50 protein-coding genes and 1 pseudogene (1 of these 51 cut by a window edge) are annotated in these 57,671 nt (G+C 25.4%); 37 read left to right on the top strand and 14 right to left on the bottom strand.

Annotation, left to right across the window (positions count from 1 at the left end; translation table 11 throughout):
* On the bottom strand, positions 1 to 572 hold a 572-nt coding region (locus H0H57_RS00170), incomplete at its 3' end, for an ATP-dependent Clp protease proteolytic subunit (RefSeq protein WP_238784327.1).
* 122 nt (positions 573 to 694) lie between these two features.
* Here H0H57_RS00170 and H0H57_RS00175 point away from each other — a divergent pair.
* The 12 genes from H0H57_RS00175 (at position 695) to odhB (ending at position 17,667) form a co-directional block, all read left to right on the top strand.
* Positions 695 to 2,155, top strand: a complete 1,461-nt coding sequence (locus H0H57_RS00175) for a lipopolysaccharide biosynthesis protein (protein ID WP_317168244.1) — start codon at positions 695 to 697, stop codon at positions 2,153 to 2,155.
* 9 nt (positions 2,156 to 2,164) lie between these two features.
* The gene (locus H0H57_RS00180) at positions 2,165 to 2,545 is read left to right on the top strand and encodes a dCTP deaminase/dUTPase family protein (protein ID WP_185863832.1); all 381 of its coding nucleotides are present in this window, start codon (positions 2,165 to 2,167) and stop codon (positions 2,543 to 2,545) included.
* Positions 2,546 to 2,571: 26 nt separating this feature from the next.
* Positions 2,572 to 3,597 (top strand): sugar phosphate nucleotidyltransferase, encoded by a 1,026-nt coding sequence (locus H0H57_RS00185; protein WP_185863833.1) that lies wholly within the window; start codon positions 2,572 to 2,574, stop codon positions 3,595 to 3,597.
* A 42-nt stretch (positions 3,598 to 3,639) separates the two neighbouring features.
* On the top strand, positions 3,640 to 3,852 hold the full coding sequence (locus H0H57_RS00190; RefSeq protein ID WP_394798851.1) for a Sec-independent protein translocase subunit TatA/TatB: 213 nt from the start codon (positions 3,640 to 3,642) through the stop codon (positions 3,850 to 3,852).
* 165 nt (positions 3,853 to 4,017) lie between these two features.
* A complete protein-coding gene (locus H0H57_RS00195; RefSeq protein WP_185863835.1) occupies positions 4,018 to 5,115 on the top strand; it encodes a lytic transglycosylase domain-containing protein in 1,098 nt (365 codons plus the stop codon).
* Positions 5,116 to 5,207: 92 nt separating this feature from the next.
* On the top strand, positions 5,208 to 6,194 hold the full coding sequence (gene recA, locus H0H57_RS00200) for a recombinase RecA (protein WP_185864067.1): 987 nt from the start codon (positions 5,208 to 5,210) through the stop codon (positions 6,192 to 6,194).
* On the top strand, positions 6,191 to 6,955 hold the full coding sequence (locus tag H0H57_RS00205; protein WP_185863836.1) for an MBL fold metallo-hydrolase: 765 nt from the start codon (positions 6,191 to 6,193) through the stop codon (positions 6,953 to 6,955). Before recA ends, H0H57_RS00205 begins: the two co-directional genes overlap by 4 nt.
* 46 nt (positions 6,956 to 7,001) lie before the next feature.
* Entirely contained in the window at positions 7,002 to 10,166 is a 3,165-nt protein-coding gene (gene ccsA, locus H0H57_RS00210; RefSeq protein ID WP_185863837.1) for a cytochrome c biogenesis protein CcsA, read from the top strand.
* A gap of 3 nt (positions 10,167 to 10,169) precedes the next feature.
* A complete protein-coding gene (locus tag H0H57_RS00215) occupies positions 10,170 to 10,967 on the top strand; it encodes a lysophospholipid acyltransferase family protein (protein ID WP_185863838.1) in 798 nt (265 codons plus the stop codon).
* 15 nt (positions 10,968 to 10,982) lie between these two features.
* Positions 10,983 to 13,661, top strand: a complete 2,679-nt coding sequence (gene alaS, locus H0H57_RS00220) for an alanine--tRNA ligase (RefSeq protein WP_185863839.1) — start codon at positions 10,983 to 10,985, stop codon at positions 13,659 to 13,661.
* 13 nt (positions 13,662 to 13,674) lie between these two features.
* Positions 13,675 to 16,401 carry a 2-oxoglutarate dehydrogenase E1 component gene (locus H0H57_RS00225; RefSeq protein WP_185863840.1) on the top strand — a complete coding sequence of 909 codons (2,727 nt, stop codon included), beginning with the start codon at positions 13,675 to 13,677 and terminating at the stop codon, positions 16,399 to 16,401.
* Between the two features lie 45 nt (positions 16,402 to 16,446).
* A complete protein-coding gene (gene odhB / locus H0H57_RS00230) occupies positions 16,447 to 17,667 on the top strand; it encodes a 2-oxoglutarate dehydrogenase complex dihydrolipoyllysine-residue succinyltransferase (RefSeq protein WP_185863841.1) in 1,221 nt (406 codons plus the stop codon).
* Between the two features lie 35 nt (positions 17,668 to 17,702).
* On the opposite strand, the gene H0H57_RS00235 is transcribed toward odhB, so the two are convergent.
* Genes H0H57_RS00235 through H0H57_RS00245 form a run of 3 tightly spaced genes read right to left on the bottom strand, consistent with a single transcriptional unit; the run spans position 17,703 to position 19,614 of the window.
* Complete coding sequence (locus H0H57_RS00235; RefSeq protein WP_185863842.1) at positions 17,703 to 18,263, bottom strand: tetratricopeptide repeat protein; 561 nt, start codon at positions 18,261 to 18,263, stop codon at positions 17,703 to 17,705.
* Positions 18,256 to 18,936: an alpha/beta hydrolase gene (locus H0H57_RS00240; RefSeq protein ID WP_185863843.1), complete on the bottom strand. Its 681-nt coding sequence runs from the start codon at positions 18,934 to 18,936 to the stop codon at positions 18,256 to 18,258. Before H0H57_RS00240 ends, H0H57_RS00235 begins: the two co-directional genes overlap by 8 nt.
* 9 nt (positions 18,937 to 18,945) lie before the next feature.
* On the bottom strand, positions 18,946 to 19,614 hold the full coding sequence (locus H0H57_RS00245) for an ABC transporter ATP-binding protein (protein WP_185863844.1): 669 nt from the start codon (positions 19,612 to 19,614) through the stop codon (positions 18,946 to 18,948).
* A 78-nt stretch (positions 19,615 to 19,692) separates the two neighbouring features.
* Here H0H57_RS00245 and sucC point away from each other — a divergent pair, with 78 nt between their 5' ends.
* The 4 genes from sucC to H0H57_RS00265 all read left to right on the top strand — a co-directional run bounded on the left by sucC (position 19,693) and on the right by H0H57_RS00265 (position 25,171).
* Entirely contained in the window at positions 19,693 to 20,889 is a 1,197-nt protein-coding gene (gene sucC / locus H0H57_RS00250) for an ADP-forming succinate--CoA ligase subunit beta (RefSeq protein ID WP_185863845.1), read from the top strand.
* A gap of 12 nt (positions 20,890 to 20,901) precedes the next feature.
* Positions 20,902 to 22,365, top strand: a complete 1,464-nt coding sequence (locus H0H57_RS00255; RefSeq protein ID WP_185863846.1) for an AAA family ATPase — start codon at positions 20,902 to 20,904, stop codon at positions 22,363 to 22,365.
* Between the two features lie 110 nt (positions 22,366 to 22,475).
* Positions 22,476 to 24,587 (top strand): ATP-dependent Clp protease ATP-binding subunit, encoded by a 2,112-nt coding sequence (locus H0H57_RS00260; RefSeq protein ID WP_185863847.1) that lies wholly within the window; start codon positions 22,476 to 22,478, stop codon positions 24,585 to 24,587.
* Complete coding sequence (locus H0H57_RS00265; RefSeq protein ID WP_317168246.1) at positions 24,584 to 25,171, top strand: endonuclease III domain-containing protein; 588 nt, start codon at positions 24,584 to 24,586, stop codon at positions 25,169 to 25,171. The genes H0H57_RS00260 and H0H57_RS00265 overlap by 4 nt, the downstream gene beginning before the upstream one ends.
* Positions 25,172 to 25,226: 55 nt before the next feature.
* Here the strand turns inward: H0H57_RS00265 and H0H57_RS00270 are convergent, their stop codons facing one another.
* Genes H0H57_RS00270 through H0H57_RS00290 form a run of 5 tightly spaced genes read right to left on the bottom strand, consistent with a single transcriptional unit; the run spans position 25,227 to position 29,611 of the window.
* Positions 25,227 to 25,577 (bottom strand): DUF3127 domain-containing protein, encoded by a 351-nt coding sequence (locus H0H57_RS00270; RefSeq protein ID WP_185863848.1) that lies wholly within the window; start codon positions 25,575 to 25,577, stop codon positions 25,227 to 25,229.
* A 12-nt stretch (positions 25,578 to 25,589) separates the two neighbouring features.
* Positions 25,590 to 26,525, bottom strand: a complete 936-nt coding sequence (locus tag H0H57_RS00275) for an SPFH domain-containing protein (RefSeq protein ID WP_185863849.1) — start codon at positions 26,523 to 26,525, stop codon at positions 25,590 to 25,592.
* 11 nt (positions 26,526 to 26,536) lie between these two features.
* Positions 26,537 to 26,854, bottom strand: coding sequence for an iron-sulfur cluster assembly protein (locus H0H57_RS00280; protein ID WP_185863850.1), 318 nt, complete (start codon positions 26,852 to 26,854; stop codon positions 26,537 to 26,539).
* Positions 26,851 to 28,236, bottom strand: coding sequence for a M16 family metallopeptidase (locus H0H57_RS00285; RefSeq protein WP_185863851.1), 1,386 nt, complete (start codon positions 28,234 to 28,236; stop codon positions 26,851 to 26,853). The genes H0H57_RS00280 and H0H57_RS00285 overlap by 4 nt, the downstream gene beginning before the upstream one ends.
* A gap of 52 nt (positions 28,237 to 28,288) precedes the next feature.
* Complete coding sequence (locus H0H57_RS00290) at positions 28,289 to 29,611, bottom strand: M16 family metallopeptidase (protein WP_238784328.1); 1,323 nt, start codon at positions 29,609 to 29,611, stop codon at positions 28,289 to 28,291.
* A gap of 149 nt (positions 29,612 to 29,760) precedes the next feature.
* Here H0H57_RS00290 and H0H57_RS00295 point away from each other — a divergent pair, with 149 nt between their 5' ends.
* From H0H57_RS00295 to H0H57_RS00320, 6 genes are read left to right on the top strand one after another with little or no spacing between them, the layout of a single operon-like run.
* Positions 29,761 to 31,071, top strand: coding sequence for a c-type cytochrome (locus tag H0H57_RS00295; protein ID WP_185863853.1), 1,311 nt, complete (start codon positions 29,761 to 29,763; stop codon positions 31,069 to 31,071).
* Positions 31,072 to 31,104: 33 nt separating this feature from the next.
* The gene (locus tag H0H57_RS00300; protein WP_185863854.1) at positions 31,105 to 34,086 is read left to right on the top strand and encodes a 4Fe-4S dicluster domain-containing protein; all 2,982 of its coding nucleotides are present in this window, start codon (positions 31,105 to 31,107) and stop codon (positions 34,084 to 34,086) included.
* A gap of 8 nt (positions 34,087 to 34,094) precedes the next feature.
* Entirely contained in the window at positions 34,095 to 35,465 is a 1,371-nt protein-coding gene (nrfD, locus tag H0H57_RS00305; protein WP_185863855.1) for an NrfD/PsrC family molybdoenzyme membrane anchor subunit, read from the top strand.
* 4 nt (positions 35,466 to 35,469) lie between these two features.
* Positions 35,470 to 35,991, top strand: a complete 522-nt coding sequence (locus H0H57_RS00310) for a DUF3341 domain-containing protein (RefSeq protein ID WP_185863856.1) — start codon at positions 35,470 to 35,472, stop codon at positions 35,989 to 35,991.
* Between the two features lie 29 nt (positions 35,992 to 36,020).
* Positions 36,021 to 36,635, top strand: a complete 615-nt coding sequence (locus H0H57_RS00315; protein WP_185863857.1) for a c-type cytochrome — start codon at positions 36,021 to 36,023, stop codon at positions 36,633 to 36,635.
* Between the two features lie 44 nt (positions 36,636 to 36,679).
* Positions 36,680 to 37,879 (top strand): hypothetical protein, encoded by a 1,200-nt coding sequence (locus tag H0H57_RS00320; protein ID WP_238784329.1) that lies wholly within the window; start codon positions 36,680 to 36,682, stop codon positions 37,877 to 37,879.
* A 114-nt stretch (positions 37,880 to 37,993) separates the two neighbouring features.
* On the opposite strand, the gene H0H57_RS00325 is transcribed toward H0H57_RS00320, so the two are convergent.
* The 3 genes from H0H57_RS00325 to tsaB form a co-directional block, all read right to left on the bottom strand.
* On the bottom strand, positions 37,994 to 38,680 hold the full coding sequence (locus H0H57_RS00325) for a potassium channel family protein (RefSeq protein WP_185863859.1): 687 nt from the start codon (positions 38,678 to 38,680) through the stop codon (positions 37,994 to 37,996).
* Positions 38,681 to 38,702: 22 nt separating this feature from the next.
* Complete coding sequence (locus H0H57_RS00330) at positions 38,703 to 40,466, bottom strand: TrkH family potassium uptake protein (protein WP_185863860.1); 1,764 nt, start codon at positions 40,464 to 40,466, stop codon at positions 38,703 to 38,705.
* Between the two features lie 293 nt (positions 40,467 to 40,759).
* A complete protein-coding gene (gene tsaB, locus H0H57_RS00335) occupies positions 40,760 to 41,401 on the bottom strand; it encodes a tRNA (adenosine(37)-N6)-threonylcarbamoyltransferase complex dimerization subunit type 1 TsaB (RefSeq protein ID WP_185863861.1) in 642 nt (213 codons plus the stop codon).
* Positions 41,402 to 41,439: 38 nt separating this feature from the next.
* Between tsaB and nadE the strand changes: the two genes are divergently transcribed.
* The 3 genes from nadE to cysS all read left to right on the top strand — a co-directional run bounded on the left by nadE (position 41,440) and on the right by cysS (position 44,471).
* Positions 41,440 to 42,237 carry an NAD(+) synthase gene (gene nadE / locus H0H57_RS00340; RefSeq protein WP_185863862.1) on the top strand — a complete coding sequence of 266 codons (798 nt, stop codon included), beginning with the start codon at positions 41,440 to 41,442 and terminating at the stop codon, positions 42,235 to 42,237.
* A 77-nt stretch (positions 42,238 to 42,314) separates the two neighbouring features.
* Entirely contained in the window at positions 42,315 to 43,004 is a 690-nt protein-coding gene (folE, locus tag H0H57_RS00345) for a GTP cyclohydrolase I FolE (protein ID WP_185863863.1), read from the top strand.
* Between the two features lie 9 nt (positions 43,005 to 43,013).
* A complete protein-coding gene (gene cysS / locus H0H57_RS00350) occupies positions 43,014 to 44,471 on the top strand; it encodes a cysteine--tRNA ligase (protein WP_185863864.1) in 1,458 nt (485 codons plus the stop codon).
* A 105-nt stretch (positions 44,472 to 44,576) separates the two neighbouring features.
* On the opposite strand, the pseudogene H0H57_RS03145 reads toward cysS, so the two are convergent.
* Both H0H57_RS03145 and H0H57_RS03150 read right to left on the bottom strand, forming a co-directional pair.
* Positions 44,577 to 44,891: pseudogene (locus H0H57_RS03145) on the bottom strand (PLP-dependent transferase).
* A gap of 50 nt (positions 44,892 to 44,941) precedes the next feature.
* Positions 44,942 to 45,334, bottom strand: a complete 393-nt coding sequence (locus tag H0H57_RS03150; protein WP_262887195.1) for a PLP-dependent transferase — start codon at positions 45,332 to 45,334, stop codon at positions 44,942 to 44,944.
* A 97-nt stretch (positions 45,335 to 45,431) separates the two neighbouring features.
* Here H0H57_RS03150 and atpB point away from each other — a divergent pair, with 97 nt between their 5' ends.
* The 12 genes from atpB to ilvB all read left to right on the top strand — a co-directional run.
* Positions 45,432 to 46,505 carry a F0F1 ATP synthase subunit A gene (gene atpB, locus H0H57_RS00360; protein WP_185863865.1) on the top strand — a complete coding sequence of 358 codons (1,074 nt, stop codon included), beginning with the start codon at positions 45,432 to 45,434 and terminating at the stop codon, positions 46,503 to 46,505.
* A gap of 12 nt (positions 46,506 to 46,517) precedes the next feature.
* Positions 46,518 to 46,745, top strand: coding sequence for an ATP synthase F0 subunit C (gene atpE / locus H0H57_RS00365; protein ID WP_185863866.1), 228 nt, complete (start codon positions 46,518 to 46,520; stop codon positions 46,743 to 46,745).
* Between the two features lie 7 nt (positions 46,746 to 46,752).
* A complete protein-coding gene (atpF, locus tag H0H57_RS00370) occupies positions 46,753 to 47,241 on the top strand; it encodes a F0F1 ATP synthase subunit B (protein ID WP_185863867.1) in 489 nt (162 codons plus the stop codon).
* Positions 47,242 to 47,245: 4 nt separating this feature from the next.
* Positions 47,246 to 47,797, top strand: a complete 552-nt coding sequence (gene atpH / locus H0H57_RS00375) for an ATP synthase F1 subunit delta (RefSeq protein WP_185863868.1) — start codon at positions 47,246 to 47,248, stop codon at positions 47,795 to 47,797.
* Between the two features lie 26 nt (positions 47,798 to 47,823).
* Complete coding sequence (atpA, locus tag H0H57_RS00380; protein ID WP_185863869.1) at positions 47,824 to 49,404, top strand: F0F1 ATP synthase subunit alpha; 1,581 nt, start codon at positions 47,824 to 47,826, stop codon at positions 49,402 to 49,404.
* A 2-nt stretch (positions 49,405 to 49,406) separates the two neighbouring features.
* On the top strand, positions 49,407 to 50,285 hold the full coding sequence (atpG, locus tag H0H57_RS00385) for an ATP synthase F1 subunit gamma (RefSeq protein WP_185863870.1): 879 nt from the start codon (positions 49,407 to 49,409) through the stop codon (positions 50,283 to 50,285).
* A 64-nt stretch (positions 50,286 to 50,349) separates the two neighbouring features.
* Positions 50,350 to 51,351 (top strand): tryptophan--tRNA ligase, encoded by a 1,002-nt coding sequence (gene trpS, locus H0H57_RS00390; protein WP_185863871.1) that lies wholly within the window; start codon positions 50,350 to 50,352, stop codon positions 51,349 to 51,351.
* Positions 51,352 to 51,450: 99 nt separating this feature from the next.
* Positions 51,451 to 52,008, top strand: coding sequence for a nucleotide exchange factor GrpE (locus H0H57_RS00395; RefSeq protein WP_185863872.1), 558 nt, complete (start codon positions 51,451 to 51,453; stop codon positions 52,006 to 52,008).
* A gap of 13 nt (positions 52,009 to 52,021) precedes the next feature.
* Complete coding sequence (locus tag H0H57_RS00400) at positions 52,022 to 53,140, top strand: DnaJ C-terminal domain-containing protein (RefSeq protein WP_185863873.1); 1,119 nt, start codon at positions 52,022 to 52,024, stop codon at positions 53,138 to 53,140.
* A 103-nt stretch (positions 53,141 to 53,243) separates the two neighbouring features.
* Positions 53,244 to 54,479, top strand: a complete 1,236-nt coding sequence (mnmA, locus tag H0H57_RS00405; RefSeq protein ID WP_185863874.1) for a tRNA 2-thiouridine(34) synthase MnmA — start codon at positions 53,244 to 53,246, stop codon at positions 54,477 to 54,479.
* A gap of 233 nt (positions 54,480 to 54,712) precedes the next feature.
* Positions 54,713 to 56,398 (top strand): dihydroxy-acid dehydratase, encoded by a 1,686-nt coding sequence (ilvD, locus tag H0H57_RS00410; RefSeq protein WP_185863875.1) that lies wholly within the window; start codon positions 54,713 to 54,715, stop codon positions 56,396 to 56,398.
* 13 nt (positions 56,399 to 56,411) lie between these two features.
* Positions 56,412 to 57,671 carry the 5' portion of a biosynthetic-type acetolactate synthase large subunit gene (gene ilvB / locus H0H57_RS00415; protein ID WP_185863876.1) on the top strand. 435 nt of this gene lie beyond the right edge of the window, so only the first 1,260 of its 1,695 coding nucleotides appear in the window; it begins with the start codon at positions 56,412 to 56,414; its stop codon lies beyond the right edge, outside the window.

A 57,671-nucleotide genomic window follows, 5' to 3' on the forward strand; every position in this document is an offset into this window, starting at 1 on the left:
ATAGGGACCCCTGAATGTTTCGATATGATTTCATAAAGCTCTTTTTTCAATTTTAACATTTCTCGAACTGTTATTTCAATATCTGAAGCTTGACCTTGTGTTGCTCCTATAGGTTGATGAATCATAATTCTAGAATGTTTCAATGCTGATCTTTTACTTTTAACTCCTGCACAAAGTAAAACAGCGGCCATAGATGCAGCCATTCCCGTGCAAATAGTTGCTATATCCGGTTCTACAATTTGCATTGTATCATATATTCCTAATCCAGCATAAACATCTCCTCCTGGAGAATTAATATATATTTGTATATCCTTCATAGAATCTACAGATTGTAAAAATAATAGTTGAGCTTGCACTATGTTTGCAACTTGATCTTCTATTGAAGTTCCTAAAAAAATGACGCGATCCATCATTAAACGAGAAAAAACATCCATTTGAGCTACATTTAATTTTCTTTCTTCAACAATATAAGGAGTCATGGATTTAATATAATTATTCATTGTTAAACTACTAATTCTCTTATGTTTTTTTGCATATAGCATAAACTCTTCTGATTTTTTATGACAATCCATTTTTTTGAAATTGAAAATTTCATCAAAGTTACTTTCTTCTATGTAAAATTTTGTAAAAAAAAGTTTATACATGCAGAAAAAATACAGAAATTAGAAATTTTTAATCTTAAAACATATTGATTTTGTACAGAAAACTAGTAATACAAACAATTATATACTCTATAGGATTTGTATTTCCTAGAATTGTGAATTATGTTTTTTTAAAATTTTTTACTGTTTTTTTTAAAAGAGAAGAATTCTCTCTTTATACAGATATGTATGCATTATCTTTCATCGTTATAGGATTTCTTTCTTTTGGATTAGAAAATACCTACTTTAGATTTTTATATAAAAAAAATTATAACAAAGAAATTGTTTTTTCAACGGGAGTTATAATACAATTGTTGATTAGTTCTTTTTTTTTGGTAATTTCTATAATTTTAATAAAGTATTTATCTTTCATTGCTGGATATCATCATCATTCAGAATATTTTTTCATGTTTTTTTTTATTATCTTTTTTGATACAATTTGTGTTCTTCCTATGGCTTGGCTTCGTGCAAATGATAAACCTGTACAATATTCTACAATAAGTATTGTAAATATATTAATACAATCATTTCTAATGATATATTTATTTTTTTATTCTGATAATATTTTTTATGGTAAAAATACTTTCTTTTTTTTCATTTTTAGATGGATTAGTTCTTTTACAGATAAAATAGGTTATATATTTTTTTCGAATATGATCTCTTCTTTACTAAATTTATTTTTAGTACTTCCTATTCTTTTGAAAAAAGTAACTATAAAAAAATTTAATAAAAATCTGGCTATCAAAATGATAAATTATGGAATTCCTATTATGATAGGAACTATAGCTTTTTCTATTAATGAAAATTTAGATAAAATTTTGATTAAAAGATGGGTTTCAGATGAAATAAATGGATCTTATTCAGCTTGTTATAAAATCGCCTCTTTCATGAGTTTGTATCTTAGAATTTTTAGATTAGGAATTGAACCTTTTTTTTTTAGAAAATCTAAAGATTCCGATGCAATATATTTTTATGAAGAAATCATTTATATGTTTATTTTATTGGGATTAATTTTTTATGTGTTAATATGTGGAAATATTAACATATTTATGGAATTTTTAATTGATAAAAAATATCATGTAGCTATTCCCATTATTCCCATAATAATGATGGGAAATCTTTTTTTGGGAATTTATACGAATTTATCCATCTTTTATAAGATTATAGATAAACCTATTATTGGAACTTATATCTCATTAATTGGTGTATTGATTACTTTTTTATTTAATGCTATTTTTATTTTTATTTCTACTGATAACAGTTTTATGATTCCGGCTTGGGGTACTTTTACGTCTTATGGATTTATGCTCATAGTTTTATATTTTTGGGGAAAAAAACAGTTTTTACAATTTTGTAATAAAAAAATTAAAAATATTATAATGCATTTTTTATTTGCACTTTTTATCGTATTTATGATAAAAAAAGAAATGGAATTAAGCTTTTTATTACAATTTTTATATCTAATAATTATTTTTTTTTTAGAGAAAAAAAGATTGTCCAATTTAATCAAATAAAAATAAATTTTGCATAAAAAAATATATCGATCCACTTTAGTTTCCAGTATAAGAAGACCTGTTGAAATCAATTTTTTGAAAAGAAAATTGATTTCAACAGGTCTTCTTATTTATGAAAAACCTAGATGTTCTTTTTTTTTTAAAAAAAAAATGATAGAATCTATTTGTATCATTCATCTTACAAAAAAAAAAGAACATCCATTCTATAATGAAATTCAAATCATTGTAATAAACGTTTTTTCTGAAAAAAGAAATATAATCATTAAACCCAATGAAGAATTAGGAATATTAGATATCGTTACAGATGTTAAAATAAAATGGAAAAAATGTTCTATTTTAAATAAAAGTGTAAGAGGAAATAATAGTTTTGGAAGCACTGGAATATTATAATAAATAAAAACAAATAAAAAAATAATATGAAAATTATAATCCCCATGGCGGGAAAAGGATCACGTCTTTTTCCACATACTTTAAATACTCCTAAACCATTGATACATATTGCAGGAAAAACAATTTTAAGAAGACTGTTGGAAAATTTATCCAAACTTATTCAAGTTTTTTCTATACAAGAGATAATTTTTATTTTAGGAAACTTTGGAAATCAAGTAGAAAAACAATTAATACGTCTATCTCATGATATGAAAATTCATCCTATTATATATTATCAAGTGATCCCCCTTGGTACAGCAGATGCTTTGTTAAAGGCTAAAAAATCTTTAACAGGAGAACCAATTATTGTAGCTTTTTCTGATTCGTTATTTTATCATCATTTTTTTGATAAAGAAATTACTACTCATCAAATAGATAACATTATATGGACAAAAAAAGTTAAAAATCCTCATTTATTTGGCGTAGTCAAATATTCTTCTTCAGGAATCATTACTCATTTTATAGAAAAACCAAATAGTTATGTATCAAATTTTGCTATTGTTGGACTTTATTATTTTAATAATAGTCTGCTTTTAAAAAAAGAATTACAATTTTTATTAGATCATAACATTAAGAATGAACAAGAATATCAGTTAACTTCGGCTTTAGAAAATATGAGAAAAAAAGGAGAAAGATTCATTATCAAACAAGTAAAAGAATGGATGGATTTTGGTAATCAAAAAAAAACTATTTGTTCAAATTCCAAAATATTATCCATTGAATCTAAAAATTCAGAATTAATTCATAAAAAAGTCATTATAAAAAATAGTTTGATTATAAAACCTTGTTCAATAGAAGAAAATACAAGTATTGAAAACAGTATTATAGGTCCTTATGTTTCAATAGGAAAATTCACAAAACTAAAAAATAGTAATATAAAAAAATCTATAATTCAAAATTATACAATCATTCAACACGCAAATTTAAGTCATTCAATAATAGGAAATCACTCTATTTATATAGGAGAAAAAACAAAAAAAATAAGTTTGAGTGATTATTCTGTTTTCAAATAAATCAAATATTCATAATTTTTTTTATATTTGAAAAAAAATTCCATGTACATGGATTTTATTTCTATTTTCTCTATACCACTTGGTACTTTTGGTACCACAGAAATCGTAGTTATTGTCATTCTTGCTCTTTTACTGTTTGGAGGTAAAAAAATTCCGGAATTAATGAGGGGATTGGGAACTGGATTGAAAGAATTTAAAAAAGCTTCTGAAGAAGAAAAAAATTCAGAATCAGAAGTTAAAAAGGAAAAAAAATAAGAAATTTTTCTTTCATTTTACGTTTTACGTTTGTTGATTAGGACTTTTCTTTCTAAAATTTTAGAAACTAATCAAACTCATCCATTTTAGAAACTAATCAAACTCATCCATTTTAGAAACTAATCAAACTCATCCATTTTAGAAACTAATCAAACTCATCAAATAATGGAAACAACAAAAATAAGAAATATTATGTTTTTTGTGTTCATATTAAAAAGTTTGGTCATTCAATCTATATCAAAACCATTCTTGGAGCAAAAAAATGTAATCAATTATCATAAAAATGTTTTTAATCCAAAATTAGATTTAAATAATATACATGCAGAAAAATTATGGAATAAAACATTAGGAGGAAAAAAAAAATCTTTATCTGGAAAAAAGTACTCTCAAAATAAAAAAAAAAATACTGTTATTCTCAATGTTAATACTGAAGAATTAAAACGAAGACTAAATTTTTTAAATCAAAAATCTCAAATAAAAATATTAAAATACAACAGTATAGTACATGCTTCTATAGAAAGTTATATTCGTATGAATAAATATATAGGAAAAATTATTTCACTATCAGATTTTTTTTTTCCTATGTTTGAAGAAAAACTTGAAAATTACCGTCTTCCAAAAGAATTAAAATATTTAGCTATTATAGAATCCAATTTAAATCCTGTTGTGACTTCTAAAGCAGGAGCAAAAGGTATTTGGCAATTTATGCCTGAAACTGGAAAAATATATAATCTTGAGATTAATCATCTTTATGATGAAAGAAATGATCCTATTAAATCTACAGAAGCAGCTTGTAGATATTTGAAATTTTTGTATAAAAAAATAGGAAATTGGGAGTTTGTTTTAGCCGCTTACAATGCAGGACCTGGAACAGTGGACAAAATATTACAGAAATATAAAAATCGAAAAAATTTTTGGGAATTATTGGAATTTTTTCCGAAAGAAACCCAGAATTATATTCCAAAATTTATAGCTATTAATTATGTAATGAATTATTATAAGGAACATAATATTTACAAACATTATTCTTCTCCTTACAAATACAAATATAAAGAAACAATATTAATACCTATAAAGCAAAAAATTTCATTGAAATTTTTTGCTTTTAATTTAAATCTTTCCTATCAAGATTTAATCCTTCTCAATCCGCAATATCTTGTAGATCTTATTCCTTCAGGAAATAAGTTAAGATTGCCAAAAAATAAGATTTTTCTTTTTAAAAAGAAGGATATATTTTTTTTGAAAAAAATCCATACAAATTGATTGTTTTCATCTTTATCTATAAATAATAGAAAACATGTTTCTGTATTATGAATCAAACTGATTTATTGAATGAAAAATTAATTTTCAAAACTATGAACGAAAAAATTGAACAAAAAAGAAAATCTTTACAACTTGTATTGGAAAAAATGGATAAAATATATGGGAAGGGAACTGTAATGCAAATGGGAGATTCTCATATAAAAAATTTAGAAGTTATTTCTTCTGGGTCTTTAGGTTTAGATATTGCTTTAGGTATAAAAGGATTTCCAAAAGGTCGTATCATTGAAATATTTGGACCGGAATCTTCCGGTAAAACTACTTTAGCTTTACATGCTATAAATCAATCTCAAAAATTAGGAGGTTTTGCTAGTTTCATTGATGCAGAACATGCTTTTGATCGTATTTATGCTCAAAAAATAGGAGTAAATATAAAAGAATTAATTATATCTCAACCAGATAACGGAGAACAAGCACTAGAAATTGTAGATAATTTAATTAGATCTGGTGTTATTGATATTATAGTAGTTGATTCTGTAGCGGCTTTAACACCTAAAAGTGAAATAGAAGGAGAAATGGGTGATTCTAAAATCGGATTACAAGCGAGATTAATGTCTCAAGCTTTGAGAAAGCTAACATCTAGTATAGGAAAATCTAAAAGCATATTGATATTTATTAATCAATTGAGAGAAAAAATAGGAGTTTATGGAAATCCAGAAGTCACAACAGGAGGGAATGCTTTAAAATTTTATTCCTCAATACGATTAGACATTCGAAAAGGAAATCAAATTAAAAACGGAGAAAAAATATTAGGAAATAGAACCAAAGTAAAAGTAGTAAAAAATAAATTATCTCCTCCTTTTAGAACTGCCGAATTTGACATTATGTATGGAGAAGGAATTTCAAAAATTGGAGAAATTTTGGATATAGGAGTAGATTTAGGAATTCTAAAAAAAAATGCTTCTTGGTTTAGCTATGGAGATATAAAATTAGGTCAGGGAAGAGATTCTGTAAAAGAATTCTTAAAAAATAAAGAAAATATCATAAATGAAATACAAAACAATATATATAAGAATATATGAAAATTACTTTTTTGGGAACTGGAACTTCTCAGGGAATTCCCGTCATTGGATCTAAACATCCGGTATGTTTATCGAAAAACTCTAAAGATAAAAGACTTAGAAGCTCTATTTTAATTGAAAAAGATAAAAAAATTTTTTTGATAGATTGCGGACCAGATTTTCGTTATCAAATGCTAAGAAGTAATTACGAAAAATTAAATGCCATTTTTATGACACATGAACATCAAGATCATATAGGAGGATTAGACGATATAAGACCAATAAAGATGAAAAAACCCATTCCCATTTATGGATTACGTAGAGTTATAGAAAGTTTAAAAACAAGATTTTGTTATATTTTTTCGCAAAACAAAAAATCAAATATTTCCAAAATTTCTGTTCATGAATTAGATAATTATAAAAAATTTTTTTTCGTAGAAAATTTGAAAATTTTCCCTTTATCCATATGGCATGGACATCTTCCTATTTTAGGATTTCGTATAGAAAATTTTGCGTATATCACGGATGCTAGTAGTATTCCTATTCAAACCATACAACAATTAAAAGGGATAAACATATTGGTATTAAATGTATTAAGAAAAATAGTCAAAAATTCTTTTCCTTTCATGCTTTCTGAAACTTTAAATATTATTCAAATAATTCGTCCTAAAAAAACTTATTTAACACATATTAGTCATACATTTGGATTTCATGAAGAAATTGAAACACAATTACCTAAAAATGTATATCTGGCTTATGATAGATTAATTATATATGTATGATAAATTAACACAATAAAAATCCTATGTTAAAAAAAAATACAGGTAAATGCAACAAATAAAAAAAATACTTTTTTCCACAAAAATTACTTCCCTACTATTCTTATTATTAGCCTTATCTATGGCTATAGCTACTTTTATAGAGAAAATATATTCTACAGATGTATCAAAAATATTTATTTACGAATCTACTTGGTTTGAAGTTATTATGTTCCTTATTATAATAAACCTGATAGGAAATATATGGAAATATAAATTATGGAGTTATAATAAATTACCTTTATTCATTTTTCATTTTTCATTTATATTCATTTTTATTGGTGGAATTTTTTCTAGATATTTCAGTTTTGAAGGGACAATGTCTATAAGAGAAGGAAAAATAAATGGAAAAATACTTTCTAGTAAAAATTATATAAAATTAAAAATAAATCAAGGACCTAACACTAGGTTTTATCATGATCCTTATATTTTTTCTTCTTTTCATAATGGATATCAAGGAGTGTTTTTTTTTAAAAAAAATCCTTTGAAAATTAAAGTCATAGATTATATTCCATGTGCAAAAATATTTTTATCAAAAGAAAAAAACGAAGAAAAATTTATAAAAATAGTTTCAACAAATCAAAAAAAAAGAACGGAACATTTTGTTAAAAATGGTGAGATTATAAATGTTAATGGAATTTTATTTTCTTTTAATAGAAAAATTCCTTTTGGAATTATAATTTTTGAAAAAAATCATAGACTTTATATAAAATCATCTTTTTCAGGTAAAAGCATTAACATGATAAATAGAAAAATCAGTTTTTTTTCAAAAAAAGTTGATCATCTATTGAAAATTAAACATTTATATCAAATTAAAACCAATCGAAACCATGAAATAATGCAATGGGTTATTCCTGATAGAGTTGTAAAAGGAAAATTAAAATATGTAAAATCATGTGATCATGAAGAAGAAGAAAATAATAAATTAAGTGCGATTACGGCAAAAATATCATTTCAAAATCAATCCAAACTAGTAACCTTTTTAGGAGGAAAAAATACCACAAATATGAGTCCTCCTTTATTTTTTAATAATTATAAAATATCCATTGGATATGGATCAATTTTTTTTAATCTTCCTTTTTTTATAAAATTAAAAAAATTCAAATTGGAAAATTATCCAGGTTCTGAATTTCCATCCACTTTTATAAGTCATGTAACATTAATAGATAAAAATAAGAAAAAAAACTATTTCATTTATATGAATCATGTTTTGAATTATAAAGGATTTCGATTTTTTCAATCTGGATACGATCCAGATGGAAAAGGAACTCATTTTTCTGTTAATAATGATTATTTAGGAACATATTTTTCCTATATAGGTTATATTTTTATGAGTATAGGGATGTTTTTTACTTTATTTTGGAAAGGTACTAGATTTAATGATCTTAAAAAAAAACTAAAAGATTTATCTTATAAAAATTATTCAATATTATTTATTGGATTTTACTTTATAAGTAGTATACAAAATTTTGTATTTTCTCAAATACAAGAATTAAAAAAAATACCGTTAGAAAACGTTTCTGATGCAATTCATATTCCTAAAAAACATGGAGATAATTTTGGACGTCTATTAGTACAAGATCAAAAAGGTAGAATTAAACCTATTAATACAATCGCTATTGAATTACTTAGAAAAATACACAAAAAAGATTCTATAGGGAATTTAGATGCAAATCAATGGTTTATATCAATTCATCAAGATAATATATTTTGGACAAAAATTCCTTTTATTAAAGTTGATAAAAAAGGAGGACATGAATTTTTAAATAAAGTAAAAGCAAATCGACAATATTATGTTTCTCTTATGGATTTATATTTTATAGATTCAAAAATTTCGAAACTAAAATTTATTCTTCAAGAAGATTATGAACGAGCTTTTTCTAAAAATCCTTTTCAAAGAAATGAATATGATAAAGCCGTATTGAATCTTAGTGAACGTGTAGGAATAATGCATGAAATTTTTCAAGGAAAATATATCCGTATTTTTCCTATTCCTCATGATGTCAATCAGACTTGGTCTAGTTGGGTATCCAATTCAAATAAATTGAATCCTTTGGGTTTATCTATGTTTAATGATTATCTTAAATCTTTATTATTTTCTCAACATGAAAAAAATTGGAATATTGCGAATAAAGAAATTCAAAAAATACGATTATATCAAATCAAGTATGCAAAACCTATTTTGCCTTCAGAAAATAAAATATATGTAGAAATTATTTATAACAAATTAAATATATTTTATATATTATCTTTTTTATATGCTTTTTTTGGAGTTATTATTATTATTCATTCTTTTTTAACAATTTTTTTGAAAAAAAAATATATGATTTTTTTTTCAAAAATGTTTATTTCCATTTTATTCGTTCTATTTATTTTTAATTTTTTCGGATTAATTTCCAGATGGTATATTTCTGGACATGCTCCATGGACTAATGGATATGAATCTGCGATTTTTATTAGTTGGTGTTTGATCGGTATAAGTTTTTTATTTTATAAAAATCAATTTGTTTCAGGAATCACAGCTTTAATCGCATCCATTTTACTGATTGTTGCACATTATGGAAATGTGATGGATCCAGAAATAACCAATTTGGTTCCCGTATTAAAATCTCATTGGTTGATTATACATGTTGCAACCATCACATCGAGTTATGGTTTCTTTTTAACAGGAGCATTTTTGGGTTTTTTAGTCCTGTTCCTTTTTATATTAAAGGTATGTTTTCGTAATTATAGTGAAATGATTTACATTCATATTGAAAAATTGACTATTATTAATGAAATATGTTTGACTATAGGACTTTTTTTATTAACCATAGGAACTTTTTTAGGTTCTGTATGGGCAAATAATAGTTGGGGACGTTATTGGAGTTGGGATCCTAAGGAAACTTGGGCTTTGATTAGTATAATGATTTATGCTTTTTTATTACATATGCGATTAATTCCATATTTTAGAAGCATATTTATTTTTAATTTTTCCAGTATTTTATCTGTAAGTTCTATTTTAATGACTTATTTTGGAGTAAATTACTATTTATCAGGACTACATTCTTATGCAAAAGGAGATCCTATTTCTATTCCTTACTGGATCTATTATAGTTTGTTAGTTTTGTTAATTGTATCTATTTTATCTTATTATTCATTCAAATTTCATAACAAAAATAAAAAATATCAATAAACAGTGAATTTTCATTCGTTTTTTTTTAAAAAACATTTCAGAAAAAAAAAAAGTACTTTATTTAGAGATGCATTTGGTAATTTTCATTTTATAAAACGTTTTTTAATTTTTACTTTTGGTTGTATTTCTTATAATCGTTATAATGGATTTAATCGATTGCATTTGGAAGGAACTGAATATATAAAAAATTTACCTGATAAAAAAGTTCTTTTTGTATCTAATCATCAAACTTATTTTGCAGATGTTTTTGCTATGTTTCATGTATTTTGTAGTGTAAAAAATGGTTTTATCAATAGTATTAGAAATCCTATTTATCTTTTAAATCCGAAAGTTAATTTATATTATGTAGCAGCAAAAGAGACTATGAATCAAGGTATTTTAACTAAATTATTTATGTATTCAGGAGGAATTACTGTGAAAAGAATTTGGAAAAAAGAAAAAAAAAAAATTAATTGTTCTATAAATATATTATCTGATATCACTCGTATGGGTATCGCGATCAATGATGGGTGGTTAATTACTTTTCCACAAGGTACAACTCAAGCTTTTGCTCCTGGACGAAGAGGAATTGTTCACGTTATCAAAAAATACACTCCTATTGTTGTTCCCATTGTAATAGATGGATTTCAAAAAGCCTATGATAAAAAAGGAATTCGCATTAAAAAAAAAGGAGTATTACAAAAAATGAAATTTAAAGAACCTATTCAAATGGATTTGAAAAAAGAAACGACAGATTCTATTATGGAAAAAATTATGGATGCCATCGAACAATCTCCAAAATATAAAAAGGATAATTCATAAATTTCAAATAAATAAATGAAATATAAATTAATCAAAGATACTTTTCTAAACTTTTTTCAAAAAAAAAAACATAAAATTATTCCTTCTTTTCCCATTTATTCGAAAAATGATCCCACTCTTTTTTTCGTTAATGCCGGAATGAATCCTTTTAAAGACTATTTTTTAGGACATGTAACCCCTGAATATACGAGAATAGCAAATATTCAAAAATGTCTTAGAATTACGGGAAAACACAATGATTTAGAAAATGTAGGATATGACAATTATCATCATACTATGTTCGAGATGTTAGGAAATTGGTCTTTTGGAGATTATTCAAGAAAAGAAACGATAGAGTGGGCTTGGGAATTATTAACTAAAATATATCATATTTCTCATCAAAATATTTATGTTTCTGTTTTTATTGGAGATAAAAAAGATGAATTATCCATAGATAAAGAAACTTTGAAATTTTGGAAAACGTTAATTAACGAAAAAAATATTCTTTTTTTTGGAAAAGAATATAATTTTTGGGAAATGGGATCAACAGGACCTTGTGGCCCTTGTTCAGAAATTCATATAGATTTAAGAAATGAAAAAGAAAAAAAAGTTTTGTCTGGAAGATATCTTATTAACAAAAAACATCCTCAAGTAATAGAAATTTGGAATCTTGTTTTTATAGAATTTATAAGAAAATCAGATGGAACATTGGAAAAACTTTATAAAAAACATGTAGATACAGGAATGGGTTTGGAAAGATTATGCATGGTTTTACAAGAAAAAATTTCTAGTTATGAAACTGATATTTTTTATCCTATTATTCAAGATATAAAATACGATTTAGGAAATGTTTATAATAAAAAGGATTTTACACAAAATGTATCTATACGGATTATAGCAGATCATCTAAGAGCTATTGTTTTTTCTATTTTAGATGGACAATTACCATCCAATAACGGAGCTGGTTATGTAATAAGAAAAATCCTTAGAAGATCCGTTATTTTCTCTACCCGTTTTTTATCCAAAAAGGAACCTTTTATTTATAAATTTGTAGATTCTTTAATCAAAGAAATGAAAAATTCTTTTCCAGAATTGGAAAATAAAAAAAAATATATACAAAATATTATTAAAGAAGAAGAATTATCATTTTTTCGTGTTATTAAAAAAGGAAATAAAAAAATTCAACATATCATTACCCAACATAAAGAAAAAAATGAAAAAATTATTAATGGAGAAAAAATTTTCCAATTATATGATACTTATGGATTTCCCATGGAATTAACTAAAAAATTGGTTGAAAAAAAAAACTTGTTTATTGATGAAAAATCATTTCAAAAAAAATTATTGGAACAAAAAAAAAGATCCAAAAAAGAAAAAAACTCAATCATAAAAAAAGATTGGATACAAGTACATAATGATTTTGATCAAGGTAAAAATTTTGTGGGATATGATTTGATAGAATGTAATATTTTGATATTAAAATATAGAGAAGTAGAAAACAAACTCAAAAAAATCCATTATTATGAACTAGTTTTTTCTAAAACACCTTTTTATCCTGAAGGTGGAGGACAATTGGGAGATACGGGTTTTATCAAAAATAAAATTGATAAAATTGATGTTTTTGATACTAAAATAGAAAATTCTATTGTTATCCATTGTGTTCAAAGATTACCTTCAAATGTTTTTTCTTCTTTTATAGCTATAGTAAATCAAAATAGAAGAGAAGAAATTGAGAAAAATCATACTTCTACTCATTTATTACATTTCGCTTTGAAACAAGTTTTAGGAAATCATATTCAACAAAAAGGTTCTTATGTAGGAAACGATTATATAAGATTTGATTTTTCTCATTATCAAAAAATAAAGATTCAAGAATTGTATAAAATTGAAAATCTGGTTCAAGAATTAATTTTTTCGGATCTTTTATTAAAAACAAAAACATTTCATTCTTTACAAGAAGCCAAAAAAAATGCTTCTTTCAGTGAAACTTTTGAAAATAAATATAAACAACAAGAAGTTCGAGTTGTTACCTTTGGAGAATCTTCCGAATTATGTATTGGAACACATGTTAAACATACTGGATTAATTCAAGTTTTTGATATTTTATCAGAATCTTCTATATCGCATGGAATACGTAGAATTAAAGCTATAACTTATAAAAAAGCAATTCAACATTTAAAATCTATTCGTGATCAATATCAATCTATAAAAAAAATGATGAAATATCCAGATAATCCTATGAAAAGTTTCTCAATTTTGAAAAACTCTAATGAAAAATTAAAACAAAAAATATCAAAAATTCATTTCGAGAAAATAAAAATATTAAAAAAAGAATATTCTTTAAAAGCCATACAACTATCTTCTATCAAATATATATGTGAAATTGATCTTGATCAAGAAAAAGAAATAAACATTATGAAAAAAATAGTCTTAGATTTAAGACATGAAATTCATAATTTATTTATGATTACAGGATTTGTAAAAAATGAAAAAGTAATTCTTTTTATATCTGTTTCTGATTCTGTTATTAAAAATCATAATATTCATGCTCATAAAATCATATGTAAAATGGCTTCTCATATACATGGAAAATATTGGGGAAACTCTTCTTTTGCTACATCTATGGGAACTAAAAAAAATGGATTGAATTTAGTTTTAAAAGATGCAATAACATATCAAAATTATCTACAAAATAAATGTTTAAATTTAAAGTAAAAACAGTCAGTATATGAATGATAGATATTCTTTTCTAAATGCCATTCATTTTAAAGATATAGAATTTCTATATAACCAGTATCAAACAAATCCTAATTCAATAGAATCAAGTTGGAGTGCTTTTTTTTATGGATTCGATTTTGGAATAAAAAACTATAACAACATTACGAAATTAGGAAAAGATAATATCATACAAAAAGAATTTTTAGTATTGAATTTAATTCACGATTATAGAAAAAGAGGTCATTTTTTCACGGATACAAATCCTATACGAAAAAGAAGAAAGCATTTTCCTTCTTTAGATTTAAAGAATTTTGGATTATCTGAAAAAGAATTAGATACATATTTTGAAGTTGGAAAATTAATAGGAATAGGAAAAACTTCCTTAAGAAATATAATTCATCATCTAAAAAATATTTATTGTGGCTCTATAGGAATAGAATACATGTATATTTCTAATCCTGAAAAAATTCAATGGATTGAAAAATGGTTTTTAGAAAAAAAAATACAATTTCTTCCAGAAGAAAAAAAATTTTTTTTGAAAAAATTAAATGAAGCAGTGACATTTGAAAATTTTATTCATACCAAATTTGTAGGACAAAAAAGATTTTCTATAGAAGGAAATGAATCTACATTGCCTGCATTGGAAGAAATGATCGAATATGCATCCAATAAATATTTTACTGAAGATTTTATAATTGGAATGTCACATAGAGGTCGTTTAAATATACTTTCTAATTTTTTTCAAAAAGATTATTCTCAAATATTTATCGAATTTCAAGGAAAAGAATATAAAGAAAAAACTTTTTCTGGAGATGTAAAATATCATTTAGGATTTTCAAAACACAGAAAAACTCGTAAAAATAGATATGTGAAAATCTATTTGGTTCCTAATCCTTCTCATTTAGAATCTGTAAATGCTATTGTAGAAGGTATTACACGTGCTAAAATAGATTTTAACTATAATCAAAATAGTAATTCTGAAAAAATTATTCCTATTTTAATTCATGGTGATGCGTCATTATCCGGTCAAGGAATTGTATATGAAGTACTTCAATTCTCTCAATTAAAAGGATATAAAACTGGAGGAACCATTCATATGGTAATGAATAATCAAATCGGATTTACTACGAATTCTACTGAAGGTCGTTCCAGTATATATGCTACTGATATTGCCAAAATTTTGATGTCTCCCGTATTACATGTTAACGCAGATGATGTCGAATCTGTTATTCGAGCTATTTATTTCGCTGTAGATTTTAGAATGCGTTATCATGAAGATATTTTCATAGATTTATTGGGATATAGAAAATATGGACATAATGAAGGAGACGAACCAAGATTTACTCAACCTTCTTTATATAAAGCAATTTCCCAACATTCTAATTCTTACAATTTATACAGAAAAAAATTGGAAAAAGAAGAAATTATTAGTCATGATGATGTACAAAATATGGAAAAAAAATATGAAAATATTCTTCATGTAAAATATAATGAGTCAAGTAATATTAAATGGAACGTATTGAGTTCTTTTTTAGAAGAAGAATGGAAAAATTTCCCTATAGTATATAAAAATGAAGAAATTTTTAAAAAAGTAGAAACACAATTTCCCATAGAAAGAATTATACAAATATCTCATAAGATTTTTTCTCTTCCTAAAACGAAAAAATTTTTTAGAAAAACGAAATTGATTTTTCAAAAAAGATTAGAAATGATTCAAAAAAAATTGGTAGATTGGAGCATGGCAGAACTACTATCTTATGGAACTCTTTTATATGAAGGAATTCATATTCGTTTATCAGGAGAAGACGTGGCAAGAGGTACGTTTTCTCAACGTCATGCTATTGTTAAAACAGAAGAAGAAGAAGAAATTATTCTTCTTAATCAAATCTGTACAAAACAAGGAAAAATGCAAATTTTTAATTCTCCTCTATCAGAATATGGAGTTTTAGGTTTTGATTATGGATATGCCATGTATTCTCCTCATGTTTTAACTTTATGGGAAGCTCAATTTGGAGATTTTGTAAATGGAGGACAAATCATAATCGATCAATATATTTCTTCTGGAGAAAATAAATGGAAAATTAGAAATGGAATTGTATTGTTATTACCTCATGGATATGAAGGACAAGGACCCGAACATTCTTCTGCACGCATTGAACGTTATTTACAACTTTGTGCTAACAATAACTTATTTGTAGTCAATTGTACTACTCCAGCTAATTTTTATCATCTTATAAGAAGACAAATGAAATTAAAATATAGAAAACCTCTTATCATTTTTACTCCTAAAAGTTTGCTTAGAAATAAGCAATGTTTATCTCCAATAAAAGATCTTTCTATAGGAACGTTTCAGGAAATATTGGATGATCCTTATGTAAAGGAGATCAAAAAAATTACAAAATTAATTTTTTGTTCTGGAAAGATTTATTATGAATTGCTCAATAGAAAAGAATCTATTCAAGATAAAACAACCGCATTAATTCGAATAGAACAAATTTATCCATTAAAAATAGAGAAAGTTAAGGAACTTGTAGAAAAATATAAAAATACAAAAGAAATTTTTTGGGTACAAGAAGAACCAGAAAACATGGGATTATGGAGTTTTATTTTAAGAAAATTAGGAAATATGATTTCATTTAATTTAATATCTCCATCTGAAAGTTCTAGTCCGTCTACAGGATCTTATATTGATTTTTTAAGAATTCAAAATAAAATATTAAAAAAAGCTTTTCTTTGAAATTTAAATTATAATAAATAATAAAAATTTTTTAAAATTTAAATCATGACAATACAGATAAAAGTTCCTTCTCCAGGAGAATCAATTACAGAGGTAGAAGTTTCCACCTGGCTCGTAAAAAACGGAGATTATGTTCATAAAGGTCAAATAATAGCAGAAATAGATTCAGATAAAGCAACTTTAGAAATTCTTTCAGAAGAAAATGGAATAATCACTTTTATGGTAGAAAAAGGAGAAAGAGTACGAGTTGGAGATGTTTTATGTATTATCAAATCTTCCAAAAAAGATACAAAAAAACATCTTGTTCAAGAAAAAAAAGATCATGTTGAAAAAGTTGATCCTACAAATAAAAATATTAAAATACCTTCTCCAGCTTCAAAAAAATTTTTAAAGGAAAAAAATATTTTTATAGAATCTGTTCAAGGTTCTGGAAAACATGGGAGAATAACAAAAAAAGATTGCATTTTTCATTTAGAAAAAAATAAAATTCCTATTATTTCTAATAGACCACCTATTACAGCAATGTATAATAGATCGAAAACCAAAACACCTCTTTCTTCTTTAAGAAGGAAACTTTCCGAAAGGTTAGTTTATGTAAAAAATCAAACCGCTTCTCTTACCACATTTAATGAAGTAGATATGCTAGAAATTTTTATTATTAGAAAAAAATATAAAGATCTTTTTAAGAAAAAACATGGAGTCAATTTGGGTTTTATGTCTTTTTTTACTCTGTCTTGTGTTAGAGCTTTGAAACTTTATCCAGATGTTAATGCTATGATTAGTGAAAAAGAAAAAATTAATTTTGAATATTATGATATTAGTATTGCTATATCTGGTCCTAAAGGATTAATGGTTCCCGTAATTAGAAATGCAGAATATTTATCATTTCGTGAAATAGAACAAAAAATATACAAATTATCAACACGGGTTCATAATGGAAAAATTTCTATAGATGAGATGACAGGAGGAACTTTTACTATTACTAATGGAGGTGTTTTTGGTTCTATGTTATCTACTCCAATTATAAATCCACCACAAAGTGCCATATTAGGAATGCATAAAATTATGGAAAGACCTGTAGTAGTTAATGGATCTATTGAAATACGTCCTATCATGTATTTATCTCTATCTTATGATCATAGAATCATTGATGGTAGAGAATCTGTAGGGTTTTTAGTATCTGTCAAGGAATCTATAGAAAATCCTATAAAATTTTTGATGGGGGGAAGTGAAGAAACTCTTTCTAAGAAATTAGAATTATATTGAGTGGTGATAAAATTTAAAAAAAAGTATATTTTCATCTAAAATTTTTTTCTGACATAAGGATTAGGTCTGTTTATATTTCCTATATTTATTTTTTTCATTTGTATATTTATGATTTGAATTTGATCATGTAATAAACCAGAAATATCCATTTTTTTTGCCTCTAATAGTAAAAATTCAGCTCTTTTTTTATTTCCTTTTGATAAGGAAGCGATAGCCAAATTTAATTTGGCTATCGCTATATTTGGTTTAAATTTTAGTCCTAAATCTAAAGCTTTTTGCATATAATTTTCTGATTTAAAAATATTCTTTTCTGAATACAAAATTCCATTCAAAAAATAATAATAAGCCATTTGGTTTTTAGTTAATTGTAATTTAGGATTTTTAACATATTCTAAATATTTTTTTAATCCTTTCATGTCCTTTTTTCGTATTTTAAAAAAAGCTAATAATAAAAATTCATTCCTAAAAATAAAAAAAATAGGAATTATACTTAATAAAAGTAGAATACATCCATATAAATAATTTTTTTGAAAAAATGAAAAAATAGATCCTAAAAAAACAAACAGAAACAATACTATTTTTGAATATTTACTCATAATTCATATTTTGATTTATTTTATTATTTTCTTTAATCCAATTAATAAGATCTTGATAATTTAAATGATTTAAAGTGTGTCCAGATTCATACTCTTTATAAAAAAAAAGTATTTTTTTTTCCTTTAAAAATTTTAATCCTTTTTTTGCCCAATTTACAGGAATTATAGAATCATATTTTCCATGAGATATAAAAAATTCTAAATCGTAATTATGATTGATTTTTTTTGGAAAGATTCGATCTTCTAAATATCCACTTAAAGCTATTACTTTTTTTATTTTATCAGAATTTTTTAATGCTATTGCATAACTTAAAATAGCTCCTTGACTAAACCCACATATCCATACTGTATTTTTTTTCAATTTATATTCTTCTATGGCTTCATGGATAAAAAATGATATTTTTTCAATGGTTGTTTTAGCCTGTATTATGTTAATGAATTCGTTTTTATTATCAAAGTCTATATCATACCAAGAATATTGATTTGTTCTAATTAAATAAAAACCTTGAATACTAATTATAAAAAAATTTTCTGGAAGATCTTTTTGAAAAAAAGAAAAAAGATCTTTTTCATTGCTACCATATCCATGAATCATCAAAAAAAGAGTCTTTTCCTTTTCATATCCCGTTTCTTTTATAAGATGTTTAATAGAAAGTTGATTTCTTAAAAGCATAAAATATTTTTATTTATCAATTTTGTATAATGTTCCATTTTCTATTTTTAATTTTTCATCAGCCATATTTGCTAATTGTAAGTTATGAGTAACAATTAAAAAAGTTTGTTTGAATTTGAAATTCAAAAAATCAAACAAATTATGTAATTTTTCTGCGTTTTTTATATCTAAATTCCCAGAAGGTTCATCTGCAAAAATAATTTTTGGATCATTAATCAAAGCTCTTGCTACAGCAACTCTCTGTTTTTGACCTCCAGATAATTCTTCTATTTTTGAATTTTCATACTTAGATATATTTAATTCTTTTAATAGATCTATAGCTTTTTTTTTCACTTTTTTTTTGTTGATGAAACCTGGTAAACATATATTTTCTAATACAGTAAATTCAGGAAGAAGTTGAGGCGTTTGAAAAATAAAACCTATTTTTTGATTTCTTAAAATAGAAAGCTCCTTGTCTGTAAGAGATAATATATCTTCTTTATTGATTTTTATAATAGGTTTTATTTTTTTATTTATCGTTGGTTTTTCTAAAGTTCCTAAAATATGTAATAAAGTACTTTTTCCTGCTCCAGATTCCCCTAAAATACATACTATACTTCCTTCTTTTACCATGATATTTACTCCTTTTAAAATTTTTTCTTTTCCAAAAGATTTGTAAATATTTTTAGCCTGAATCATTTTTTCGTAAATTTAAAATCCTTCTTTATAAATAAAAGAAACGAATTTTAGTTTAAATTTACTTTTAAAATTATTTCAATGAATTTACATGAATACCAAGGTAGAGAAATATTAAATTCTTTTTCCATTCAAGTTCCTGATGGAATGATTGTTTCTTCCCCTGAAGAAGCTGTAAAAGTAGCTAAAATTTTTTTTAAAAAAACTGAAAAAAATTCTTTAGTGATTAAAGCTCAAATTCATGCTGGAGGACGAGGAAAAGCTGGAGGTATTCAAATAGTGAAAAATTTGGATGAAGTTTATGAAAAATCAAAAAACATTTTAGGAAAATTTCTAATAACTTCCCAAACTTCTAAAAAGGGAGAATTAGTTCGAAAAATTTTGTTATCTGAAGATATCTATTTTTCTGAATTCAGTCCTCCTATAGAATATTATTTATCCATATTATTAAATCGTGATATAGAAAAAAATATGATTCTTTACTCTAAAGAAGGAGGAGTAAATATAGAAGATTTTTCAAAAAAAAATCCAAATAAAATATATACAGAAGTTATAGATCCGATATTAGGACTTCAATTATTTCAAACAAAAAAAATTGGTTTCAACTTAGGAATTCATGATAATGAATCTTTGAAAAACTTTAGCTTTTTTCTATTTTCACTTTATAAAGCTTATATCACTTTTGATACTTTATTATTAGAAATCAATCCTTTGATCAAAACATTTGATCAAAAATTTATTCCAGTTGACATAAAAATGATTTTAGATGACAATGCTTTGTTTCGTCATAAAAAATATAATTTGATCCGTGATGATATTGATGAAATTGAAAGAGAAGCCTGTGAAGCCAAATTAAATTTTTTAAAACTGGAAGGAAATGTAGGATGTATGGTAAATGGAGCTGGATTAGCAATGGCTACTATGGATATGATTAAATTTTGTGGAGGTGTTCCTGCTAATTTTTTAGACATAGGAGGTTCTGCGGATATAGAACGTGTAGAAAAAGCTTTTTATCTGATATTAAAGGATAAATCTGTACAAACAATATTAATCAATATATTTGGAGGAATTGTACGTTGTGATACGGTTGCAAAAGGAATTATAAATTCTTTTTCTAATATTCATCAGGATATTAAAGTTCCTGTTGTTGTTCGTTTACAAGGAACAAATGATGAATTGGCAAAAAAATTGATTCAACAAAGTTTATTTCCTATTTATTCTACTGATACTTTAGAAGAAGCATCTGATAAAATTCAAGAAATTTTACATATAAAATAAGATTGATTTTTTATGAAAAAAATTTTTTCTGTATTTTCTGAAAAATATAAACCTATAAAATGGAATGAAATAATAGGACAAAAAGATATAATTCTGATTTTAAAAAAAGCAATACAGGAAAATCGTTTATCTAAAATTTTATTTTTTTTGGGTCCAGAAGGAGTAGGAAAGAATACATGTGCACAAATTTTATCCAATGAATTAAATTCTTTTTCAGAATTAAAATATTATTCTTTGAATAGATTTGAAATTAATGGATTTTTGAATAATTCATTAGAACATATTTATAAAATAATAAATCAATCCCGTTTTTTTCCTAAATTAGGAAAATATAATATATTCATAATTAATAATATACATATGGTTTCTCAATGTTTTTTCAATTTTTTTATAAGATTTATAGAAGAAAAACATCCACATGTCTTGTTTATTTTTTGTGGAACAGAGGAAAAAAAAATTCCAAAATTAATTTTATCACGTTGTCAAGTTTTTGAATTCAAAAGGATTTCTACAAAAGAAATTTTTTTACATTTAAAAATGATTTCTGAAAAAGAAAATATAGAAGTAGAAAATGAAGCCTTATTGATTCTGTCAAAACATGTAAAAGGATCTATTAGTAAAGCTATTTATTTATTTGATAGATTGATTTTATATAAAAATAGTGAAAAAAAAATATCCAAAGAATTCCTAATTCAAAAATTAGGAATTATTGACGTAAAGTACTATTTCAAAATAGTAGATTATCTTTTAGATAAAAAAATACATAAAATATTCATTTTATTGGATAAAATTTTACAAAAAAAAGAAAATTCTTATGATTTAATTATAGGTTTAACCAAACATTTCAGAAATTTATTTTTATATAAAAATTATGAAACAATTTCTATTTTGAAATTAAAAAAAGAGATAATATTCTCTTACATTTCACAATCAAAAAAAATCTCTTATTTCTTTTTAATGAATGCTTTGAACATTTGTCTTAGATTGAAAAAAGAATATGAAAAGTTTAATCAAAGTTATAGATTAACAATTGAAATTTATCTAATACAGTTGGCATATTTATTCGATAATAAAAAAAATGAAAATTCATTCTTAATAGAAGATGAAAAAATTCAATGTTTACAAAAAAATTGGATCAATTTTTTACAGAAATTTTATGGAAAAATAAATCCTATTCATTTATATTTTTTGAAAAATGAAATAAAATTTCAAATTGAAAAAAATAAAATATTTTTTGTTCTTCCATATAAATTAGAAAATTTTAGTTTTTTGTTAATTCAAACACATTTTTTTAAATATTTTAAAGAAAAATTCAATTATCCGCATTTAGAATTTGAAATAGTGAAAAAAAATTCAAGTACAATAGAACAATATAATCTTTTATATCATAAAAATAAATTAATAGAAACATTAATAGAACGATTGAATTTAAAAATTTTTTCTTATGAAATACAAGGAAAAAAAAAATTATTGTAAACGATTTTTCTCTTGTATAAAATTTATTTCTATTCAAATTCTTTTCATTTGTAGAAATGGAATAGATATTTTATCTTTTTTTGAATCAAATATTTTAATGATTTCAATTTATGATTCATCATTATTCGTCAAACAGTATAAAAAAATTTTTTTTCTCTTCTACTTATTCAGATGAAGATATTGAAAATGACAGTTCTTCCTTTTCTTATGGATCTGGAAGTAGTGGAACAGGTTCTGGTTATTATGGAGGGATAAAAAGTAAAACTCCTGTTTTGGATAATTTTGGAAGAGATTTGAATTCCATAGCTATGGAAGGAAAATTAGATCCCGTAGTAGGTAGAGATAAAGAAGTTGAACGTGTTTCTCAAATATTGAGTAGAAGAAAAAAAAATAATCCTCTTCTTATAGGAGAACCTGGAGTAGGAAAATCTGCTATTGCTGAAGGATTAGCTTTACGTATTGTGCAAAAAAAAGTTTCAAGAGTTTTGTACAATAAGAGAGTGGTTGTATTAGATTTAGCAAGTTTAGTTGCTGGAACTAAATATAGAGGTCAATTTGAAGAAAGAATGAAAGCCATTATCAATGAATCAGAAAAAAATAAAGGTCTCATTCTTTTTATAGATGAAATACATACTCTGATTGGAGCAGGAGGAACTACAGGTTCTTTAGACGCTTCTAATATCTTTAAGCCAGCTTTAGCAAGGGGAGATATTCAATGTATCGGTGCAACAACACTCAATGAGTATAGACAATATATAGAAAAAGATGGAGCCTTAGAAAGGAGATTTCAAAAAATTATTGTTCAACCTTCTTCTGAAGAAGAAACTATAGAGATCTTAAGAAAAATAAAAGGAAAATATGAAAGTCATCATAACGTTATTTATACAGAAAAAGCAATAAGAGCTTGTGTATATCTTACTGTACGATATATTGTAGATCGTTTTTTACCAGATAAAGCCATTGATGCTTTAGATGAATCGGGATCTCGTGTTCATATTAAAAACATAAAAGTTCCACAGGAAATAGTTCTTTTAGAGAAAGAATTAGAGAGTATTCGAAAAGAAAAATCAAAAGTAGTTAAAAGTCAGAAATACGAAGAAGCGGCACGTTTACGTGATACAGAAAAACGTATTGAAAAACAATTAATGAAAGCCCAAAAAGAGTGGGAAGAATCTTCTAAAAAAAATAAAGAAATTGTATCCGAAGAGAATGTTGAAGAAGTGGTATCAATGATGAGTGGAGTTCCAATAAATAAAATTTCTCAAGCTGAAATGAAAAAATTGAGCAAAATGATAGATATCTTAAGAGAGAAAATAGTAGGACAAGATGAAGCGGTAGAAAAAATAGTAAGAGCCGTTCAAAGAAATAGAACTGGATTGAAAGATCCTAATTCCCCTATAGGTTCTTTTATTTTCTTAGGACAAACAGGGGTCGGAAAAACTTCTTTAGCAAAAATTTTTGCTAAAGAATTATTTGATTCCGAAGAATCATTGATTCGTATAGATATGAGTGAGTATATGGAAAAATTTTCTGTATCCCGATTAATAGGAGCTCCTCCAGGTTATGTGGGGTATGAAGAAGGAGGACAATTAACGGAAATTATACGTCGTAAACCTTATTCTGTAATATTATTAGATGAGATAGAAAAAGCACATCATGAAGTGTTTAATGTTTTGTTACAAATGTTAGATTATGGGTGTGTTACAGATAGTATTGGAAGAAAAATAAATTTTAAAAATACCGTGATTATTTTTACTTCAAATACGGGAACACAACAATTAAAAGAATTTGGTCAGGGAATAGGGTTTCATACTCAAGCAAGAAAATTAAACAATTATATACAAAATGTACTAGAACAAGCTTTAAAACGTACTTTTTCTCCTGAATTTTTAAATAGAATAGATGATATTATTATTTTTAATTCTTTAACAAGAGAAAATATATCAAAAATAACTCGTATTGAATTGAACAAAATAATTCTTCATGTATCTAATTTAGGTTATGAATTGGTATTACTCCCTGAAGTAATAAATTTTATTCAAAAAAAAGGATTTGATCAAGAATATGGAGCTCGTCCTTTAAAAAGAGTAATAGAAAAATTTATAAAAAATCCTATATCGGAATATATAATTAGTGAAAAATTAAAAAAAGGAGATAAAATTTCACTAAAAATGAATACAAGTAATGACAATGTAGAAGTATTTATTCATCAAAAAAAATGAATTTTATTTCAAAAAAAATAAAAATTATTGAAAATATATTGGATTTTTTATATCCTAATCCAACTTCTACTTTGTATTATATTAATGAATATACTTTATTGATATCTATTATGTTAAGTTCTAGAACTCAAGAAAAAAAAGTCAATGAAATTACAAAAATTTTATTTAGAAAAATCAATAACCCCATAGATACAATTTATACTCCTATTGAAAATATAAAAAATATTATAAAACATATAGGACTTTACAAGAAAAAATCTAAAAATATTTATGATTTATCTGTTATATTAATCAAAAAATATAATGGAATTATTCCGAAAAATATTTCGGAATTAAAATTTTTACCTGGAATAGGACATAAAACTGCATCTGTTTTTTTATCCCATGTATCCAACGAATTTGTATTTCCTGTGGACACTCACATTCATAGAATGATGTTTCGTTGGAAACTGAGCAATGGAAAAAATGTTAAACAAACAGAACAAGATGCAAAACGTTTTTTCAAAAAAAAAATTGGAAAAAATTACATCTTCAAATTATTTTTTATGCTAAAAAATATTCTCCTTCTAGAAAATGGAATTTAAAAAAAGATATTATCTATCAAGAATTATTAAACAAGAATTTATTATGATAAAATTTTTAAAAAGGTAAATCATCAAAATCATCAGATGATAAAGGAGGAGATGTTGAAGTCATTTTATTTGAAGTTTTTTCCGTAGAATAATGTTCTATTTTCCATCCTTGAATAGAATTAAAATATCTAATAATTCCTTCAGGATTTTTCCATTCTCTTCCCCGAATGTTTATGAATATTTTTATTTTATCTTTTGGTTTTACATTTTCTAACAAATCCACTTTATCTTGAATAAATTCAATTAATATATTTTGAGAATATGGCTCTTCAGTAGTAAGAACTATTTCTCTTTTTTGAAATCCACTATCAAATTTTTGAATATCAAATAGTTTTTTTACGTTTCCTATGATTTCCATGGAACTTAAAATTTATTTTTTTTTACTGTTATTCTTTTTTTTAAGAGTTTCTCCAATTTGGTTAGAAACATTAAATGATGTAATCATATTATTTAACATTTCACTAGCAGATCCTGGTGAATTGGGTAATAAAATTAAATTAGTATTTCCATTTTCTCCCATAGATTGGAGAGTATCATAGTGTTGCGTCACAACAATCAAAGCAGAAGCTTCTTGTGAATTAATTCCTATATTGTTTAACACTTCTACAGATTCTAGAATTCCTCTAGCTATTTCTCTGCGTTGATCTGCTGTTCCTTTTCCTTGTAATTTTTTACTTTCAGCTTCTGCCTTTGCTTTAGCTACAATTTTAATTCTATCAGCTTCTGCTTGATATTCAGAAGCAACCTTCTCTCTTTCAGCTGTATTAATGCGATTCATAGCCAATTTTACTTGTTCATCTGGATCAAGATCTGTAACTAATGCTTTAATTATAGAATATCCATAATTTAACATAGATCCTTCCAATTCTCCTTTAACTGCAAGAGCTATATGATCTTTTCGTTCGAAAACATCATCTAAACGCATTTTTGGAACTTCTGCTCTCACTACATCAAATATATAAGAAGTGATCTGAGCATGAGAATTATCTAACTTATAAAAAGCTTCATATACTTTATCTTGGATAACCTTAAATTGAACCGATACTTTAACTTTAACAAAAACGTTATCTTTCGTTTTTGTATCTACTAATACATCTAATTGTTGAATTTTTAATGTAAGTTTTCCTATTATATTATCCATAATAGGAACCTTAAAATTTAATCCAGCATAACGAATACTATGAAATTTACCCATTCTTTCAAGAATAGCTGCTGTCTCTTGGTTTACTATAAAGATAAAACTAGAAAAAATAGATAAAATCAAGAGAACCAATATACCATAAAATAGTAAACTGAAAATACTCATATTCAAAAAATTTATAATAATCCTAATTCTAAACGAGCTTCATCGCTCATAAATTCTCTACTCCAAGGTGGATCAAATGTTAAAATAACATCTACTTCTTTTATTTCTTGTATAATAGATTGGACTTTTTCTTTAACTTCTAAAGGCAAACTTTCTGCAACCGGACAATTAGGCGTAGTTAAAGTCATTACTATTTTTACTTTATTTTTTCCAGAAATCTGAACATCGTAAATCAAACCCAACTCATAAATATCTACTGAAATTTCTGGATCATATATAGATTTTAATACAGAAATAATACGATTTTCTAAAGAATAACTTGGATTCATTTTTCTTCTTTCTTGATTAAAGATCCAAATTGATCAAAAAAACGAATAGAATAACCTAATTTTTTTATATTAGGTAATATATCGTGAGCTTTTCCAATAATTATGATTCTACCATTTTTTGTGAAAAAGAACTTTTTACATGATTGATAGACATCATCTATTGTAACTGATTCGATTTTCTTTAAATAATTTTTGTAAAATCCACTTGGAAGTTTATTTCTTAATTCACATATAAAAAGATCACTAATTCTATTAGGATCTTCAAAATCAAGAATAAATTGACCACTAATTTCTTTCTTTTTTATATTTAATTCTTCCAAAGAAATTTTTTTTTCTGTTATTTCAAAAATTTCTTTTATAAGATCTTTTATTGCTTTTTCTGTAACTTCGTTTCTTACTTGAGTATAAACTGAAAAATAACCAATATTCCTATCAGATTTCAAAATAGAATAAGCTCCATATGTATAAGCCTTTTTTTCTCTAAGATTTAAAAATAAACGACTTTGAGGCCCTCCTCCTAAAATTCCATTCGCTAACATAGAAGAAAAATATTCTGGATCATTTTTTTTCAAACAAATCGGTCCACCAAAACAAATAGTAGATTGGGTTAAAGAAGGAATATCCACTATATCTATTTCTATTTTAGATGGAATCACATATTCTTTGATAATCGGTTCATCTATAATAGATGATTTCTGTTTCCATTTGGAAAAATAAAGATCACACAATTTTTCCGCTTCTCTTTGAGAAATGTCTCCAATAAAAGAAAGATAGGATATGTTGGGTATATAATATTTTTCATATAATTTCTTCAAATCATGAAGAGTAATATTTTTAATTGTATCATGAGTCTCGTATTCTCCATAAGGATGATTTTTTCCAAAATATAAAACATTTCGTACTCTTTGTAAAATAGCATTGGGTTCTTTTTCTGAAAGACTCAGATCTATAATTCTTTGTTTAATGATTTTATCCAATTCTTTGGAATTATCAAATTTGCTATTCATCAAAATATCACTCATTATAGATACAGATTTATTCAAATATTTTTTCATAGTGAAAATAGATGTCTCAGAGAAAGAAGTATATAAACTACATCCCATATAATCAATCATATCGTCTAATTCTTCTTTAGTATGATTTTCTGTACCAGAACGAAGCATTTGACCCAAAATTTTTTTTATTCCAGTCTTATCTTTTTCCAAAAAGGGTTTATAATCCAACTCTAAACCAATTCTAACTAAAGGAAGTTTATGATTTTCTACAATGAGAACTTTTAATCCATTTTTCATTTGAAAAAACTTAGGTTTTTCAATGTTGATAGTCGTCTTTCTTTTGAGAGATGGTGGGGGGACATTTCGATTAAATATATGAGCAAACATAATTATTGTATGAAAAAAAATTATTACAGCAAGGATTATTTTGAAAATCAATTTATTTATCTGTATTCTCGTTATCTGGAATATTATATAAACGAACTCTATTATTTTTATTTAAATATTTATTAGCAACTTTTTTGATATCTTCTGGAGTTATTTTTCTATATTTTTCTATATCCGTATTAATTAAATCAGCATTATGATAATATAAATAATAGTGAGACAAACTTGCAGTGATTCCACTCATAGAATAATTGTCTGAAATAAATTTTTTTTCAAAACAGTTTTTTTGTTTTTCCAATTCATATTGTGTTATTCCTTTTTCTTTTAAAAGATCTATTTCATCATCTATTATTTTTGTCAATTGATCTATTGTAATACCAGGATTAATTAATCCATATATCATAAAAATACCATAATCTTCCATTGTATCTAAAGATGATCCCGCATAAGAAGCGACTTGTTTCGTATTTACAATATTTTTTATTATGCGAGAACTCTCTCCAGAAGAGAATACATGATCAATAATTTTTAATACATAAGAATCTTTATCTGTGAGTTTTGGAACTCTATACGATAAAAATACTCCAGGAACTTTAGTATTTTTATCTACGTAAGTAAAAAATATTTCTTTCTTCATTGGTTCTTCTTCTATTTTGTTCATTTGAAAATTTCTTGTTCCTTTAGGGATAGATGAAAAATATTTTTGAATCAGTGTTCTAGCTTCATTCATATCGAAATCACCAGATACTACTAAAACCGCATTGTTCGGAACATAGTAAGTTTTATAAAATTCTTTATAATCAGCTTCTGTCGCAGTATCTAAATCTTGATATAATCCAATAATTGGATATTTATATGGATGTTTTTTGAATAATAAAGAAGGAATTATCTCAGAAATGGATTTTACATATGGCTGATTCTCTACACGCATCTTTTTTTCTTCTTTGACCACTTCTCTTTGAATATTAATACTTTCTTCATCAACTTTAGCATGAAGCATTCTTTCTGATTCTAACCACAAAGCTAATGGAAGACGATCAGATGGTAAGATTTCGTAATAACAAGTTTCATCATGATTTGTATAAGCATTATTTTTTCCTCCATTATAGGCTATGTACTTAAAATATTCTCCTTTTTTAATATTTTTGGATCCTTCAAACATAAGATGTTCGAAAAAATGAGCAAAACCCGATTTTCCAGGAGTTTCGTTTTTACTTCCTACATGATACAAAACAGAAATAGAAACTAAAGGGGTTGTCTTGTCTTGATGTAAAATAACATGCAACCCATTTGATAGTTTTTCTTCGAAAAACTTAATTTGATACAACTCTTTAGAACGGTTAAAGTTTTTGGGGGTCAAATGATTCAGTATCATAGTTATAAACATTAATAAAAAAATGAAAAAACCATTCATGAAACAAAGTTAAAGATTCAAAAAAGAAATTTACGAATTTTTTTTTCCAAAAGATGGTATTTTTTCTTTTATTCTATTTTTGTTATAAAGTTATGAATTCATAATATAGTATGAGAAGAATTTTATTTTTTATTTTCATTTTTTCTTTTTTTTTAATAGAAAAAGGAAAATTAAAAGCTGATAAAGGAGATGTTGAAAATGGAATGGAACTTTTTAAAAAAAATTGCACAGCATGCCATTCCATAGATTTAGAAAAAAAAATGATAGGACCTGCTTTACATGGAGTGACTGAAAAAAGGAATCGTAAATGGTTACATCAATGGATTAAGAATAATAAATCTTTAAGAGAAAGTGGAGATAAAGACGCTTTAAAAATCTACAAAGAATATGGAAATATAGAAATGAATCCTTTTCCTCAATTATCTGAAAAACAAATAGATGATATTTTATCGTTTATAACCAATCCCGATTCAATAAAAAAAAAAGAACATCATGAAATAAATCATAATAATGAAAATCATGAAAATGATAAAGAAGAAAATCAATTTTTAGTCAAATTAATTATTTTTTGTTTTGGAATTTTATCTTTAATTCTACTTTGGATTTTATATAGAATACAAATTCTAATCAGGTTAATTAATGAAGGAGAAACAAAGGTTACTACTTTTAGAAGAAAAAATTTCATAATAAATGTTTTATACAAAAAAATATTAGGAAATGACAAAAAAAAGTGGTATCTGTTTTCTTGTTTTACAGGATTTTTTTTGTTATTTGGAATATATGAAACTTGGAATTTTTTAATGAAGATAGATGTCAATAAAGGATATAAACCTAAACAACCTATTTATTTTTCTCATAAAATTCATTCTGAAATTAATAAAATTGATTGTCAATATTGTCATTCTTCGGCAAAGTATGGTAAAGTATCTGGAATTCCTTCAGTCAATGTTTGCATGAATTGTCATATAACTATTCATGAATATAATGGAGATTATTTGGAAAAAGGAAAAAGTAGAGATGAATATAATCAAGAAATACAAAAAATTTATAAGGCGATAGGATGGGATCCAGAAACAAGAAAATATTCTAAAAAAATTCATCCCATTCAATGGGTTCGCATTCACAATATGCCAGATTTTGTCTATTTTGATCATTCTCAACATATCCTTACAGGAGAAAAATCGATTAAAAAATTAAAAAAAGTAAATTTAGTTTGTAATGCTTGTCATGGAGAAATTCAAAAAATGGATACAGTAGAAATGTCTAATGATTTTACTATGGAATGGTGTATCTCTTGTCATAAAAACGTGGGAATAGACAAAAAAAATCAATATTATAAAGAATATTTTCCAAGCAAAACGAATCAAAAAATCACTGTTGATATGATTGGAGGAACAGAATGTGCTAAATGTCATTACTGAAATAGGAATGAAAAAGCGAATAAAAAAATTATTATGAAATCAAATAAAAAGAATAAAATATTAGACAATCTTAATCCTATAAAGGATCTTTTTCAAGGAAGAACATCTAGACGTGATTTTCTTAAGTGGGTAGGGTTTAGTACCGCTTCTGTGACTTTATCCGCTTGTAAAGGACCAGTTGTTAAATCTATTCCTTATGTAGTCAAACCAGAGAATATCACTCCAGGAATTCCGAACTATTATGCATCAACTATGATTGATTCTTTCGATATAGGAAGTGTTTTAGTGAAAACAAGAGAAGGTCGTCCTATAAAAATAGAACCTAATTTTTCTTCTGAATTTTTTAATACAACTTCTGCAAGAATACAATCTTCTTTATTATCTCTTTATGATGAGGAAAGATTAAAAAATCCTTCTTTAAAAGGAAAAAAAAGTTCTTGGAAAGAAATAGATAATTATATTATTCAAAATTTGAAATATTTATCTAAAACAAAAAAAAATATAATTTTTCTTTCTTCTTCTTTTCCAAGTTTTTCTACAAAAAAATTGATTCAAGATTTCAAGAAAAAATATCCTCGTACGAAATGGGTTACTTATGATCCTATTTCATATTCCAAAGCTTTGGATGCTTCAGAAAAAATATTTGGAATTCGAGGATTTCCAATTTTTGATTGGAATAAATCAGAATTAATAGTTTCGTTTGATGCTGATTTTTTGGGAGATTGGAGTCCTGAAAATATGGCTAAATTTTATGTTTTTAAAAGAAAGCCTGAAAAAAATATGATGCAACATATTCAAATAGAAAGCAATATGACAATAACTGGAGCAAATGCAGACATTCGTTTATCTAGAAAGCCTTCTGAAATAAAACAAATGTTGATTGAAATTTTTCAAAACATTTGTTTAGGAAAGCAAATAAAGGATAAAAATGCAAAAAAAGTAGCTTCATTAATAAATAAAATGGGATCTAAAAGTGTAATTTTTGCAGATGGAGATCAAGAATCTTATGAATTATCTTTTTTAATCAATCAAAAAATTAATAGTCATGCATTGCAAAATGATAAATATATTTTTTCAAAAGAAAGTAATGATAATAAATTCAATAATTTTTTGAAAGATTTAGAAAACGAAAATGTTGGAGGTTTATTTATTCATAATGTTAATCCTATTTACAGTCTTCCATTATCTATTTATAAAAAAGTAAAACAATTTATAAAAAAAATACCTCTAACAGTTTCTCTTTCCATGAGTAAAGATGAAACCAATGAAGTCATGGATGTATCAGCTCCTATTCCTCATTGGTTAGAAAGTTGGGGAGATACTTATCCTGTGACTAATGTTTATACATTAATTCAACCTACAATTCAATGTATTTTTAATACAAGACAATTTCAGGATTCTTTAATAATTTGGAGTGAAATTCAAGAAAAAAATTATTACGAATATTTGAAAAAAACTTGGGAAAAAAATATTATTCCAAAATCCAATGTTTCTTCCTTTAATGAAGCTTTATTTTATGGTTTGGTAAAAATTAAAAATCATAAACCTATTTCAAACAATTTTTCAATAAATCAAAAAAAAATCAAAAAATATGAAAAAAAAATAGTAAAAGGAAAAAAAATAAAAACAAATTTTGAACTTAGATTATATACTAAAATTAGTATGGGGGATGGTCATCAATATAATAATCCTTGGTTACAAGAACTTCCAGATCCTATTACACGCACTACATGGGGTAACTATTTAACTATATCATATTCTGATGCAAATAAAATGGAATTAAAAAATTGGAATTCTGGAGATGGATCTTTAAATGGAAACTGTGTGGATTTGATTAAAAATAATCAAAACATCATCCAAAATATTCCTGTATTTATTCAACCTGGACAAGCTTTAGGATCTTTAGGATTAGCTTTTGGTTATGGACAAAAAAAGGGAAAATTGTCTAAGATTGTTCACGGAAAAAACGCTTATAGAATCTATGAAAATTTTTTCATAATACAAGATAATATAGAACTAAAAAAAGTGGATAAAATCCATAAATTTTCTTGCGTACAGTTACATCATACAATGGTAGGAAGAAATTTAGTGAAAGAAACAGATTTAGATATATTCTTAAATAAACCAAAAGAAATTTGGAATGAAAAAGAAAAAGTTTCAACTCATAAAGGAATGCTTTTTCCAGAAGAAATTTCTATTTGGAATCCAAATAATCATAAAAATAAAGAAAAAAAGAATGGACATCATTTTAATTTATCTATAGATTTAAATGCTTGTATTGGATGTGGAGCTTGCATTATTGCATGTCATTCTGAAAATAATGTTCCTGTTGTTGGAAAAGAAGAAATAGGAAAATATAGAGATATGCATTGGTTACGTATAGATAGATATTATTTTTCAGATGATCCATCTTCAGAAACAAGCAATAATGAAAACAACATTTATGAAAATCCAAAAGTAACTTTTCAACCAATTATGTGTCAACATTGCGATCATGCTCCTTGTGAAACTGTATGTCCAGTTGGAGCCACTTCTCATGGAGAACAAGGACAAAATATGATGACTTACAATCGTTGTGTAGGAACTCGTTATTGTGCGAATAATTGCCCTTATAAAGTAAGACGATTTAATTGGTTTAATTATGTTAATAATCAGAAATTTGATTTCAACATGAATAATGCTTTAGGAAAAATGATACTAAATCCAGATGTGGTTGTCAGAACCAGAGGTGTCATGGAAAAATGTTCTTTATGCATACAAAGAACACAATATGTGATAGGAATCGCAAAAAAAGAAAATAGAAAAATTCAAGATAAAGAACTTGAAACAGCTTGTAGTGTTTCTTGTCCAACCCAAGCTATCACTTTTGGTGATATAAACGACCCTACTAGTCTCATTTCTAAAAAAATAAAAAATCCTAGATCTTATAAACTATTAGATTTTATAGGAGTAAAACCTAATGTTTCTTATCAATTAAAGATTCGAAATCAAAATGAAATAGAAAAAATGAAATAGAAAAAATTATGTTAAATCATTATGAATCTCCTATAAGAACCCCCCTCATTTTAGGAAAAAAAACATTGAAAAATATTACAGATGATATATTCAATCCTATAAAAAATAAAGCAGGAAATCTATGGTGGATCTCTTTATTGATTTCTATTTTAGCTTTTTTATGGGGATTAGGATGTATTTTTTATACAATTGGAACAGGTATAGGTGTATGGGGGTTAAACAAAACAATTAATTGGGCCTGGGATATTACCAATTTCGTTTGGTGGGTTGGAATTGGTCATGCTGGAACTTTGATTTCAGCTGTTTTGTTATTATTTCGTCAAAAATGGCGTTTATCTATTAATCGTTCAGCAGAAGCTATGACTATTTTTGCAGTAATACAAGCTGGATTATTTCCTATTATTCATATGGGTAGACCATGGAATGCTCATTGGGTTTTACCCATTCCCAATCAGTTTGGATCTTTATGGCCCAATTTTAATTCTCCTTTATTGTGGGATGTATTTGCTATTAGTACTTATTTTTCTGTTTCTACAGTTTTTTGGTTTATGGGATTAATTCCAGATTTTGCAATGATACGAGACCGTATTTCAAATCCTTTTCAAAAAAAAATCTATAACATTCTTAGTTTTGGATGGGGGGGAACATCAAAAGATTGGCAAAGGTTTGAAGAATTGTCTTTAATTTTAGCTGGATTATGTACTCCATTGGTATTTTCTGTTCATACCATAGTTTCTTTTGATTTTTCCACTTCTGTAATTAAGGGTTGGCATAGCACAATATTTCCTCCTTATTTTGTTGCAGGTGCTATATTTTCTGGTTTTGCTATGGTACAAACTTTACTAGGTGTTGCAAGAAAAGTTCTTTCTCTAGAAGATTATATTACCAGAAATCATATTGAATATATGAATATGATTATTTTATTAACAGGAGGAATTGTTTTATTAGCTTATATTTCAGAATTTATTATTGCTTGGTATTCAGGAAATCCTTTTGAAAAATTTATTTATTTTTCTTTAGAAGCATCTAAAGGACCATTTTGGTGGGCCTTTTGGTCTTTAATCATTTGTAATGTCATTATTCCTCAATTTTTATGGATTAAATCTGTACGAAGAAGTTTTTTCTGGTCTTATGTCATCGCTATTGTCATAAATATTGGAATGTGGTTTGAAAGATTTGACATTATTGTTTTAAATCTAAGTCATGATTATCTTCCTTCTTCTTGGACTGGTTTTATTCCTTCATTTGTAGATGTTGGTATCTTTATAGGGACGATTGGTTTATTTTTTATCCTGTATTTGTTATATATACGTGTTTTTCCTGTTATTTCACAAGCAGAATTAAAAACAATATTGAACTCAGATCATAAAAAAAAATAGTGAAATGAAGAATATATGTGTACATGCATTATATGATGATGATCATACGTTAATAAATAGTATAAAAATTATACAATATCATAATTATAACATATCTGAAGTTTATTCTCCTTTTCCTATTCATAATTTAACTGAAGTGTTAAAACTAAAAAAAACCAATTTATCTTTTTTATCTTTTATATATGGATTATTGGGCTTTTGCATAGCTTGTATATTCACTTGGTATACTATGGTTTGGGATTGGCCTCAAAATATTGGAGGAAAACCTTCTTTTTCTTGGATTAGAAACCTTCCTTCTTTTATTCCTGTTATATTTGAATTTTCAATTTTTTTTTCTGCACATTTTATGTGTATTACTTATCTTATTCAATGTAGATTATTTCCAGGACGGATATCAAAAAATCCGGATTCAAGAACTACTGATAATATGTTTTTAGTAGAAATTCATACTAAAAAACATTCCAAAAAATTAGTGAATCTATTAAAAGAAAATGGAGCAATAGAGATTGTGATAAAACAATTATAAGTCCAATTAGAATAAAAAAATATAGTATTATGAATAAATATTTATACAAATTTATTATTATTTTTTTTTATATGATTTTATTTCTATTTCTAGAATCTTGTTGGTTTGATAAAACTCAACCTAATGTAGTATATATGCCTGATATGTATTATTCAGAAGCATATGAACCTTATTCAGATCCTTATTCATACAATAAAAAAGATAAAAACATTAAAGTTCCTTTATTTTCAAAAGAAAAAACTTCTTCACTCTATCCAGTAGAAGGAACTGTTTCTAGAAATGATTTATTTTATAATTTGATAAATATAAAAAATAAAGGATTGAATTATTCGAAGAATATCATTCAAAATCCACTATATAGTATTCATTACGAAAAAAAAGAAATTACAATAAAAAAAGGAAAAAAATTGTATCAAATCAATTGTTCTATATGTCATGGTAAAAATGGAGATGGACAAGGAGAATTGGTTAAAAACGAAAAAATTTTTGGAATTCCTAATTATAAAGATAGAGATCTTACCATTGGTAGTGTTTATTATGTCATTACATATGGAAAAAATAATATGAATTCTTATGCTTCACAATTAAATGAAATAGATCGATGGAGAGTCTCAGAATATGTTCTGTTTTTAAAAAATGAATAAACATGTATCAGTTTTATACAATGAACAAAAAAATTATCATTTTTATGATAATAATCGTAGGTTTTATTTTTATTTCTTTAGATAAAATGTTTCTTGATCAAAAAAAACAAATTGTTTCAGAAAAACAGTATGTTGTCACAACGAATCATAAACCTTGTACCGCATTATATATTTCAATTTTTTATTTTACTTCTATATCTTTAGGAGCATTGTTTTTTTTAGGAATACAAAATATATCAAAATCAGGTTGGTCCGTGATTATTCATCCGATCATGGAGGAAATTTCTTCTTTTATTCCATATGGGTTTTTTATGATTTTTATCATTTTATTATTAAATGCTATGGATATAGTACATATATTTCATTGGATGAATTCAGATTTATATAATCCTATTTCTTTAAAGTATGACAAAATTATTGCCAGTAAAAAAATTTTTTTGAATATTCCATTTTTCTTAGTGAGAAGTATTCTTTATGTATTAATATGTAGTTTTTTTTATTTAAAGATCAAAAGAATATCTTGTACATTATATATATCCCATTCATTAAATGATTATAAAAAATTATATTTTATATCTCTTCTTTTCGTTATATTTTTTTCTTTTATTTCCATATTTATGACATGGGATTGGATCATGTCTTTAAATCCACATTGGTTTAGTACTTTATTGGGGTGGTATGTTTTGAGTAGTTTTATGATAACAGGAATAAGTACTATCACAATAATATCTATTTATCTTAACAAAAAAGGATTGTTTCCTTTATTTAGAAAAAGTCATTTACATGATCTTAGCAAATATCTATTTTCTGGTAGCTTGTTGTGGACTTATTTTTGGTTTTCACAATTTTTTCTGTATTGGTATGGAAATATTCCAGAAGAAATTACTTATTTTATAAAAAGAGAAGAAATTTACAATTCTATCCATTTTTGGATGCTAATTCCTAATTTTTTAGTTCCTTTTTTTGGTTTAATTAGTAGTAAAAGCAAATCAAATAAAAAAATAGTCTTTTTCGTTTCTTTAATTTTACTCATAGGCCATTACATCGACACATACAATTTAATAGCTCCAGATATTAATGAAGGTGTAAAATTTTGTATATTCGAAATCATAGGTTCTTTATTAATTATAGGAGGATTTTTTGTTTATATTTTATTTTCCAATTTTAGTAAAAGAAAAATCAATTCTTCTGAAGGAAATCCTTTTTTTCAGGAAAGTAAAAATTATAAGTATCCTTATATGTAAAGATTCCATCTTTTTTTTAAAAAAAAACTTCAATGTTACTTACGTTTTGTAAAAACTAAAAAAAGTTTTATAAAAATTCATTTTCATAAAAGAAAGAATAAAAAGAAAATGAATCTATTTTTTATCTTTTATAAAATTCATGATAGATTTGTTAGAACCAAAAAGAGTTAATATATCCCCATTTTGTAAAACAGTCTCTCCTGTAACCAATCCTATGACTTTTCTTGTATGAGTTCCTTTAGATGACAATGGATTATGGATGTCTCGTATTACGGTAATTAAAGAAACAGAATATTTTTGTGTCAATTTTAAACTTTTCACAGATTTTCCACTAAAAGAATATGGAGAAAAAACTTCTGCGATAGAATGCTTATTATCTACTCTGAAATAATCTAAAGCATAATTAAAAGATATTTGTTTCGTCAAACGAAACGCTGCATCTTGTTCTGGATGAATCACGTTATTAATTCCCATAGCTTCTAATATTGTATCATGTATTTTGGATAAAGATCTACTTACAATTTTCAAATTTTTATATTTTTTAAGTATAGCTGTAGTTACGATTGATGACCCTTCGTTTTCTCCAATTGCTACAATTCCTAAATCTGCTTGTTGAATCGGTAATACTTTGTAAGCCGCTTCATTATTTGCATCCATACATACTACATTTGCTATATGATCTTTCAATAAATCCACTTTTTCCATTTTATGATCTATACCAAAAACTTCATGTCCATTATCTGTTAAATTAAGAGCTAAAGATCTTCCAAAATTTCCTAACCCAATAATTATAATTTTCATATTTTCTGTTTACTTACTCTTCTTAATTAATAAGAACATTTCCTTTAGGATATCTGTAATAATGATGAGAACCAATTTTATTTTTTCTCAAAAATCCAATCATAACATTAAAAATTCCTATTCTTCCTAACAACATTAAAAGTATTAAAATTAATTTACTTCCGTTTGACAAATTAGAAGTTATTCCTAAAGATAATCCTGCTGTAGAAAAAGCGGAAAATACTTCAAAAGAAATTGATAAAATATTTTCTTTTGGATCCAAAAAAATTATAAGTAAAATACTTATGTATATAACGATTATAGATAACATAATAATAGAAAAAGATAATCGAATCGATTCCGAAGATATTTCTTTTCTTTGTATTTCTACTCTATTTTTTCCTCTAGATAAAGAAATAATATTCATTAACGCTAATGCAAAAGTACTTGTTTTTATCCCTCCACCAGTAGAAGCGGGAGAAGCTCCTATCCACATCAAAAAAATAGTAAAAAAAATAGTAATGGGAGTAAAAGTATTCATATTTAATACATGAAATCCAGCTGTTCTAGATGTAGCGGAAGAAAAAAATGAAACAATCCATTTTCCATGAAAAGAAGAATGTTCGGAAAGAGAACAATGATATTCACTTATATAATAAAAAACGGTTCCAAAAAAAAGCAAAAAAAAAGTGGTTAGTATAACAATTTTTGTATTTAAAGTTACTACATGTACAGGACATCGAAAATCTTCATCTTTAAATATTTTTAAAAAATATTTTTTAATACTCAACCATATATATGCAAAAAAATTAAATAAAATGTTAAAACCTATTCCTCCCAATATTAGTAAAAAAGCGATAATTAATTGAAATAGATAATTAAATCTCACAGATTGTGAATATAATCCTTGACTTAGGGTAGAAAATCCACTATTACAAAAAGCGGATATAGAATGAAAAATAGAAAAAAACAAAAGATTATCAGATTCTATTGAATTTTTTTCTTTAATAGAAAAATAAATTAATAAAGTTCCTATACATTCTACTGTTAAAGTAAACAGGACTACTTTTACAGCTAAACTAAGAACGTTATTTGTTGTTTTTGTATTTAAAAAATTACTAATAAAAATAGCTTCCTTAAAAGAAAATCCATCTCTAAAAAAGTAACTAAAAAATGAAGTTATAGTTAAAATACCCAATCCTCCCAGTTCTATTAATATAAGTATAAAAATTTTTCCTAAATATGTAAAATCTTTAGCTGTATCTAATACTACTAATCCTGTTACACATACCGCACTAGTAGAAGTAAATAAAGCATCTATAAATGATATTTTTTTGACTACTGTAGATGCAGGAAGCATTAATAAGATAGAACCCAAAAAGGATAAAAAAACAAAACTTGTAATGAATATAAAAGCAGGATTATGAATTTTGACGTATATTATTCGTATAAAATAAGTGATACGAATCAAAACATATAAAATTAAACTAATAAGTGTGTATATTTTTATATCTGAAGTTATATTAGTTATATTTTCATTATGATAAAAGAAAAAAATTTTTAAAAAGGAAAAAATAAAAGAAAACATCAATATACAAAGGGATAAAACAATCATGGATTTATAACCTTTTTCAAGATTTTTATCAAGAAGAATAAAAAAGTGTAACATACTTATTATTAATACAATTCCTAAAAGGATTTCGACATTAAAAAATAGAAAATTTTTCCATCCTAAAGAAAGAATTATATAAATAAATATAATTGGAGTAAACATATTCAAAACATTTTGAAATCTAATTTGAATCATGATTTTTGTATGAAAAATTTTAATTTTTTGATCATAATTTTGTATAAATAACAATTAATTGCTTAAAATGATTGATTTAATAAGAATCAATCCTATCTAAATGTTCAAATTTAGAATATTTAGGTTTGATTAAAATATGTCTAAAATCAATAAAAAAGTAATTTTTTTTGTCATATGGGGTAGTAAGAAGGAGAAATAAATGGAACTGTATTTATAGGTTTTATCTGAAAAATAGCACATGGTGCACTATTTTCATTATTTTAAATTTTTTTCTCACAAAATGTATGTATTTTTTATAAATAAAAAGGAATAAATTTTTCGATATCATCGAATTTTTTTTTACAAAATTTTTTATAAGAAATGAGAGACATATCCATTGCAGATGGCATCTTGTATAAAAATTCTCTTTTTCCTGTAATGAATTTCTTCTTTTTAAGAGAAGAAATATTTCCTATAATAAAATGGACTTTTTTATATTCTGATATCGATTTTAAAAAATCGTTATCTAATTTTTTTATTCTAATGGGATTTAATCTTTTTTTTGATTCATTAAATAATGAAGTATAGAAAAAATCAGATTTAACATGTATCATGGGAATTAAGAATCCTTTTTTTATGTTTATTTTATAACTCATTACTGTCAATGTATCTACAGATAACAAAGGAATATTTAAAGCACAACACAATCCTTTAGCCGCCGATGCCCCTATTCTTAAAGAAGTATAGGATCCTGGTCCTTTGCTAACACAAACAGATTTTAAATCTTTAAGATGAATTCCGGAAATGCTTGTAGCATATTGTATAAATGTGTGCAATTTTTCTGAATGAAAATATTCTTTTGAACATTCTTCTATAGAAGTTAAACATATTCCATTTTTAGCAATGCTGACTGAACAATTTTTTGTAGAAGTTTCTAAATTTAGAATTAAAGACATATATATTAAATTTTTGAAAATTAATGTATTCAAATCAAATGATAAGAACAGAAAAAGTAATTCGATATATTGTTTCCTGGTTGAAAAAATATATTCAAAAATCTAAATCTAATGGTTTTATTATTGGAATATCTGGAGGAGTGGATTCTTCCGTAACTTCTTTTTTAGTAGCTATGACAAAATTTCCTACTATCATATTAGAAATGCCTATTTTGGAAAAAGAAAAAAATTTGTTTCCTATAAAACATGCAAAATTTTTGAAAAAAAAATTTTCGAATGTTCATTATTTTGAAAAAGATTTATCTGCTTTATTCAAAACTTTTTGTCATACAACGAATGATATTCAAAAAAATTCTAAACTTTCTTTAGCATTAGCTAATGTAAAATCTCGTATTCGTATGTTAACTTTATACTATTATGCTAATATAAAAAATTATCTTGTTGTTGGAACTGGAAATAAAGTGGAAGATTTTGGAGTCGGTTTTTTTACAAAATATGGAGATGGAGGAGTGGATTTACATCCAATAGCTGATTTAACTAAGAGTGAAGTTCGTTTTTTAGCTAAAAAATTAAATATTCTTGATGAAATTCAAAAAGCAAAGCCAACGGATGGACTTTGGGAAGATCAACGATCAGATGAAGATCAATTAGGAGCGACTTATGAAGAATTAGAATGGGCAATGAAAATTATGAAAACAAAAAATTATACTTTTTCTGAAATAGAATATCAAATTTTAAAAAAATATAAAATGTTACATCAAAAAAATAGACATAAAATGATTCCTATTCCTATATGTAAAATACCTGATGATATAAAAAATTCTATTTTATTATGAATAAGAAAAAATATTCAACAATAAATCATAACAGAATCGTTTTTGTAACTTTGTTTTCCATGGATTAAGTTCATTTTATGATGGAAGGAAAACATAATAAAATTAAAAAAATAAAATTGAATCAAAAATATAATTCTATTTTAAATCATTCAATTAATCCAGATTTGACTTCACAAAATAACGTTTGTTTTATGAGTGATGAAGAAAAAATTGAAAAAATAAAAAAACATTTTTTTCATATTATGGAAGTTTTAGGGTTGGATATGAATGATGATAGTTTACGAAAAACACCAAAACGAGTTGCAAAAATGTTTATACAAGAAATCTTCAGTGGTCTTAATCCAAAGAATTCTCCTAATTTTTCCATTTTTGAAAATAAATACAAATATAACCAAATGTTAATAGAAAAAAATATAACAGTTTATTCCACTTGTGAACATCATTTTCTTCCCATCATAGGAAAAGCACATGTAGGTTATATTTCTAATGGAAAAGTTGTAGGTCTTTCTAAAATCAATAGAATTGTCAACTTTTATGCAAAAAGACCACAAGTTCAAGAACGTTTAACAATACAAATTGTTCAATCCTTAAAAAAAATGTTAGAAACACAAGATGTAGCTTGTATTATAGAGGCAAAACATTTGTGTGTTAATTCTCGTGGAATTAAAGATACAGATAGTAGTACTGTTACTACTGAGTTAATAGGATCCTTTAAAACAAATTCAGAAATTCGAAAAGAATTTTTGCATCATATTGGAATTTCTTAAATGAAAAAAATGGAGGAAAAGAGTTATCAACAAAAAAATAGAAATCATTTAAAAATATATAATTCTTTAACAGAAAAAAAAGAATTATTTCATCCGATTCATAAGGAATATGTTGGTATTTATGTATGTGGACCTACGGTTTATAACTACTTACATTTAGGAAATTGTAGAACTTTTATATCATTTGATATTGTTTTTCGTTATTTAAAACATTTGGGATATAAAGTTCGTTATGTAAGAAATATTACTGATGTTGGACATTTAGAAAATGAAAATTTTGATATAGAAGATAAAATTTCTCAAAAATCTCGTATAGAAGGACTTGAACCCATGGAAATTGTTCAAAAATACACTATTTCTTTTCACAACTTATTAAATGTTTTAAATGTATTACCTCCAAGTATAGAACCTACGGCTACAGGTCATATTATAGAACAAATAGATATGATTCAAGAGCTAATTCAAAAAAAATTAGCATACGAAGTAAATGGATCTGTTTATTTTGATTTAAAAGAATATAGAAAATTCTATCCTTATGGGGTGATTAGCAAAAATAAAATCGATCAACTTTTTTATAAAAAATTAAAATTTATAGAAGAAAAACGTGGATTTCATGATTTTTCTCTTTGGAAAAGAGCTCATTCTAATCATATTATGAATTGGAATTCTCCATGGGGAAGAGGATTTCCTGGTTGGCATATAGAATGTACTACAATGAGTACAAAATATTTAGGAGAAACTTTTGACATCCATGGTGGAGGAATAGATTTAAAATTTCCTCATCATGAATGCGAATTAGCACAAGCGATAGGAATTTATAACAAAAGTTATTTTGCTCATTATTGGATGCATACGAATATGCTCACTTTAAATGGAAAAAAGATGAGTAAATCTACAGGAAATTTTTTGGAATTAAAAGACATCATTTATAACAAAACTTTTTTTCCTAGTATTTTCAGGTTTTACATTTTACAAACCCATTATAGAAACATTATGGATTTTTCCAATAAAGGACTAATAGAAGCTGAAAAAGGATATCATAAAATCATGAAAGCTATAAAAATATTAAAACATTTAGAACCTAAGACTAAAACATCAAAAAATTTAGACATTTTTAATGTTCATCATTGGATATATATTTGTTATCAAGCTATTAATGATGACTTTAATATTCCTTTATTAATAACTCATTTATTTCAAATTTCTACACTCATCATTAATAATTCCATTCAAAACATATCTCATTTTCATCTATTAAAAAAATATATGATTTATTTTGTTTTTGATATTTTAGGAATTCAAGAAATCAACTATCATGAAGAAAATTCTAAAAAATTAAACACCCTCATTGAGGGATTGATCAAATTTCGTACAGAAGAAAGAAAACAAAAACATTGGATTATTTCAGATAAAATTAGACAAGAACTGTATTCTATAGGAGTTTTATTACATGATAAAAAATTATAGATATAAAAAAAAGCTTGATCAAGATCTTCAATAAGATCTTCTGCGTTTTCTATTCCAAGAGATAAACAGAATCATAGAATTTTGTATTCCTGCATTCATTCTGATTTATAAAGGAGTATATTTGTGAGTCATAGTTGCTGGATAACAAATTAAACTTTTTGTCTTTCCCCAACTTTCTGACAAAAAAAATAATTTTGTAGAAGTCACAACTTGTTTTGCTGATTTTACTGTATTTTTTTTTCAACTAAAAGAAACAATTCCTCCAAAATATCGTTGTTGTTTTACTGCAAAAAAATGATTTTTATGATGAGATAATCCAGGATTATAAACTTTATCTAGTTCATCATTTTTTTTGTTTTTTTTTAAAAAAGAAGCGATTTGTAAAGCATTTTGTTGAAATTGTTTTTTTGATACGTCAATATAACGTTTGTCTTCCTCTTACAGTTGCATTTTGCATATACTTTAGTTTTTCATAATACAACAAATATGGTTTTTTTGAGAGTAATTAATCCATCTAATACATCTGAATATCCTGATAAATATTTTGTAGAACTATGAATTACTATATCTGATCCTAATTTCAAAGGATTTTGAATGGCAGGAGAAGCAAATGTGTTATCTACAACAACTAAAATAGTTGGATTTTTTCTTTTTATTTTTTTACTAATTAATTCTATATCAAATATTTTCAACGTAGGATTATTCGTTATAGGATAATCAAATCCTTTATGAACACCAGAAACTTCTTGTACGTAAGTTGAAGTTTGATATATTATTGGTGTGAAAATGGAACCTGTAAGAGGATCATATAAAATATTTTGAATAATTTTTGTTTTTTCCTTCATCGTTATAATGAATTTCATATAATATCGTATGCAAATGTATTCAAAACATGAAAATATAATTGTTTGAAATTTTTTATAAAAAAAATATAAATTTGTTTCCTATTTTTCGATGTAAATGATTTCAAAACAAATAATATATTCTCTATTCTTTTTTTTGTTTTTATTTTTGTTTGTCGAATCTTCTGATAAAAATCAGAATGTGAAAATACAAAATGAAAATAAAAATAATATGGATATAGCTCATATTATTTTGGATCATGTCAATGACTCTCATGAATGGCATATTGCAGGAACTCCAAATCATGGAATTATTTTTTCTTTGCCAGTTATTTTATGGAATAATGGGTTAGAAGTTTTTTTTTCCTCTAAATTTTCATGTGAAAATGTGGTAAAAGGAAAATATGGATATTATAAGATGTTTAGAGAAACAATATATAAAACCAATGATATTGGATTATTACATATGGATTCTAAAGGAAATCCAAAAAATGATAAACCTTGGGATTTTTCTATTACAAAAAATGTGGTATCCATTTTTATATCCTCTTTTTTGTTATCTTATCTTTTCATACGAATGAAACGTAGTTATAAAAATCATCAAATGAAATGGAGTTTAGGAATTTTTTTAGAATTTTTAATTTTGTTTATACGGGATGAGATTGCAATCCCTAATATTGGAAAAAAATATAAAATATTTCTTCCTTTTTTGTTAACATCCTTTTTTTTTATATTAATTAATAATTTGATAGGTATTATTCCAGGATTTCCAAATGTAACAGGAAACATAAATATTACATTAGTATTAGCTATTATGACATTTATTGTCACCAATATAAATGCAAATATGAGTTATTGGAAACATATTTTTTGGATGCCAGGAGTTCCAATGGGTATTAGACTGTTATTAGCTCCTATAGAATTTATTGGAATTTTTATTCGTCCATTAACTTTGTGTATTCGATTGTTTGCTAATATTACTGCTGGACACATAATTATTTTAAGTTTTATTTGTCTCATTTTTATTTTTAAAAATTTTTTCGTAACTGGTTTTTCCATAATTTTCGGTTTTTTTATTTCTATGTTAGAAATTATGGTTGCTTTTTTACAAGCTTTTATTTTTACAACTTTATCTTCCTTACTTATAGGAATGTCTGTGAAAAATTATGATTATGACAATGAAATATATTAAAAATATTATTATATGAATATAGATTTAACTTACTCAGGTTTAGCTGCTTTAGGATCTGGTATTGCAGTAATAGGAGCGGGATTAGGAATTGGAAAAATCGGAAGTTCCGCAATGGATGCCATTGCTAGACAACCTGAAGCTTCAAATAAAATACAGAATGCTATGATTATAGCGTCTGCATTGATTGAAGGAGCCGCATTATTTGGAATAGTCACTACATTATTAGCTGTATTTAAATAAAAATCCAATGGATTTAGTTACTCCTTCTATTGGACTCATTGTTTGGCATACAATAATATTTATAATTCTCATGTTGTTTCTTTCAAAATTTGCTTGGAAGCCCATAATAAATTTTATTGATCAAAGAGAGGAAGAAATTAAAATATCTATTGAAAAAGCAGATCAAGTGAAAAAAGAATTGAAACATGTAGAAAATCAAAAAAATAAAATTTTAAAGGAAACTTATATGAAAAGAGATATGATTTTGAAAGAAGCTATTCAAATCAGAGAAAAAATAAAATCAAAAGCTAAAGAGGAAGGAATAATAGAAAAGAAAAAAATTATAGAAGAGACAAAAAAAAATATTCAAATAGAAAAACAAGTTGCTATTCGTCAATTAAAAAATAAAATAGGAGATATTTCTATTCAAATATCCGAAAAAATATTAAAAAGAGAGTTAGATCAATACGATAAACAAGATAAATTTATAAAAGAATTAGTAGATAAATTGTCCTAATCTAATGTTTTCAAATAAAAAGAAAAAAATCATTCAACATTACGCTAGAGTTTTTTTTGAGTTTTCTGTTATGAATATGAATGATAATGATATTGAATTTTTTTATCAAAAAATAAAAAAAGTATGTTTTTTTTTAAGTAAAAACATAAATATATATAGAATTATAAACACAAATCTATTATATACTGAAAAAAAAATAAAAATTTTCAAAAAAATATTTTATAATTTTGATGTTTTACTTTTTAAATTTATTAAACTCCTCATTTTAAAAAACAGAGAATCTTTTTTGAAAGAAATTCTTTTAGAATACAATAGAATATACGAAGAAGATAAAAAAGGATTTGTAAAATCTATTGTAATTTCTGCTTTTCCTTTGAAAAAGGATATACAAGAAATGATTGCGCATAAAATAATATCTAAGAAAAAAAAATTTCTTATTTTTAATCAAATTGATAAATCTATTATTGGAGGCTTTCTATTTCGTATAGGATATAAAGAATGGAATTTTAGTATTCAGGAACAGTTGTTTCATATTCAAAAAAATATATTTCATTAATTAAAAATAAAAGTTTTTATTCTCATATGTCAGATTTAAAATATTCTGAAATATCATCAATTCTTAAAGAAGAATTATCAAATTTTCAATTTGAATCCAAATTATCCGAATTTGGTGTTATTGTTCAAATAGGAGATGGTGTTGTTAGGTCTTTTGGACTAAATTCCGCTTTTTATGGAGAATTAGTAGAATTCCAGAATGGAATTAAAGGAATGGTTTTAAACCTAGAAGAAGATCATGTTAGCATCGTTTTACTTAGTCCATCAAAAAATTTGAAAGAAGGAGATATCGTAAAAAAAACTGGAAAAATTTTTTCTATCAAAGTAGGAGAAAATATGTTAGGTCGTGTTGTAGATATATTAGGAAATCCTATAGATGGAAAAGGACCTATAGAAGGAAAACTATTTGAAATGCCATTGGAAAGAAAGGCTCCAGGTGTGATTTATAGAGAACCGGTTCAAGAACCTCTTCAAACTGGTATAAAATTTATAGATTCTATGATTCCTATTGGAAGAGGACAGAGAGAATTAATTATTGGAGATAGACAAACTGGAAAAACGACCATAGCTATTGATACAATTATCAATCAGAAGAGATTTTTTGAAAAAAAAAATCCTGTTTATTGCATTTATGTAGCCATTAGTCAAAAAGGATCTACTATAGCAAGAATTTCAAAAATATTACAAGAAAAAGGAGCGATGTCTTATACAATTATAGTGGCGGCAAACTCTTCTCATCCAGCTTCTATGCAAGTTTATGCTCCTTTTTCTGGAACGGCAATAGGAGAATATTTTCGGGATACCGGTCGTTCTTCTTTAGTGATATATGATGATCTTTCAAAACAAGCGGTTTCTTATAGGGAAATATCCCTATTATTAAGACGTCCACCTGGTAGAGAAGCCTATCCAGGAGATGTTTTTTATTTACATTCTCGTCTTTTAGAACGATCAGCTAAAATAATAAAAGATCAAAAAATGGCTGAAAAAATGAATGACATTCCATTTTCTATTAGAAGACAAATAAAAGGTGGAGGTTCTTTAACTGCTTTGCCTATTATTGAAACTCAATCTGGAGATATTTCTTCTTATATTCCTACTAATGTTATTTCTATTACAGATGGGCAGATTTTTTTAGAAAAAGATTTATTCCATTCTGGAATTCGTCCTGCAATTAATGAAAGTATATCTGTTTCTCGTGTAGGGGGATCTGCACAAATTCAATCTATGAGAAAAATATCTGGAACTCTAAAATTAGATCAAGCTCAATTCAGAGAACTAGAATCTTTTTCAAAATTTGGTTCTGAACTAGATTCATCTACTACGAATATTTTAAAAAAGGGAAGAATTAATATGGAAATATTAAAACAAACTCCTCATACTCCCTATGATATAGCAGATCAAATAGCTATTATTTATGCCGGTACTAAAAATTTACTTAAAAAGGTTCCTATTGATAAAATTTCAGATTTTGAAAAAGAATATCTTTTTTATTTAAACGAAAAACATGAAAATGTCTTAAATTCTTTAAGAAACGGAATTTTTGACAAAAAAATATCTGACATTTTAGAAACAGTTGCTTTAAAATTAAGTGATAAATACGTTTCTTAATTATGTCTAATCCAAAAGAAATCAAGAGAAGAATATTATCTATAGAATCAGTTATAAAAACGACAGAAGCAATGAAAATGATTTCTATAGTAAAATTACGAAAATCAAAAAATTTACTGATGAAAGTAAAAATTTATTTAGATTCCATAAAGACAATTCTATTTGATCTTTTGTTTACAGAAAACAAAGAAAAATTTGAAAAAAATCCATTCTTTTCAGAAAAAGGAAAAATAAAATTATTTATTGTATTTACTTCTGATCGTGGTTTATGTGGTTCTTTTAATTCTTCAATTTTTTCAAAAATTAATCATATTTTTCAAAAAAAAAGGTATTTTCATAATAATGAATGTTTATTTTTTCCTATTGGAAAAAAAGGATTCGATTTTTTATGGAAAAAAAAATATAATATGTACAATCAAAATTGGATTGAAAACGATTTATTCCATCAAAAAATCCAATCTTTAGTATCAGAGTTCATTTTTTGTTTTTTAAAAGAAAAGTTTTCTTCAATTTATTTAATCTACAATCACTTGAAAAAATCCTCCTTTCAAGAAGTAGTTATAGAAAAATTTCTTCCTATTCCTATTAAGGATTTTAGAAAAAAAACATTAGAATTTTCCTATATTTTAGAACCTTCTCAAAAAGAAATATTAAATTTTATAATTCCAAAATTTTTAAATGCAAAATTATTAAAAATTTTTTGTAAATCTACCACAGCAGAACATACATCTCGTATGATATCTATGCATAAAGCTACAGAAAATGCATCTGATATTAAACATGATCTAATGTTAAATTATAATAAAGAAAGACAAACTACGATTACTAAAGAAATACTTGAAATTATAAGTGGATTAGAATCTTTAAACAAAAAAAAATAAAAACAATTTCAATTCAAATTATATTATATATTTATTTACAACAAAACAAAAACATAATTTTTTTATGGAAAAAAAAATAATGTTAACAGGAATTAGAAGTACAGGAACTCCTCATTTAGGGAATATTTTAGGTGTTATTATTCCGTCTGTATCCATAGCTAATCAAAATACAAAACATTCTTCATGTATATTTATAGCGGATTTACATTCAATGATTCAAATAGAGAAAGATAGTATGACAACAATCAAAAATAATACTTATCAAATTGCAGCTGCATGGTTAGCTTTTGGATTAAATATAGATAATTGTTTATTTTACAGACAATCTGATGTTTCATTTGTTACTGAATTAGCTTGGTATTTCAATTGTTTTTATCCATACCAAAGACTTGCATTAGCTCATGCTTTTAAAAAGGAAATAAAAAAAATAGATCAAGAAAAAATAAGTGTTGGGTTATTTACTTATCCTATTTTAATGGCTGCTGATATTTTACTTTATAATGCAAAACTTATTCCAGTAGGAAAAGATCAATTACAACATATAGAAATAACTCGTCGCATCGCTAATTTTTTTAATAAAAAAATAGGAAAAAAATTATTTGTATTACCTCATGCTTTTTTACAAAAAAATATGTTTGTGATAGGAACAGATGGAAAAAAAATGAGTAAATCTAAAAAAAATTGTATAAATATTTTTTCTTCAGACGAAATTTTGAAAAAACAGATTATGAGTATTCGCACAGATAGTAAATCTGTAAAAGAAAAAAAAAATCCAGAAACTGATTATATCATGTCTTTATATAGTTTGATAGCTCCTGTGGATAAAATAGAGATCATGAAAAAAAAATATCTAGAAGGAGGATATGGATATTATGAGGCAAAAATTTCATTATATGAGTATATCATTCATAAATTTTCATCGGAAAGAGAAAAGTTTTTTTCTTTCATAAAAAAGAAATCTTTATTGGATCATATTTTAGCTTCAGGTGCTAAAAAAGCAAATAAAATAGCTTATGAAAGATTAAATTTTATTAGAAAGCATTTGAAATTCAATCCTATAATTTGATTTATAAAATGTTCTTTGTCATTATGACATAATTATATTTTTTGGCAAAAATTTTGCCTTTTACAGTCCATAGAATTATTTTGAAAATATTTTTATATTATGGATATCAATCAAAAAAATACTGAAAAACAGTCAAAATTATCTCATCAAATAGATGATGAAAAATCTTGTTCTTGTCAACAAGAAGAGCCCCATGATCCATTAAAAAAAGAAATTGAATTTTTGAAAAAAGAATTAGAAAAAGAAAAAGATAAATTTTTGCGTCTTTTTGCAGAATTTGAAAATTATAAAAAACGGATTCAAAAAGAAAGATTTGATATTTTTAGAGATGTTCATGAACAAATTCTTATAGATTTAATTCCAATTTTAGATGATTTTGAACGAGGAATTAAAGAATTAAGAAAATATAAAGAGGAACATCCTGTAAAAGGATTTTTTTTGATACAGGAAAAACTTATTAAAATTTTAAAAGAAAAGGGATTAAATAAAATCAAAATAAAAAAAGGAGATGATTTTAATACGGATTTCCATGAAGCGATAACACAAATTCCAGCTATTACGGAAAATTTAAAAGGGAAAATTATAGAAATTATAGAAGCGGGATATATTCTAAAAGAAAAAATAATACGACATGCTAAAGTCATTATCGGAAAATAATTAATTTATCTTCATGATGAAAAAAGATTATTACGAAGTATTAGGAGTTTCTAGAAATGCTTCTCCAGAAGAAATTAAAAAAGCTTATCGAAAACTAGCAATCAAATATCATCCAGATAAGAATTTAGATAATAAAAAGGAAGCGGAAGAAAAATTTAAAGAATCAGCTGAAGCTTACGAAGTCTTAAGCAATCCAGAAAAAAGACAACGGTATGATAAATTTGGACATTCTGGAATAAAAGGAAGTGGATTGGGTTCAGGAATGAATATGGAGGATATTTTTGAAAATTTTGGAGATATTTTTTCTGATGCATTTGGTGAAAGTTTTTCTAGTTTTGGTTTTGGAAAATCAAATAGACATAAAACTATTAAAGGAAGTGATTTAAGAATCAGAGTCAAACTTTCATTAGAAGAAATAGCTAATGGAATAGAAAAAAAAGTTAAAGTGAAGAGACTCAAAGTTGCCAAAGGCATCAAATTTAAAAATTGTGCATCTTGTAATGGAACTGGACAAATAGTCAGAGTCACTAATACTCTTCTAGGAAGAATGCAAACTACTTCTCAATGTAGGGGTTGTTATGGAACTGGAAAAATTATAGAAAATATTCCTTATGGAGCGAATAAACATGGATTAATTAAAGAAGAAGAATTAGTGAATATTAAAATTCCAGCAGGTCTTACAGAAGGAATTCAATTGAAAGTTTCTGAAAAAGGAAATGAAGCCCCATTTGGTGGTATTCCTGGAGATTTGATTGTATTAATTGAGGAAATTCCTAATCCTAAATTAAAAAGAGAAGGAAGTAATATTCATTATGATTTGTACATATCATTTCCAGATGCAATATTGGGAGCTTTAAAAGAAGTTCCTACCATTAATGGTAAAGCAAGAATCAAAATAGATCCAGGAACACAATCAGGAAAAACTCTTAGATTAAAAAATAAAGGATTGCCTAATCTTGAAGGATATGGATATGGAAGTCTTTTTATTCATGTCAATGTTTGGACTCCAAAAAAAATTAATGAAGAACAAAGAAAATTTTTTGAAAAAATGAGAAAAAATGAAAATTTTCTTCCTCATCCCGGAAATTCAGAAAAATCGTTTTTTGATCGTGTAAGAGAAATGTTTTCTTAAAAACAAATTTTAGAATCATTTTCTAATTCTTAATAGAGTCTTGTACTGAAGATTGTTAGATTTCATTTTATTTTATTGATTTCAATATGATTCTTATTACATTATGATGCAAAAAAAAGTAGTAGTTGGACTTTCAGGAGGAGTAGATTCCAGTGTTGCTGCATTAATCCTTAAGAAAAAGGGGTATGAAGTTATTGGCTTATTTATGCATAATTGGGAAGAAGAAAATTCTAATCATTATAATAAATGCACTTGGAAAGAGGATAGCATTGATGCTATGTTAGTAGCTAAGCAATTAAATATTCCCTTTCAAGTAATCGAAATGAAAAATGAATACAAAAAACATATCATAAACTACATGTTTAACGAGTATAGATTAGGAAAAACCCCTAATCCAGACATTTTGTGTAATAGAAAAATAAAATTTAACATTTTCTTGAAAAAAGCTATTGATTTAGGAGCAGATTTGATTGCTACAGGACATTATGTAAATAAAGAAAAAATTGTAAAAAATAGAAAAACAATTTATCGTCTTTTGATTGGAAAAGACCTAAATAAAGATCAATCATATTTTTTATGTCAATTAACACAATATCAACTGAAAAAATCTATATTTCCATTAGGTTTATTAACTAAAAATCAAGTAAGAAAAATAGCAGAAATGCACAAATTATGGAATGCTCATAAAAAGGAATCTCAAGGTTTATGTTTTGTAGGTAAAATTAATTTATTCAATTTCCTTAAAAAAAAAATTACTCCAAAAAAGGGAGAAATAGTATGCATTAATTCTAATGCTTCATTATATCAAGAAAAAAAATCCTTTTCTTCTAAAGAAGAAGAATTATTTTTCTTATCAAAAAAAAAAAAATACAAAAAATCAGATGGAAAAATAATTGGATATCATAAAGGAGCCTTTTCTTTTACTAAGGGACAACGTAAAGGAATAGCATTAGGAGGTTACAAGGAAGCACTTTTTGTAATAGCTACTGATGTAGAAGAAAATATTGTTTATACAGGAATGGGTAAAAAACATCCAGGATTATATAGAAAATCTTTGTTTATTCAGGAAAAAAATATTCATTGGGTACGGAAAGATCTTACTCTTTTTGAAGGAGAAAAAATGAATGTTCTTTGTAGGATTCGTTATAGACAACCATTACAAAAATCAAAATTATATAAAATAAGAAAAGGAATGTTCATAGAGTTTGAAAGTATGCAATGTGCTATAACGGAAGGACAATTTGCTGTTTGGTATCTTGGAAAAGAATTAATCGGATCAGGAATCATTTCTATGATTTTACATTTTGTTATTTTTTTAAAAATTGAATTCAATTTTTAAAAAAATGTATATTTTATATTAAACTTCATAAGTTATTTATGAATAGATCAAAAAAATAATAATTTTTTAAAAAAAATACATAAAAACATATTTTATATAATATATTTTTTTATATTTTTGCATATTATATAATTTAAAATTTCTTGCATAGTTTATTTTCATTAAACTATTCGAGTTTTGTTTTTTTATCCCTACTTTTTCAGTATGGCTTTTTGATTTATTTATTCAATTTCATGAAAAAAAAAATTAACAATTTTAGCAAAAAAATCACGAAAGAACCTAATTTACCAGCAGCACATGCTATGTTGTATGCAACAGGAATAAAAGAGTCAGATTTTTGTAAAGCTCAAATAGGAATTGTTAGTAATTGGTACGAAGGAAATCCTTGCAACATGCATTTAGATAAACTGGCCAGAAAAATAAAATCATCGGTTATAACTAAAAATTTAGTAGGATTTCAATTCACTACTATTGGAGTAAGTGATGGAATTACTATGGGTACTCCAGGAATGAGATATTCACTTCCTTCTAGAGAATTAATAGCAGATAGTATAGAAACAGTAGTAGATTCTCATCATTATGATGGAGTAATAGCTATACCTGGATGTGATAAAAATATACCAGGAGTTATGATTGCTTTGCTAAGATTGAACAGACCATCTATCATTGTATATGGAGGGAGTATTTCTTCCGGTTATTATAATGGAAAAAAATTAGATGTTATTTCTTCTTTTGAAGCCTTAGGAAAAAAAAATACTAGTCAAATTACTGAAAATGAATACAAAAATATCGTAAAACATTCTTGTCCAGGACCAGGAGCTTGTGGAGGTATGTATACCGCAAATACTATGGCTTCTGCTTTGGAAGCTATGGGAATGATGCTTCCTTATTCTTCCTCTTCTCCTTCAACAAGTGAAAATAAAAAAATAGAATGTGAAGAAGTTTCTACATATATTAAAAATCTATTAAAAAAAAATATTAAACCAAAAGATATAATAACAAAAATTTCCATAGAAAATGGTGTAAAATTAGCAATGTGTTTGGGCGGATCTACTAATTTGATTTTACATTTTTTAGCTATTGCTAAATCAGCAAATATTGATTTTTCTTTAAAAGACTTTCAAAAAATTAGCAATCAAGTTCCTCTCATCGGAAATCTCAAACCAAGCGGAATTTTTTTAATGGAAGATCTTCACAAGTATATAGGAGGAATGCCTGTTATTATAAAATATTTATTAAATGAAGGAATATTATCAGGAAATTGTTTAACCGTTACTGGAAAAACATTATCTGATAATATGAAAAATATTCCTAATATAACTTTTAATCAAAAAATTATTCATTCTTTAGATAATCCCATAAAAAAGAACGGACATATTAGAATTTTGTATGGAAATTTATCCCCCGAAGGGGCTATAGCTAAAATTACTGGAAAAGAAGGAACAATTTTTAGAGGAAAGGCTCATGTTTTTAATTCGGAAGAAGAAGCAAATTTAGCCATTTTAAATAATAAAATTTTACCTGGAGTGGTCATTGTAATTCGATATGTGGGGCCAATAGGAGGACCAGGAATGCCAGAAATGTTGAAACCAACATCATACATTATGGGATCCGGATTAGGAAAAAAAGTTGCTCTTATTACAGATGGTAGATTTTCAGGAGGATCACATGGTTTTGTCGTAGGACATATCACTCCAGAAGCACAATCTGGAGGATTGATTGCTTTAGTACAAAATGATGATTTTATTAAGATAGATACGGAAAATAATATCATTACTCTTGAAGTAAAAAATGAAGAAATTCAAAAAAGGAGAAAAACGTGGACTCCTCCTTTATTAAAAATTCAGAATGGTTATTTATATAAATATACCAAAATGGTATCTTCAGCTTCTGAAGGATGTATTACAGATCAATTTTAGTTTTGTTTGTTGTATGGAAAGAAAATTATTTTCTGGTTCAGAAATAGTAATAAAAACACTATTATATGAAAAGGTTGAATATATATTTGGATATCCAGGGGGAGCAATTATGCCCATATATGATTCTTTACACGATTATTTAAATTCAATTTCGCATATTCTCATGCGTCATGAACAAGGATCCATTCATGCAGCACAAGGATACGCTAGAGCAACTGGAAAAATCGGAGTATGTTTTACTACTTCAGGTCCAGGAGCTACTAATTTAATTACCGGATTGGCAGATGCTTTAATAGACAGTACTCCTATTGTTTGCATTACTGGCCAAGTATCCTCTCATTTATTAGGAACGGATGCTTTTCAAGAAATAAATATAATAGATATTTCTATTCCTGTAACCAAATGGAATATTCAAGTTTTAAAAGCTAAAGATATTTGTGAATCAATTCAAAAAGGATTTTTTATAGCTAAACAAGGTAGACCAGGACCTGTATTGATAGATATAACTAAAGATGCTCAGTTTCAAAAAACTGTATTTCACTATACACGTTTTAAATATATAAAAAATTTTTATCCATATCCTTGTATAGAAAAGGAAAAAATTATGGAAGCTGCAGCTTTAATCAATTCGGCTGAAAGACCTTTGATTCTTGTAGGTCAAGGAGTGATTTTAGCGGAAGCAGAAGAAGAATTTAAAAAATTTGTTGAAAAAACTGGAATTCCAGTAGCTAGTACTCTATTAGGATTAGGATCATTGGATAGTTATCATTCTTTATATGTAGGAATGTTAGGAATGCATGGTAATTATGCTCCCAATATTTTAACTAATCAATGTGATATTCTTATTGCGGTAGGTATGCGATTTGACGATCGTGTAACTGGAGATGTTAAAAAATACGCTAAACAAGCTAAAATCATTCATTTAGAAATAGATTCTTCCGAAATTAATAAAAATATTTTATGTCACATTCCAATTTTGGGAGATTGTAAAACATCTTTAAAAAAATTGATTCTTTATGTGAATAAATCTATTCATCCAGAATGGAAAGATAAATTTTTTCATCTTAAAAAAAAAGAAAAGACGATAGTAATACAAGGAGATCTTTATCCAAAAAAGAAAGGAATTACCATGGGTGAAGTGATTAAATGGATCAATCAATACAAGAACAAAAATGCAGTTCTTGTAACTGACGTAGGACAACATCAAATGATAGCTTCAAGATATTTTCATTTTACGTGCAAAAAAAGTCAAATCACTTCTGGAGGATTGGGT

This window comes from Blattabacterium cuenoti, assembly GCF_014251755.1.
Taxonomy (GTDB): domain Bacteria; phylum Bacteroidota; class Bacteroidia; order Flavobacteriales; family Blattabacteriaceae; genus Blattabacterium; species Blattabacterium cuenoti_AN.

Coding starts and splice junctions, on each gene's coding strand:
- H0H57_RS00185 (WP_185863833.1), top strand. CDS start 2,572: ATGAAAATTATAATCCCCATGGCGGGAAAAGGATCACGTCTTTTTCCA.
- H0H57_RS00190 (WP_394798851.1), top strand. CDS start 3,640: ATGTACATGGATTTTATTTCTATTTTCTCTATACCACTTGGTACTTTT.
- H0H57_RS00195 (WP_185863835.1), top strand. CDS start 4,018: ATGGAAACAACAAAAATAAGAAATATTATGTTTTTTGTGTTCATATTA.
- recA (WP_185864067.1), top strand. CDS start 5,208: ATGAACGAAAAAATTGAACAAAAAAGAAAATCTTTACAACTTGTATTG.
- H0H57_RS00205 (WP_185863836.1), top strand. CDS start 6,191: ATGAAAATTACTTTTTTGGGAACTGGAACTTCTCAGGGAATTCCCGTC.
- ccsA (WP_185863837.1), top strand. CDS start 7,002: ATGCAACAAATAAAAAAAATACTTTTTTCCACAAAAATTACTTCCCTA.
- alaS (WP_185863839.1), top strand. CDS start 10,983: ATGAAATATAAATTAATCAAAGATACTTTTCTAAACTTTTTTCAAAAA.
- H0H57_RS00225 (WP_185863840.1), top strand. CDS start 13,675: ATGAATGATAGATATTCTTTTCTAAATGCCATTCATTTTAAAGATATA.
- odhB (WP_185863841.1), top strand. CDS start 16,447: ATGACAATACAGATAAAAGTTCCTTCTCCAGGAGAATCAATTACAGAG.
- H0H57_RS00235 (WP_185863842.1), bottom strand. CDS start 18,263: ATGAGTAAATATTCAAAAATAGTATTGTTTCTGTTTGTTTTTTTAGGA.
- H0H57_RS00240 (WP_185863843.1), bottom strand. CDS start 18,936: ATGCTTTTAAGAAATCAACTTTCTATTAAACATCTTATAAAAGAAACG.
- H0H57_RS00245 (WP_185863844.1), bottom strand. CDS start 19,614: ATGATTCAGGCTAAAAATATTTACAAATCTTTTGGAAAAGAAAAAATT.
- sucC (WP_185863845.1), top strand. CDS start 19,693: ATGAATTTACATGAATACCAAGGTAGAGAAATATTAAATTCTTTTTCC.
- H0H57_RS00255 (WP_185863846.1), top strand. CDS start 20,902: ATGAAAAAAATTTTTTCTGTATTTTCTGAAAAATATAAACCTATAAAA.
- H0H57_RS00260 (WP_185863847.1), top strand. CDS start 22,476: ATGATTCATCATTATTCGTCAAACAGTATAAAAAAATTTTTTTTCTCT.
- H0H57_RS00265 (WP_317168246.1), top strand. CDS start 24,584: ATGAATTTTATTTCAAAAAAAATAAAAATTATTGAAAATATATTGGAT.
- H0H57_RS00270 (WP_185863848.1), bottom strand. CDS start 25,577: ATGGAAATCATAGGAAACGTAAAAAAACTATTTGATATTCAAAAATTT.
- H0H57_RS00275 (WP_185863849.1), bottom strand. CDS start 26,525: ATGAGTATTTTCAGTTTACTATTTTATGGTATATTGGTTCTCTTGATT.
- H0H57_RS00280 (WP_185863850.1), bottom strand. CDS start 26,854: ATGAATCCAAGTTATTCTTTAGAAAATCGTATTATTTCTGTATTAAAA.
- H0H57_RS00285 (WP_185863851.1), bottom strand. CDS start 28,236: ATGTTTGCTCATATATTTAATCGAAATGTCCCCCCACCATCTCTCAAA.
- H0H57_RS00290 (WP_238784328.1), bottom strand. CDS start 29,611: ATGATACTGAATCATTTGACCCCCAAAAACTTTAACCGTTCTAAAGAG.
- H0H57_RS00295 (WP_185863853.1), top strand. CDS start 29,761: ATGAGAAGAATTTTATTTTTTATTTTCATTTTTTCTTTTTTTTTAATA.
- H0H57_RS00300 (WP_185863854.1), top strand. CDS start 31,105: ATGAAATCAAATAAAAAGAATAAAATATTAGACAATCTTAATCCTATA.
- nrfD (WP_185863855.1), top strand. CDS start 34,095: ATGTTAAATCATTATGAATCTCCTATAAGAACCCCCCTCATTTTAGGA.
- H0H57_RS00310 (WP_185863856.1), top strand. CDS start 35,470: ATGAAGAATATATGTGTACATGCATTATATGATGATGATCATACGTTA.
- H0H57_RS00315 (WP_185863857.1), top strand. CDS start 36,021: ATGAATAAATATTTATACAAATTTATTATTATTTTTTTTTATATGATT.
- H0H57_RS00320 (WP_238784329.1), top strand. CDS start 36,680: ATGATAATAATCGTAGGTTTTATTTTTATTTCTTTAGATAAAATGTTT.
- H0H57_RS00325 (WP_185863859.1), bottom strand. CDS start 38,680: ATGAAAATTATAATTATTGGGTTAGGAAATTTTGGAAGATCTTTAGCT.
- H0H57_RS00330 (WP_185863860.1), bottom strand. CDS start 40,466: ATGATTCAAATTAGATTTCAAAATGTTTTGAATATGTTTACTCCAATT.
- tsaB (WP_185863861.1), bottom strand. CDS start 41,401: ATGTCTTTAATTCTAAATTTAGAAACTTCTACAAAAAATTGTTCAGTC.
- nadE (WP_185863862.1), top strand. CDS start 41,440: ATGATAAGAACAGAAAAAGTAATTCGATATATTGTTTCCTGGTTGAAA.
- folE (WP_185863863.1), top strand. CDS start 42,315: ATGATGGAAGGAAAACATAATAAAATTAAAAAAATAAAATTGAATCAA.
- cysS (WP_185863864.1), top strand. CDS start 43,014: ATGGAGGAAAAGAGTTATCAACAAAAAAATAGAAATCATTTAAAAATA.
- H0H57_RS03150 (WP_262887195.1), bottom strand. CDS start 45,334: ATGAAATTCATTATAACGATGAAGGAAAAAACAAAAATTATTCAAAAT.
- atpB (WP_185863865.1), top strand. CDS start 45,432: ATGATTTCAAAACAAATAATATATTCTCTATTCTTTTTTTTGTTTTTA.
- atpE (WP_185863866.1), top strand. CDS start 46,518: ATGAATATAGATTTAACTTACTCAGGTTTAGCTGCTTTAGGATCTGGT.
- atpF (WP_185863867.1), top strand. CDS start 46,753: ATGGATTTAGTTACTCCTTCTATTGGACTCATTGTTTGGCATACAATA.
- atpH (WP_185863868.1), top strand. CDS start 47,246: ATGTTTTCAAATAAAAAGAAAAAAATCATTCAACATTACGCTAGAGTT.
- atpA (WP_185863869.1), top strand. CDS start 47,824: ATGTCAGATTTAAAATATTCTGAAATATCATCAATTCTTAAAGAAGAA.
- atpG (WP_185863870.1), top strand. CDS start 49,407: ATGTCTAATCCAAAAGAAATCAAGAGAAGAATATTATCTATAGAATCA.
- trpS (WP_185863871.1), top strand. CDS start 50,350: ATGGAAAAAAAAATAATGTTAACAGGAATTAGAAGTACAGGAACTCCT.
- H0H57_RS00395 (WP_185863872.1), top strand. CDS start 51,451: ATGGATATCAATCAAAAAAATACTGAAAAACAGTCAAAATTATCTCAT.
- H0H57_RS00400 (WP_185863873.1), top strand. CDS start 52,022: ATGATGAAAAAAGATTATTACGAAGTATTAGGAGTTTCTAGAAATGCT.
- mnmA (WP_185863874.1), top strand. CDS start 53,244: ATGATGCAAAAAAAAGTAGTAGTTGGACTTTCAGGAGGAGTAGATTCC.
- ilvD (WP_185863875.1), top strand. CDS start 54,713: ATGAAAAAAAAAATTAACAATTTTAGCAAAAAAATCACGAAAGAACCT.